The 56,961-nt window shown below is 60.1% G+C and carries 52 protein-coding genes and 1 tRNA gene (2 of these 53 running past the window's edge); 33 read left to right on the top strand and 20 right to left on the bottom strand.

From position 1 onward, the window contains the following. Positions 1-222: the beginning of a GNAT family N-acetyltransferase gene (locus DOM45_RS14135; RefSeq protein ID WP_110601537.1), read on the bottom strand. The gene continues 234 nt to the left of window position 1, outside the view; the window shows 222 of its 456 coding nt (coding positions 1-222); the start codon lies at positions 220-222; the stop codon falls past the left edge of the window. Between the two features lie 96 nt (positions 223-318). Between DOM45_RS14135 and rep the strand changes: the two genes are divergently transcribed. Both rep and cysE read left to right on the top strand, forming a co-directional pair. Beyond that, positions 319-2,367, top strand: a complete 2,049-nt coding sequence (gene rep / locus DOM45_RS14130; RefSeq protein ID WP_110601536.1) for a DNA helicase Rep — start codon at positions 319-321, stop codon at positions 2,365-2,367. Positions 2,368-2,423: 56 nt separating this feature from the next. Next, positions 2,424-3,266 carry a serine O-acetyltransferase gene (gene cysE / locus DOM45_RS14125; protein WP_110601534.1) on the top strand — a complete coding sequence of 281 codons (843 nt, stop codon included), beginning with the start codon at positions 2,424-2,426 and terminating at the stop codon, positions 3,264-3,266. Positions 3,267-3,275: 9 nt separating this feature from the next. Here cysE and thiM read toward each other — a convergent pair whose 3' ends face one another. Next, positions 3,276-4,112 (bottom strand): hydroxyethylthiazole kinase, encoded by an 837-nt coding sequence (gene thiM / locus DOM45_RS14120; RefSeq protein WP_110601533.1) that lies wholly within the window; start codon positions 4,110-4,112, stop codon positions 3,276-3,278. A 292-nt stretch (positions 4,113-4,404) separates the two neighbouring features. On the opposite strand from thiM, the gene DOM45_RS14115 reads away from it, so the two are divergent. From DOM45_RS14115 to DOM45_RS14060, 13 genes are all read left to right on the top strand, one after another. Then, positions 4,405-4,481, top strand: a tRNA-Arg gene (locus DOM45_RS14115). A gap of 111 nt (positions 4,482-4,592) precedes the next feature. Beyond that, a complete protein-coding gene (locus tag DOM45_RS14110) occupies positions 4,593-5,828 on the top strand; it encodes an integrase arm-type DNA-binding domain-containing protein (protein ID WP_110601532.1) in 1,236 nt (411 codons plus the stop codon). Positions 5,829-5,893: 65 nt separating this feature from the next. After that, a complete protein-coding gene (locus tag DOM45_RS20095) occupies positions 5,894-6,535 on the top strand; it encodes a hypothetical protein (RefSeq protein WP_157958441.1) in 642 nt (213 codons plus the stop codon). Then, positions 6,528-7,709 (top strand): XRE family transcriptional regulator, encoded by a 1,182-nt coding sequence (locus DOM45_RS14105; RefSeq protein WP_110601531.1) that lies wholly within the window; start codon positions 6,528-6,530, stop codon positions 7,707-7,709. The genes DOM45_RS20095 and DOM45_RS14105 overlap by 8 nt, the downstream gene beginning before the upstream one ends. A 468-nt stretch (positions 7,710-8,177) precedes the next feature. Continuing rightward, complete coding sequence (locus tag DOM45_RS14100; protein WP_110601529.1) at positions 8,178-8,477, top strand: helix-turn-helix transcriptional regulator; 300 nt, start codon at positions 8,178-8,180, stop codon at positions 8,475-8,477. Continuing rightward, the gene (locus tag DOM45_RS14095) at positions 8,474-8,737 is read left to right on the top strand and encodes a hypothetical protein (RefSeq protein WP_110601528.1); all 264 of its coding nucleotides are present in this window, start codon (positions 8,474-8,476) and stop codon (positions 8,735-8,737) included. The genes DOM45_RS14100 and DOM45_RS14095 overlap by 4 nt, the downstream gene beginning before the upstream one ends. Positions 8,738-9,260: 523 nt before the next feature. Further along, a complete protein-coding gene (locus DOM45_RS14090) occupies positions 9,261-9,500 on the top strand; it encodes a hypothetical protein (protein ID WP_110601527.1) in 240 nt (79 codons plus the stop codon). Beyond that, positions 9,493-9,819, top strand: coding sequence for a hypothetical protein (locus DOM45_RS14085; RefSeq protein ID WP_110601525.1), 327 nt, complete (start codon positions 9,493-9,495; stop codon positions 9,817-9,819). The genes DOM45_RS14090 and DOM45_RS14085 overlap by 8 nt, the downstream gene beginning before the upstream one ends. Next, positions 9,812-10,828: a toprim domain-containing protein gene (locus tag DOM45_RS14080; protein WP_110601524.1), complete on the top strand. Its 1,017-nt coding sequence runs from the start codon at positions 9,812-9,814 to the stop codon at positions 10,826-10,828. Before DOM45_RS14085 ends, DOM45_RS14080 begins: the two co-directional genes overlap by 8 nt. Continuing rightward, entirely contained in the window at positions 10,821-12,599 is a 1,779-nt protein-coding gene (locus DOM45_RS14075) for a DUF927 domain-containing protein (protein ID WP_110601522.1), read from the top strand. Before DOM45_RS14080 ends, DOM45_RS14075 begins: the two co-directional genes overlap by 8 nt. After that, positions 12,596-13,591, top strand: a complete 996-nt coding sequence (locus DOM45_RS14070; RefSeq protein WP_110601521.1) for a hypothetical protein — start codon at positions 12,596-12,598, stop codon at positions 13,589-13,591. Before DOM45_RS14075 ends, DOM45_RS14070 begins: the two co-directional genes overlap by 4 nt. Before the next feature lie 1,365 nt (positions 13,592-14,956). After that, positions 14,957-15,826, top strand: coding sequence for a hypothetical protein (locus DOM45_RS14065; protein ID WP_110601519.1), 870 nt, complete (start codon positions 14,957-14,959; stop codon positions 15,824-15,826). After that, positions 15,823-18,030 carry a UvrD-helicase domain-containing protein gene (locus DOM45_RS14060; protein ID WP_110601517.1) on the top strand — a complete coding sequence of 736 codons (2,208 nt, stop codon included), beginning with the start codon at positions 15,823-15,825 and terminating at the stop codon, positions 18,028-18,030. The genes DOM45_RS14065 and DOM45_RS14060 overlap by 4 nt, the downstream gene beginning before the upstream one ends. Before the next feature lie 516 nt (positions 18,031-18,546). Here the strand turns inward: DOM45_RS14060 and fos are convergent. After that, positions 18,547-18,975 carry a fosfomycin resistance glutathione transferase gene (gene fos, locus DOM45_RS14055; RefSeq protein ID WP_110601515.1) on the bottom strand — a complete coding sequence of 143 codons (429 nt, stop codon included), beginning with the start codon at positions 18,973-18,975 and terminating at the stop codon, positions 18,547-18,549. A 522-nt stretch (positions 18,976-19,497) separates the two neighbouring features. On the opposite strand from fos, the gene DOM45_RS14050 reads away from it, so the two are divergent. The 7 genes from DOM45_RS14050 to DOM45_RS14025 all read left to right on the top strand — a co-directional run bounded on the left by DOM45_RS14050 (position 19,498) and on the right by DOM45_RS14025 (position 25,648). Then, a complete protein-coding gene (locus DOM45_RS14050; RefSeq protein WP_110601513.1) occupies positions 19,498-19,986 on the top strand; it encodes a YybH family protein in 489 nt (162 codons plus the stop codon). Positions 19,987-20,407: 421 nt separating this feature from the next. Continuing rightward, positions 20,408-20,725 (top strand): hypothetical protein, encoded by a 318-nt coding sequence (locus DOM45_RS20090; RefSeq protein ID WP_157958440.1) that lies wholly within the window; start codon positions 20,408-20,410, stop codon positions 20,723-20,725. Next, positions 20,689-22,134 carry a His-Xaa-Ser system radical SAM maturase HxsB gene (hxsB, locus tag DOM45_RS14045; RefSeq protein ID WP_110601512.1) on the top strand — a complete coding sequence of 482 codons (1,446 nt, stop codon included), beginning with the start codon at positions 20,689-20,691 and terminating at the stop codon, positions 22,132-22,134. Before DOM45_RS20090 ends, hxsB begins: the two co-directional genes overlap by 37 nt. 8 nt (positions 22,135-22,142) lie before the next feature. Continuing rightward, a complete protein-coding gene (gene hxsC / locus DOM45_RS14040) occupies positions 22,143-23,324 on the top strand; it encodes a His-Xaa-Ser system radical SAM maturase HxsC (RefSeq protein WP_110601510.1) in 1,182 nt (393 codons plus the stop codon). Beyond that, positions 23,317-23,886 (top strand): His-Xaa-Ser repeat protein HxsA, encoded by a 570-nt coding sequence (gene hxsA / locus DOM45_RS20500; protein WP_110601508.1) that lies wholly within the window; start codon positions 23,317-23,319, stop codon positions 23,884-23,886. Before hxsC ends, hxsA begins: the two co-directional genes overlap by 8 nt. Beyond that, entirely contained in the window at positions 23,883-24,278 is a 396-nt protein-coding gene (locus tag DOM45_RS14030; RefSeq protein WP_157958439.1) for a TIGR03982 family His-Xaa-Ser system protein, read from the top strand. The genes hxsA and DOM45_RS14030 overlap by 4 nt, the downstream gene beginning before the upstream one ends. Beyond that, entirely contained in the window at positions 24,278-25,648 is a 1,371-nt protein-coding gene (locus DOM45_RS14025; protein ID WP_205909473.1) for a His-Xaa-Ser system-associated MauG-like protein, read from the top strand. The genes DOM45_RS14030 and DOM45_RS14025 overlap by 1 nt, the downstream gene beginning before the upstream one ends. A gap of 1,104 nt (positions 25,649-26,752) precedes the next feature. On the opposite strand, the gene DOM45_RS14020 is transcribed toward DOM45_RS14025, so the two are convergent. After that, complete coding sequence (locus DOM45_RS14020; RefSeq protein ID WP_110601505.1) at positions 26,753-27,766, bottom strand: LysR family transcriptional regulator; 1,014 nt, start codon at positions 27,764-27,766, stop codon at positions 26,753-26,755. 288 nt (positions 27,767-28,054) lie between these two features. Beyond that, positions 28,055-28,828, bottom strand: coding sequence for an SDR family oxidoreductase (locus tag DOM45_RS14015; RefSeq protein ID WP_110601504.1), 774 nt, complete (start codon positions 28,826-28,828; stop codon positions 28,055-28,057). 228 nt (positions 28,829-29,056) lie between these two features. On the opposite strand from DOM45_RS14015, the gene DOM45_RS14010 reads away from it, so the two are divergent. Continuing rightward, positions 29,057-29,680: a LysE family translocator gene (locus DOM45_RS14010; RefSeq protein WP_110601502.1), complete on the top strand. Its 624-nt coding sequence runs from the start codon at positions 29,057-29,059 to the stop codon at positions 29,678-29,680. A 67-nt stretch (positions 29,681-29,747) separates the two neighbouring features. On the opposite strand, the gene DOM45_RS20085 is transcribed toward DOM45_RS14010, so the two are convergent. Beyond that, positions 29,748-30,125, bottom strand: a complete 378-nt coding sequence (locus DOM45_RS20085) for a hypothetical protein (RefSeq protein ID WP_157958438.1) — start codon at positions 30,123-30,125, stop codon at positions 29,748-29,750. 119 nt (positions 30,126-30,244) lie between these two features. Beyond that, positions 30,245-30,769 carry a hypothetical protein gene (locus DOM45_RS14000; protein WP_110601499.1) on the bottom strand — a complete coding sequence of 175 codons (525 nt, stop codon included), beginning with the start codon at positions 30,767-30,769 and terminating at the stop codon, positions 30,245-30,247. Between the two features lie 80 nt (positions 30,770-30,849). Here DOM45_RS14000 and DOM45_RS20235 point away from each other — a divergent pair, with 80 nt between their 5' ends. Next, entirely contained in the window at positions 30,850-31,182 is a 333-nt protein-coding gene (locus DOM45_RS20235) for a helix-turn-helix domain-containing protein (protein WP_205909472.1), read from the top strand. Between the two features lie 234 nt (positions 31,183-31,416). On the opposite strand, the gene DOM45_RS13990 is transcribed toward DOM45_RS20235, so the two are convergent. The 3 genes from DOM45_RS13990 to DOM45_RS13980 all read right to left on the bottom strand — a co-directional run bounded on the left by DOM45_RS13990 (position 31,417) and on the right by DOM45_RS13980 (position 33,682). Continuing rightward, a complete protein-coding gene (locus DOM45_RS13990; RefSeq protein ID WP_157958437.1) occupies positions 31,417-32,463 on the bottom strand; it encodes a GGDEF domain-containing protein in 1,047 nt (348 codons plus the stop codon). Positions 32,464-32,911: 448 nt separating this feature from the next. Further along, a complete protein-coding gene (locus tag DOM45_RS20080; protein WP_157958436.1) occupies positions 32,912-33,136 on the bottom strand; it encodes a hypothetical protein in 225 nt (74 codons plus the stop codon). 174 nt (positions 33,137-33,310) lie between these two features. Next, a complete protein-coding gene (locus DOM45_RS13980; RefSeq protein ID WP_110601493.1) occupies positions 33,311-33,682 on the bottom strand; it encodes a hypothetical protein in 372 nt (123 codons plus the stop codon). A gap of 307 nt (positions 33,683-33,989) precedes the next feature. Here DOM45_RS13980 and DOM45_RS13975 point away from each other — a divergent pair, with 307 nt between their 5' ends. Continuing rightward, on the top strand, positions 33,990-34,685 hold the full coding sequence (locus DOM45_RS13975) for a CvfB family protein (RefSeq protein ID WP_110601491.1): 696 nt from the start codon (positions 33,990-33,992) through the stop codon (positions 34,683-34,685). A 10-nt stretch (positions 34,686-34,695) separates the two neighbouring features. On the opposite strand, the gene otnI is transcribed toward DOM45_RS13975, so the two are convergent. The 5 genes from otnI to DOM45_RS13950 form a co-directional block, all read right to left on the bottom strand. Then, a complete protein-coding gene (gene otnI / locus DOM45_RS13970; RefSeq protein ID WP_110601489.1) occupies positions 34,696-35,502 on the bottom strand; it encodes a 2-oxo-tetronate isomerase in 807 nt (268 codons plus the stop codon). 76 nt (positions 35,503-35,578) lie between these two features. After that, positions 35,579-36,244, bottom strand: coding sequence for a 3-oxo-tetronate 4-phosphate decarboxylase (otnC, locus tag DOM45_RS13965; RefSeq protein ID WP_110601487.1), 666 nt, complete (start codon positions 36,242-36,244; stop codon positions 35,579-35,581). Beyond that, positions 36,241-37,551, bottom strand: coding sequence for a 3-oxo-tetronate kinase (gene otnK, locus DOM45_RS13960; protein ID WP_110601486.1), 1,311 nt, complete (start codon positions 37,549-37,551; stop codon positions 36,241-36,243). Before otnK ends, otnC begins: the two co-directional genes overlap by 4 nt. 3 nt (positions 37,552-37,554) lie before the next feature. After that, entirely contained in the window at positions 37,555-38,544 is a 990-nt protein-coding gene (ltnD, locus tag DOM45_RS13955) for an L-threonate dehydrogenase (protein WP_110601484.1), read from the bottom strand. After that, positions 38,541-39,326: a FadR/GntR family transcriptional regulator gene (locus DOM45_RS13950; protein ID WP_110601483.1), complete on the bottom strand. Its 786-nt coding sequence runs from the start codon at positions 39,324-39,326 to the stop codon at positions 38,541-38,543. Before DOM45_RS13950 ends, ltnD begins: the two co-directional genes overlap by 4 nt. Before the next feature lie 245 nt (positions 39,327-39,571). Between DOM45_RS13950 and denD the strand changes: the two genes are divergently transcribed. From denD to DOM45_RS13935, 3 genes are all read left to right on the top strand, one after another. Further along, entirely contained in the window at positions 39,572-40,531 is a 960-nt protein-coding gene (denD, locus tag DOM45_RS13945; protein ID WP_110601481.1) for a D-erythronate dehydrogenase, read from the top strand. A gap of 94 nt (positions 40,532-40,625) precedes the next feature. Next, positions 40,626-42,011 carry a GntP family permease gene (locus tag DOM45_RS13940; RefSeq protein WP_110601479.1) on the top strand — a complete coding sequence of 462 codons (1,386 nt, stop codon included), beginning with the start codon at positions 40,626-40,628 and terminating at the stop codon, positions 42,009-42,011. A 32-nt stretch (positions 42,012-42,043) separates the two neighbouring features. After that, positions 42,044-43,216 (top strand): L-rhamnonate dehydratase, encoded by a 1,173-nt coding sequence (locus tag DOM45_RS13935; protein WP_110601477.1) that lies wholly within the window; start codon positions 42,044-42,046, stop codon positions 43,214-43,216. Positions 43,217-43,291: 75 nt separating this feature from the next. Here the strand turns inward: DOM45_RS13935 and DOM45_RS13930 are convergent, their stop codons facing one another. From DOM45_RS13930 to DOM45_RS13920, 3 genes are all read right to left on the bottom strand, one after another. Next, positions 43,292-43,831 (bottom strand): cytochrome b, encoded by a 540-nt coding sequence (locus DOM45_RS13930; RefSeq protein WP_205909471.1) that lies wholly within the window; start codon positions 43,829-43,831, stop codon positions 43,292-43,294. 148 nt (positions 43,832-43,979) lie between these two features. Further along, entirely contained in the window at positions 43,980-44,894 is a 915-nt protein-coding gene (locus DOM45_RS13925; RefSeq protein WP_110601473.1) for a MalM family protein, read from the bottom strand. A 98-nt stretch (positions 44,895-44,992) separates the two neighbouring features. Next, positions 44,993-46,354 (bottom strand): maltoporin, encoded by a 1,362-nt coding sequence (locus DOM45_RS13920; protein ID WP_110601471.1) that lies wholly within the window; start codon positions 46,352-46,354, stop codon positions 44,993-44,995. A 991-nt stretch (positions 46,355-47,345) separates the two neighbouring features. On the opposite strand from DOM45_RS13920, the gene DOM45_RS13915 reads away from it, so the two are divergent. The 5 genes from DOM45_RS13915 to treA all read left to right on the top strand — a co-directional run bounded on the left by DOM45_RS13915 (position 47,346) and on the right by treA (position 54,510). Beyond that, positions 47,346-48,074 (top strand): VIT1/CCC1 transporter family protein, encoded by a 729-nt coding sequence (locus tag DOM45_RS13915; RefSeq protein WP_240612399.1) that lies wholly within the window; start codon positions 47,346-47,348, stop codon positions 48,072-48,074. A 105-nt stretch (positions 48,075-48,179) separates the two neighbouring features. Next, positions 48,180-49,661 carry a PAS domain-containing protein gene (locus DOM45_RS13910; RefSeq protein WP_110601470.1) on the top strand — a complete coding sequence of 494 codons (1,482 nt, stop codon included), beginning with the start codon at positions 48,180-48,182 and terminating at the stop codon, positions 49,659-49,661. A gap of 604 nt (positions 49,662-50,265) precedes the next feature. Then, the gene (locus DOM45_RS13905) at positions 50,266-51,129 is read left to right on the top strand and encodes an SDR family oxidoreductase (RefSeq protein ID WP_205909470.1); all 864 of its coding nucleotides are present in this window, start codon (positions 50,266-50,268) and stop codon (positions 51,127-51,129) included. Between the two features lie 299 nt (positions 51,130-51,428). Then, a complete protein-coding gene (locus tag DOM45_RS13900; RefSeq protein ID WP_110601467.1) occupies positions 51,429-52,691 on the top strand; it encodes a D-mannose isomerase in 1,263 nt (420 codons plus the stop codon). A gap of 160 nt (positions 52,692-52,851) precedes the next feature. Then, on the top strand, positions 52,852-54,510 hold the full coding sequence (gene treA, locus DOM45_RS13895) for an alpha,alpha-trehalase TreA (protein WP_110601465.1): 1,659 nt from the start codon (positions 52,852-52,854) through the stop codon (positions 54,508-54,510). 267 nt (positions 54,511-54,777) lie between these two features. Here treA and DOM45_RS13890 read toward each other — a convergent pair whose 3' ends face one another. Both DOM45_RS13890 and DOM45_RS13885 read right to left on the bottom strand, forming a co-directional pair. Further along, entirely contained in the window at positions 54,778-55,737 is a 960-nt protein-coding gene (locus tag DOM45_RS13890) for a Bug family tripartite tricarboxylate transporter substrate binding protein (RefSeq protein ID WP_110601463.1), read from the bottom strand. A gap of 106 nt (positions 55,738-55,843) precedes the next feature. After that, positions 55,844-56,961, bottom strand: the 3' portion of a protein-coding gene (locus tag DOM45_RS13885; RefSeq protein WP_110601461.1) for an FAD-binding oxidoreductase. It continues 292 nt past the right edge of the window; 1,118 of the gene's 1,410 nt are visible here — the last part of the coding sequence; its start codon lies off the right edge, out of view — the gene reads right to left on this strand; its stop codon occupies positions 55,844-55,846.

Genomic DNA, 56,961 nt, shown 5'->3' with positions numbered 1-56,961 from the left:
CTTGATCTCGGCGTGCGTATCGTCGAGGCGCTTGAATGCGCCGCAGCCCAGCAGCTCGTTATCTTCCCAGGCGGTGTAGAAGTGAACCTCCGGGCGTCGCAGCCCGTCGAGATCCAGCGCGTGACGGCTCTCGGGCGGAGAGTGTGGCTCGAAGTCCTTGAGATGGGCTTCCAGCATGGCGGCGATTTCGGGGCCGTGGAGATCGTCTCTTTTGATCTGCATGAGGTGTATCATTCCCGCGTTGTTGTTTTGACTCTGTCGTCCTGATTCCGTCGTGCTCTTTCTCGACGCTTTCTTCACCTCTGCGATTCTGCCCTCATGTCCGATATTCGCCAACGTCTTGCCAAGCTCAACCCGCGCCAGCAGGAGGCGGTGCGCTTCATCGATGGCCCCTGCCTGGTGCTGGCCGGCGCCGGCTCGGGCAAGACCAGCGTGATCACCACCAAGATCGCCTATCTGGTCCAGGAGTGCGGGATGAGCGCGCGCAAGATCGCCGCGGTCACCTTCACCAACAAGGCCGCGCGAGAGATGAAGGAGCGCGTCGGGCAGATGCTCAAGGGGCGCGAGGGGCACGGCCTGACCGTTTCGACCTTCCACAACCTGGGGCTCAACATCATCCGTCGCGAGCTCAAGGCGCTGGGCTTCCGTCCCGGTTTCTCGCTGTTCGACCCGGAAGACGCCAAGGCGCTGCTGCGCGACCTGATGCAGAAGGAGGCGGACACCGATGCCGAACAGATCAACGGCGTGCAGAACCAGATCTCCCAGTGGAAGAACGACCTTGTGCTGCCCGGACCGGCGATCTCCCATGCGGAAGACGAAGACCAGCAGTACGCCGCGCGGATCTACGAGGCCTATAACCGCCATCTCAAGGCCTACAACGCGGTCGATTTCGACGACCTGATCATGCTGCCGGTGGTGCTGCTCAAGACCGATCCCGAGGCCTTGGCGCGCTGGCGCAAACGTATCCAGTACATGCTGGTGGACGAGTATCAGGACACCAACGTCAGTCAGTACCAGCTGGTGAAGATGCTGATGGACGAGCGCGCCACCTTTACCGTGGTGGGGGATGACGACCAGTCGATCTACGCCTGGCGCGGCGCCCGGCCGGAGAACCTGGTGACGTTGGGTGAGGATTTCCCGCGTCTCAACGTGATCAAGCTGGAGCAGAACTACCGCTCCACCGCGACCATCCTGCGCGCCGCCAATACGCTCATCGCGAATAACCCTCACGTCTACGAGAAGACGCTGTGGTCGGACATGGGCCAGGGCGATCCGATCCGGGTGGTGGTCAACCGCCACGAGGAGGCCGAGGCCGAGCGCGTGGCCGGCGAGATCCTGACCCGCCGCATCAAGGAGCGGGCAGAATGGCGCGACTTCGCCGTGCTCTATCGCGGCAACTTCCAGGCGCGGCTTTTAGAGCTCAAGCTCCAGCACCATCAGATTCCCTACAAGCTCTCCGGCGGCACCTCGTTCTTCTCGCGCAACGAGATCAAGGATGCCATGGCCTACCTGCGGCTGCTGATCAACCCGGACGACGACAACGCCTTCCTGCGCATCGTCAACGTGCCGCGCCGGGAGATCGGCCCCGGCACGCTGGAAAAGCTCGCCAACTACGCGAGCGAGCGTGGTGGCTCGATGTTCTCGGCCTGCCATGAGATGGGGCTGGAGCAGGTGCTGCCGACGCGTGCCGTCGAGCGGCTGGGGCGTTTCGCCCACTTCATCGACGGCGTGCGCAAGCGCATGGACCAGGGCGACGCCATCGCCGCGATCCGCGAGATGATCCGCGACATGGACTACGAAGCCTGGCTCTACCAGAACGCCAGCGCGCCGACCATCGCCGAGCGCCGCATGGCCAACGTCTGGACCCTGATCGACCAGCTCGAGAAGTCGATGCACCGCGACGACGAGGAGGGTGAGGCCAGTGAGGAGACCGACGATGTGCAGTCGGCGATCTCGCGGCTGGTGCTGCGCGATATCCTCGAGCAGCAGGCCGAGGAGGACGACTCCGACCGGGTCCAGCTCTTGACGATGCACGCCTCGAAAGGGCTCGAGTTTCCCCACGTCTATCTGATGGGGCTGGAAGAGGAGCTGTTGCCGCACCGCAACTCGATCGAATCCGGCACCATCGAGGAGGAGCGGCGCCTGGCCTATGTCGGCATCACCCGCGCCCGGCGCACGCTGACGCTGACACTCGCGCGCCAGCGCAAGGCCTACGGCGAACTGCTCGACTGCACGCCGAGCCGCTTCCTCGACGAACTGCCGGCGGATGATCTGGAGTGGGAAGGCCGCGCCGACAAGGAGAACCCCGAGAAGAAGCAGGAGCGTGGCCAGAGCGCCATCGCCGGGCTGCGTTCGCTGCTAGGCTAGAGATTCCCTGTGGCGCCGATGGCGACAGTCGCGGGTAGGCACTTCAAGGAGAGACGATGAACACGATCGAACTATGGCAGCAGGCCCGCGACGAGGCGATGACGATCTCGCGGCAGGAGCCGCTGTTGACCCCCTTGATGCTGGGCGCGGTGCTCAATCGCTCGACACTGGGCGCGGGGTTGGCCTATCGCCTGGGCCAGCGCCTGGCCCACCCGGATCTGGCGGCCAATCAGTTGATCAAGCTGTTCGACGAACTGCTGGTCAGCGACCCCACGGTCGGCGAAGGCATCGGCCAGGATCTGACCGCGGTGATCGAGCGCGATCCGGCGATTCGCCAGGTCACCGAAGTACTGCTCTATCTCAAGGGGTTCCACGCCTTGACCGTGCATCGCTTCGCCCACGTGCTGTGGCAGAGCGGCCGCCGGCAGATGGCGCGCTATCTGCAGAGTCGCAGCTCCGAAGTGTTCCAGACCGATATCCACCCTGCGGCCAGAGTCGGCAACGGCGTGTTCATCGATCACGCTACCGGGGTGGTGATCGGCGAGACCACGGTCATCGAGGACGACGTCTCGCTGCTGCAGGGCGTGACCCTGGGCGGCACCGGCAAGGAAGCGGGGGATCGCCACCCCAAGGTGCGCCGCGGCGTTCTGATCGGTGCCGGCGCCAAGGTGCTCGGCAACATCGAGATCGGCGAGGGTGCCCGCATCGGCGCCGGATCGGTGGTGCTGAAGACGGTGCCACCTCACACTACCGCGGTTGGCGTTCCGGCGCGTATCGTCGGCGATGCCGGCTGCGCGGCGCCCTCGCGGGAAATGCGGCACTGCCTCGACAAGCCCCTGGAGCCGGAAACCTCGGCACGCCCCGTGCCCGCCAACGGCAAGCTCTGCTGCGGGCGCTAGTCGACGGGGTCACTCCAGCGTCAGGCGATCCGCGAGAAAACCGGACAGATCGACACTATCCAGTGCATCCAGCCAGGCTACCGCGAAACTGCCGGGGCCATGCGCCGTCAGTTCGGCCCGTTCGGCCGCAGCGGCGGCGTGCACATGGGCATAGATCATCGCATCCAGCGGGGTATCGGCGACGGCGAGATAGGCGCTGATCAGCGCCCCCAGGGCGCAGCCGGTTCCGGTCACGCGGGGTTGCCAGGCGCTACCGCCATGAATGCCGACCGTCACGGCATCGGCAGTGGCGGCCGAACGGCCCAGCAGGCGGTCGGTCCGGCCCGAGATCGCCACGCCGTCGGTCTGCGCCAGTAGCCGACGAGCGGCCGCCAGTGCCTCGCTCGAGTCGTGCTGAGTATCGACGCCGCGCCCGTCCGTACCGGTCTCCGCCAGCGCCATGACTTCCGACGCGTTGCCGCGAATCACCGTTGGCCGATGGGCCATCAAGGTCAGACTCAGCGCTCGCCGTAACGGCAGTGCCGCCGCGCCGACGGGGTCGAGCACCCAGGGCGTCTCCGACCGGCTGGCGGCTTGGCTCGCCCTTCGCATCGCGGCGATGCTGTCGGCACTGGGCGTACCCAGGTTGATCAGCAAGGCATCCGCCGCCGCGGCCAGACCTTCGACTTCATCGGGATGATCGGTCATCGCCGGAGACGCCCCGGCGGCCAGCAGCACATTGGCGACGAAGCTGACGGTGACCTGGTTGGTCAGGCAGTGCACCAACGGCGCCTGCTGGCGCAGGCGGACGTGCGTTGCCAGCAGGCGGCTCTGCCATTCGGTCGTTTGAAGCGGTGTATCGGTCATGTCGTCATCGGTTTTCTCGGCGAACCGGGCGACGGGCGCTGGTCCAGGTCGCCAGACCCCAGGCCGGCAGAATCGTCGGCACGGCCGGGGAACGTATCGCGCGCAGGTCGCCCTTGTCGCCGGTCGTTTATCGGGGATGCGTCCGTTCCAGTATAATCACGACTCATCAGCGCGAAAGCCGCCGCCACCCCGCACCGTGGCTGGACAGCCAATGGCCGAGCGGGTAGGATGGCCGCGCTGTTGGCGGGCCATTCGGCTATCCACGCCATTCGGCACGACGTCACGTCATCGCGCGCCCATAGCTCAGCTGGATAGAGTACTGCCCTCCGAAGGCAGGGGTCGCAGGTTCGAATCCTGCTGGGCGCGCCATCTGGACTTCCTGAACGTTCCGAGAAAGTCCAGAATCGTAAGAAAAACGCTTATAAATCAGCAGTTTTTATTCCCGCCTCTTCCTAAGCGTTCCTACCGAATCCAGCCGCAATGTGGTATAGATCAGGGTATATACCTGTGTTCGGAAAACCTAGCTATACCCCAATGCCGCTAACTATCAGAAAAATCGAATCAACTAAGCCAGGCCCCAAACCGATCACCCTCATTGATGGGGCGGGATTACAACTTGTGATTTCGAACACAGGGAGCCGAGGCTGGCGTTTGCGCTACACGCGACCCAACGGCAAGCGCAACATGATGAGCCTGGGGAGCTATCCCGAGGTGACGCTCGCCGAGGCCCGTGAGAAGCGCACGGACGCACGCCGGCTGCTGAGCCAGGGCATCGATCCGGTCGAGCGTCGAAAGGAGGAGAAACGGGAGCAGCAATTCTCCCAGCAGAATACCTTCCGAGCGCTCGCGCATGAGTGGCATGCGACGATGGCGCCAAGGTGGAAGGCCAGCTCCAAGCGTTCCAAGGAGAGCATCCGGTCGCTCGAGAACTACATCTTCCCGACCGTTGGGGACAAACCCATCGAGACGATCAAGCCGCTGGAGTGGCTGGAGCTCTTGAAGCGTCTCGAGCAGGCCGGCAAGTTCGAACAGCGGCGCAAGGTGCACTCGTTCTGCCGTGATATCTATCGCTTTGCTGTCATCACTGGTAGGGCTTCACATAATCCCCTCACTGATCTAACCGGCGCGCTGACCCCACACAGGCAGAAAAGCTTCCCGCACGTCTCGCAGGAGGAACTACCGGCGCTGGTCCAGGCCATCGAGAATTACCATAACCCGCTGGTACGGATCGGGCTGAAACTGCTGCTGATGACGGCGCTACGGCCAGGGGAGATGCGGCAGGCGCGATGGCAGGAGATCGATCTCGAGGGGGCTATCTGGAGCATACCTGCCGAGCGGATGAAGATGGGGCGATCACACCGAGTACCTCTGCCTAAGCAGGCCGTCGCGGAATTGCGCAAGCTACACGTCATGACGGGCCAGTACGGCCTACTGTTTCCCGGTCGCAACGATCCCACAAAACCCCTATCGGATGCTGCTTTCGGCGTAGCGCTAAAGCGTATGGGCTACCAGGGCCGGCACGTGCCACACGGATGCAGGCATGTCGTCGCAACGGGACTCAAGGAGTTGGGCTATCCCGGAGAATGGATCGAGATGCAGCTCTCCCACAAGCTGCCCGGCCTGCAAGGCGTCTACACCCACGCCGAGCATATGACTTTCGAACAGCGCCCGGCGATGATGCAGTTTTGGGCTGATCATCTCGACAATCTCAGTTGACAAAAATGTGTGTTTTTCGGGTATAGTTGCAATAGGCCTTTCGATACCTAGCGAGGTGTGCGCCCGTGACTGTCCCCGCCGAAGCTTTTCTTCAAGATCAGCTACCGCAAAAATATCAACGGCATATCAGGTCCGCCTTACAAACGGCGTACGCTGCAGCCGCGCAACTGGCCGCAGATGAGCCCATTCTAGCGACAGCGTCCGCGACAGATAATCATGGAAGGCTTATCTCTTGGGCAACGGACTTGGCTATTGAAAAGCTAATTACAACCGGAGTTTGGCCATTTGACTATGCTTGGGTTCACTTCAACAGGCCAACGGGTAGGTTTTTGCGCGTTGAGCTGCCAGATTCTTACCTCTCCATAAGCAAGGTGAGTTGTTTTAAGAAGCCACCTAGAAAAGTGGGTTTTCGTGGTAACGCGGCGCTTTCGAATCAATCTTATTTGTTTGAATCGATGGAGCAGGAAAGAAAAAGAATTGTGGGGCAACCGTCTTTCGTGTTGGTGCATGGCCATAAAAGCTTGAATTTTGCTCACATTGGTATGAGCGAGCCAAACCAAAACGAATGGATCTATCGAACTGGAAATTTGCTAGATATGGTGCATTCTATCGAAAATAGTGATTTGCCCCCGGTTGAAAGCACTGAAGAGTCGGTCCTAACTCTTAAGCAAGATATAGAAAAGTGGCGCAGAGATCAAAATGAGTAATAACGTTGTTTCCATGAGAGGTCGTGGGAATGAAACTTCTATACGAAGGATCATCCCTGAAAGGCTGATGAAGGCTAGGAAAGCGCTGAGGCTATCCCAAACCGATTTGGCTGCTCTTATTGGCGTTACGCGGCAATCTGTCTCTGCCTATGAGCAAGGGGTGAAATACCCCGATGGACAAACTGCAGTTTTTTTGGCGGAGGCTTTGAAACAGCCTATTAGTTATTTTACGGGAGAGATGCCTTCTCCAATTGGGCCATTTAGTGTTAAAACATTTCGCGCGTTCGGTGCAGCCACTCGGCGCCGTAATGACCAATGCGAAGTTCTGGCCGAATGGGTTTCTATCATCGTTGGTTTCTATAGCGAATACATAAATTTTCCTGAATTTGAGCACCCTCAGGTCCAGCCGGACTTAGATGAAGGACGCTATTCGTCATCCGCCATAGAGAAAATTGCTTCTGAAGTGAGAAAAGCTTGGGGGCTTGGAAACGGTCCCGTAGGAGATTTAATAAAGCTTGTTGAGGCGAAAGGCGTTATTGTGTCTCACCTGCCGATAAAAAATGAAAGGGTGAATGCCTTCTCTTTTTGGAGCGGTCCACGTCCTTTCATCTTCATGGCGTCTGACAGCACAACAGCGGTTAGAACGCGATTTGATATTGCCCATGAATTAGGACACTTGATACTGCACCAAGGTGTCAGCGAAGAGGATCTTGAAAATAAAGCTACGTTGAAAAGAATCGAAGCTGAAGCTAATAGGTTTGCAGGTGCATTTCTCTTGCCTGATTCAGCCTACATTAATGAGGTGTTTACAAGCCGCCTGGGAGGTTTTGTCGAATTAAAAAAGAGATGGGGTGTCTCAATAGCAGCTCAGGTTAGTAGATGCGCTGATCTTGAAATTTTGTCTGAGGACCAAGTCTTAAATTTGCGCAAGCAGATAAGCGCCAGAAAATGGAGGACTCACGAGCCTCTAGATGATGAGATTCCTAATGAAAGACCTCGAATGCTTCAAAAAGCTGTTTTGATGCTGCTAGACAATAACATCGTTAGCAAGTCAGAAATCCGTCAAAAGCTGAGCTTCAACACCGAGCTGGTTGAAGCGCTTTCCAATCTTGAGCCAGGGTTTATGTACGATAAAGTCTGTGGCGAACAAGTTGTAGATTTGAAACTGAAGTGAGGTTGTCTTCGTATTAGGTGTTTTGACTTGTGTGTACCATGTGTCTGTAAGCTACAAGCTCGGATAAAACTCATGTGACGTGAAGTCATCTTCGATTAATTCAGGCTAGAGTTGGCCAGGTAATCAACTCGTTTTGACTTGTAGCCCCATCTCTTCCAAGAGCTGGGGCTTTTTTCGTCCGTCAACACGCGTCGATCACGAATTTTCGCCGCCCTCGTTGTAGATCGCGAATCTACAACGGGCGTTCCTCGCAGGTCACTTTTTACCTAGGCAAGCTGAGCATGTCCCAAGCGCAATGCCCCGGCGCTGCCTGGGTCAAGCGGCCAGCGTAGGTTTTTTGCGGTCCGCGATCTGTAAGCCATCGATTTACAGTTAGCGTTCCTCGCTGGTCGTTTGATGCTTGGGCAAGCTAAGCATGTCCCGCCGCCGACTGGCCCCGGGCATGCCATGACAGCCAATGAGGAACCCATGGACAACGCCACATCGACAGCCGCCCCGTACCAGAAAGTCGAGCGCCTGCAGCTCGGCAATCGTCTCCTTCGCCGCCGCGACGTGGAGCTCAAGACCGGCAAGAGCCGATCCGCGATCTACGCCGGTGTCAGCAACGGCACCTTTCCGGCCCCGCTGCCCATCGGCGACAAAAGCGTCGCCTGGCTCGAGGAGGAGGTGGATAGCTGGATCGCCAACCGCCTCGCCGAGCGTAACCGCACGCTGGCCGGTCGCCGGATCCAACACTTCGGCACCCACACCCAGGAGGCTCGCGCATGAAACGCTTCACGCTGACGGTCGGCGGACAGACGCTCGATTTCACCGACCAAGATGTCCCGGCACTGGATGAAGCCCTGAACGTTGCGATCAATAGCGCCGGGCGGGAAGTGGTACGCCACAGCGCCAGTGGCGAACGTATCGCCGTTCTGATGCACCGCAATGGCGGCATCGGCAAGCACTCCACGCTGCCCCGCGATCCCAACACGGTGTTGATGCGCGACCTCAATCGCGGTCCGGATTACGACCTGACGGACTGCTAGACCCGCCGCACGCTCGCACCACTCAACGACAGCGAATCATCCAGCCGCTCGGCGTCTACGCCGAGGGGAACAGGGAGGCTTTGTGCCCAACAAACGCGAAAACCCCGGTCAGCGTGGGGCTGCCGGGGCTCTCGAAGACACTCTTTGCAACGACGATCCTAGCAAATTCCGGCGCTGTGTCACGCCCCGGCACACGCCGATGGTCCGGGGGCTGGCGCTGGCCATTCGTCATCCTTTGGCCGGGGAGGACTTGCGCCTTCCCAACGGGTCCGGCTACGATGCCCGAGCTGCGGCAAAATCCGCAGCCGGGCGTGGAAACCCGAGATCAAATAGGCGCAACAGCGCCCCTACCTTTGCAGGCGCTTTTTTTGTGCCCGCAAAGCGTCGTTATGGCGGCTGTGCGTGGGCGGGCTTCGGCCCGGCCGGTTTCCTATTTGACCGGTTTTCCACCCCGCGTACAGTCGCCTCCAGTCCCGTGGAAAGGATTGTTGGTGACTCCTGGAATCAAATAGGAGCCTCACCCATGGCAGAACACGCCCCCCGTGCGTCCGCACGATCCGTTATTCCCCCGCATCAAATTGCCACCGCCGTCATCGGCGCGAAGTTGATCGCCTTTCGCGTCAATCGTCGTCCCGAACAGCTCGCTCACCTGCTGGGCATGACCCGCATGGCCGCCGAGCTGGGCGCGATCACCCAGGAAGAGCGCCAACAGTTCCTGGCCGACCTCGACATCCTGATGGCCGAGGGGGCGACCCATGGGTAAGCGCCTCGAGGACGCCAACTGCCTGACCGAATCCGAGTGCCTGCTGATCGATCCGCGCGCCGACCGCGAAACGCTGCTCGATCACGCCGAGATGCGCCTCGATGCGGTCAAGGATCTGATGTTCACGCTCTCGACCATGAACGGCCAGGATCGCGACCTCACCTCGGTCGATCTCTCCAACTTGGCCACGGTCTCGCGCTACCTCACCGGGGACGCCAGCGACCTGCTGGTGGCCGCCCGGCGTCTCGACGCCGAACAGCGCGCCGCCCAGCGGCAGGCCGTTCATCGGGCGCACGGGACGGGAGGTGGCCATGTCTGAGGTCATCGCCAAGATCCAGCGCGTGTCCCGCGCCTCGCTGGCCCACGCCGAGACCCTCGCCCGCGAATGGCTGCCCCAGGGCAGCCGCCGGGGCAGCGAGTGGGTCGCCCGCAACGTCGCCCGGGGCGACCGTGCCAGCGGCTCGTTCGGTGTGTCGCTGGTTAGCGGCAAGTGGAACGACTTTGCCGACAACAGCGCCCACGGCGGCGATCTGGTCTCGCTCTACAGCTACCTCAACGCCTGCCGTCAGGTCGACGCCGCCATGGCGATCGATCGCCGCCTGGGGCTGGGCGTGTTTCGCCGGGGCGTCACGCCACCGGTGAACGCCGCCGCCGAGGCCGCCGCGATGGTGGCCTATCGCCAACGCCTCGAGGACGACGCCGCCGAGCGGGAACACGCTCGCCAGGAAGCGGCGGACCGGGCGCGGTCGGCATGGCGCGCCGCACGGCCCGCGCCCTCGACGCATCCCTACCTGATGAACAAGGGCATCCCGGCCTACCACCTGCGTCAGTGTCGCCGTGGCTGGCTGCTGGTGCCGCTCCATTCCGGCGGCGAGCTGGTCAATCTGCAGTGGATCACGCCCAACGGGCAGAAGCGCTTTCTCAAGGGCGGGCAGGTCCAGGGTGCTTACGCCGTGATCGGCGAGATCGTGCCGGGTGGCCGGGTGTACGTCTGCGAAGGCTGGGCGACCGGGGCGACGCTCCATCGCCTTACCGGGGATCCCGCCGTGTGTGCCATGAACGCCGGCAACCTGCGCGCCGTCGCCGAAAAGCTGCGCAAGGCACTGAACGGTTCGCTGGATCTCGTTATCGCCGGCGACGACGACCGACAGACGGCGGGCAATCCCGGACGACAGGCGGCCAACGACGCCGCGCTAGCCGTCGGCGCGATGGTGCTCTATCCCAAGTGGCCGGACGACTGCCCCGACGATCTGACCGACTTCAACGACCTGTATCGCTGGCACCGTGCCCGGCTCGATGCCGAGCAGGCCGGAGGTGACCATGAGTGAATCGCAACCCACCCTCTCGCTGGTCGGCGAGCCAACGGCCCCCAACCTCGACCGCCTCGAGCGGCCCGCCTTCGCGGTCTACGAGGGACCGATCAGCGCCGATGGCAAGACGTTCCGCGCCGGGACGTGGTTCCACGGCATCAAGCACTCCAACGGCGACGAGGCCGGCCAGCCTTACGACGTCTGGATCTGCGCGCCGCTCCACGTCGACGCCGAGACCGTCAACAGCGACGACGGCAGCGTGGGGCGTCTGCTGCGCTTTCGTCACCGGGGCCGCTCGGTGGAACACGTCATGCCGATGGAAGCGCTCGCCGGCAAGGGCGAGGAAGTGTTGAAGGCGCTCATGCGCCAGGGGCTGGAGATCGAGTACAACCAGCGCCGCCACGTGCCGGCCTACATCGCCAGCCACCACGGCCTCGACCGCATCCTGGCCACCACCACCCGCCCGGGCTGGCACGACACCAGCGGCGCGTTCGTGCTTCCCAACCGGATCATCGGCGATGCCGACGTGCGCTTTCAGGACAGCGGCAAGGCCGCCCACCTCTTCACCGAGCGGGGCACGCTCGAGGCGTGGCAGGCCGAGGTGGCCCACTACTGCCAGGGTAACCCGGTGCTGATCCTGGCGGTGGGCTGCGCGCTGGCCGGGCCGCTGCTGTCCCGCGTCGGTGTCAACGGCGGCGGCGTGCATCTGGTCGGCGATTCCTCCAGCGGTAAATCGCTGGCGCAGTCCCTCGCCGCGTCGGTCTGGGGCAATCCCGGCGTCTTCGCCGCGTCCTGGGACATGTCCAAGGGCGGCATCGAGATCGAGGCCTCCTCGCGCAACGACACGGTGCTGATCCTCGACGAGATCAAGCGCGCCGATCCCAAGCGCGTCCAGGAGATGGCCTACGCCATCGCCAACGGGACCGGCAAGGGCACCATGACCCGGGAGCGGGAAGGACGGCCCAAGCTCTACTGGCGCGTGCTGGCGCTCTCCAGCGGCGAGCGCTCGCTCTCCGAACACGCGGCCATCTCGGGTAACAGCGCCCACGCCGGGGCCGAGCTACGCATGGTCGACGTCAACGCCGGCACCCGCACCTATCGGGCGTTCGATGACGTGCACGGCACCGATGGCGCGTCGTTCCACCGCCGACTGACCACGGCGGCCTCGCAGCACTTCGGCCAGATCGGGCCCGCGTTCGTCGAGCGGCTGGTGACGGAGAGCGACCCCGATCACTTTCACCGTCGCTTCAAGGAGGTGCGCCAGCGCTTCGAGACGTCGAGCCCCCAGGCGGGCCGGGTCGCCGACCGCTTCGCCGTCATCGGTCTGGCCGGCGAGCTCGGCATCGAATACGGCCTCCTACCCTGGCCGCCCACCAGTGCCGCCCGGGCCTGCCGGCAACTGTTCCTCGAGTGGCTCGCCAGCGTGGGCGACGGGAATGCCGAGGATCGCCAGATCCTGGCCGCCCTCTCCGACTTCATCGCCCTGCACGGCGATAGCCGGTTCTCCGACATCGCCGCCACGCTGCCCAACCCCAACGTGCGCCATCGCGCCGGGTACTTCGAGATCGACAACGGCAAGCGGCTCTATCTGTTCAACCGCGCCTCGCTGGCCGAGGCCGCCGACGGCTACGGACGCGCTCGCATCATCCGCACGCTCGAGACCAGCGGCGTGCTGGCCAAGAGCGATGGCAACCGCCACCAGAAGAACTATCGCCTGCCAGGGGGCGGATCGGCACGGTTCTTCGTCATCGATCCCGACAAGCTCGACAGCGACCGAGGCGCGACATGACCGATCCGCGCCCGGCCAATCCACCCCAGCCAGCCACCGAGACCAGGAGCGACACCCGCATGACCGACATGACCCACAACGCCGACAGCCACACGCAACCGACCGGAGAGACCGAGACCATGACCGACGCCAATGCCCGCCCCAAACTCGAGCGGGGCCGGCTTGCCCAGTGCGATTTTCGATTCGTGCCGTACGAGAGCGCGGTGGATCCCATGGAGCGGGAGCGTGTGCTCGCCCGGTTGGAGAAAACCCGAGCCGACTACCTCGAAAAGCGAGAGCAGCTAAAGGGCGCAGCCGAGAACGAAGCGACCATCGCCAAGATGAAAGCCGCCGCCGAGCGTCAGCGCGACGAGGCCAGCCAGAACTGGCAGCGTGAGTTTCGAGAAAACATGGGCGCTCAAAGCAAAAGCCTGCGCAGCCAGTGCAAGGCGGAACGCGAATGGCAGCTCGAGGCCGAGCAGCAGACCGAAATGCTGGAGCGGATCAAACCGCAAATGGAGTGGATGAGGCTCCAGACGCAGTTGGCGCGTGAAGCCTTCAGCCGCGCCCTCCGCCACGCTCGGAAGGCGGACAATCAGTCGGCGCTGTTCGACGCCATGGAGAGCCTGTTCGATTCGCCGCAAGGCGAGACGGTAGCGTCCCGCCTCCAGACGCTGAGAAGCCGGATCGAGGCCGACCTGTGCAACGATATCCCCTATATGTGGGCGGCTTTCGGCGCCGACGTCGGCACGCAACCGGGCCCCGACATCAAGCACCACATGAGTCCGGATCAGCGAGCGACGCTCGCGAACGAGGTCGAGCGATGCTATCTGGCCGCACTCGGTGAAATGGTGGTGGCTGCGGTGCCCAAAGGCATCGAACCCGTCAGCGACGAGACGCTGTCCGGGCTCGCACCTTTGAACTGCGAGGATGGGCGCAACATCTACGAGACTCACATCGGTCGAGTCAGGCGCGTCAATGAGCTGCAGGCCGAGCTCCAGATCCCCCACTAGCTCCGACTCCAATCACGTCTGATCGAGGCCTCCCCCATGGAGGCCTTTTTCATGCGTGGTCGGCGGCTCGCGTCGGAGAGCGACACGACAACCGGCCAGCCGAGACCGTCACCCCACCCAACCCCATCGCTCGCCAGAGAGGGAGTCTCTGCACCTGGACGGCGACCCGCCGACACCATGGCGACCGGCCCGGCCACCGAGAAAGGAGTTTTTCACAGGAACCTAGTTTTTGTGGCAACACTGGCAACAAGGCAACGCCCAGCAATGACGGGGGCTGTAGCGTTGCCTATAGGAATAAGGGAATGGCAACAATGGCAACACATCTCCTTGTATCAGTAGTCCCCCTCTGACCCTGTTGCCATTTTGAAAAGTGGCGGCAACGCGTTGCCATGCATAACTCATTGAAAATAAAGGATGTTACCACCGTTGCCGCGTTGCCACGATTTTTGAAAACAGTCAGGGGAATATTGGGGGATCTGAGACACACGACACCCACGGCGACGCACTGACCCCTTCACCTCCTGGCGAGCGATGGGGTTGGGTCTGTCACCCGATCCTGGCCAATAGAGATCGCTTGAGGGGGCACCAGAGCCAGCGAGAGCGTCCTGGTGCACCGACCCGACGTAATGGACCAAGATTGCCCGCCACGTTGCCTACAGCGGCACTATGACCCCGCCTCGGCAGTGCGCCCCCACGCCGCGCGATCAGCACCCCGCCCCGCCCGCGGGCTAAATGGGTCGAAAATTACGCAGATGCAGAAACCGCCCCGAGCCGCACTACTGCTGGCGCGGATGCGGGGGAGACGGTGCAGAAAAATTATGCGGATTTATGCAGTTTCACCCACTCCCAACGGTTAATAGAGGGTGAAAAACGCTCAAGTCTGTTCGCATGACGTCCGATAGACAAAAGGGGCATTCCTGAGAGAGCCTGAGTAAGTCAAAGTGTTACCATATGGTAACTGTGCGCTTAGTTCTGATCGTCTTACAGGGTCGGGACATCCTCAACTGCTGCATTCAACGACGGTTCGCTGTCGACGTCCCGCCTGTGCGCTAAATGGGGCGGTGTTGATGCAGCGTTGCATAGGACTTCAGGTCAGATAAGAACTGGGGGCGGGGCGAGTGAAGGGGCGGACAAATAGTGTGGGATGACGCGTTTTGATGCGTCGCGAGATCTTCTGATTAAGGCCTACCTACCGCCTAAGAATCTTTGCCGTCGTTTTCAGTAAATCATAGCCAGTTTATGCGCTATTAGAATTGCTTACATTGATCGATAGAATGCCTGGTTCAAGGTCGAAATTAAGATACACAAGTGGTGGTTAATATCTTGTGGGAAAATTCCTGCCCTTGCTAAATAAAGAGAGAGTGGATGACGGAAATGTTCGTGAAAATTGATGACACGGAAGAAATTCGCCAGGGCGATATTATCCGTAAACTCAACCCCAAGACAGGTGAAGCAGAGAGGCTTGGAATGGTGATTACAGCAGATTGCGATATCGCCAATAAGAAAGCCAGCGAACGCTACACCTGGTTGGAAATCGTGCCAATGACAACCTACATAAAAGGCCCTTGGGCAGAAGAGCAGTTGCGCAAGCTCTCCAAGAAGCGTTCCAACGCGATATGCGATTATCTAAATGCTCAGATACGTAAACAGCAGCTCGGTCTTGCGGCACTTACACACGAGTCATTGAGGCAATGGCTGCGCAGCAATACTGCCGAAGGAATCCTGACGAGTGCTACCGGTAAGGCACCAACACCTGATAGCAAGTCGCTGCGCGATCTCCAAGGCTTTGCGCTCACGGTGAACACCGACGAAACTCAGAGCGCTTTCAACCGTTTGAAGGCCGCATGGACACTCTTCGGCGTCGAAGAGAGGACTCAGCGGGAAAGCATACGCAATGCTTTAAAAGACGACGGCGGCTTCCCGGACTATTTCGTACTTCCAGAGCTGCCCCGGCAGCCCGGGTTCGGCTATGTGGTAATGCTGCGCTCAATGCGGACCATTATGGCCTTCGACCTGTACCTCACAGAGCAGGACGCTCGTATCAATGACCACCCGCGTGCTTTTCATCGCTTAGGCCGTCTTAGCGACGGCGTGCGCTTCTCGATCACGCAGAAACTGGCATTCCTCTTCTCACGTATTGGCATGCCCACGTCCTTCGAGTCTGCCTGCGAAACCGCAGCCGAACTCACGGTCGAGGAAATATTTGAAAATAATACGAACGAGGTAAGAACATGACGACGACCTTATCCGCCCTTGTAATTGACCAAAAGGCCATAAACATCCTAGATCGAGCATTTATAGAGGATGCTTGGCTGCAGAAGTTCGAGGTGCCGCAGAATGCTGATGGTTTGCGCCGCGTGGAATCGAAAGACATCGTCTATCTGCTGTCAAGGAATGCAGACATATGCGATAGCTACCTGATAATTGATACTGGTGTATTCGCTCCCGCGACCGGGCTTGCCAAGCCACGCACGGCTTTTGAGAGGGTGCTTCGCGTGGCTTTGCGCCACTTCGACCGCAATATTGCCATTCCCGTGCAGTGGCAGCCGTATCACGCCGGCTCACGGCTTTCGATTTTCGCGCAGTCTATCCGCGACACTCAGCAACGGATCTACTTTGATCAATCACCTGATGGCACCAACAATCTTTATGCATTTGCCGTCACTAGCAACCCAGAAGATTTGGATGGAGTGTCGGAGGATCGCGCGTTGTATAGACGCGCGGTGGAAGGAATCTGTGATGCACTGCTAGCAGATCCTCCGGCTTCTCCGCCCGTGGGGAACTTTGGAGTTCTTCTGTCCGAGCCTCTTGTTCGACTGGCGAGTGCGGGGACATTACAGGAGTGGTATGACAAGCGCTTGAACCGCGAGCAGCGCACATTCGTCGATCAATCGCATGACAGGCCCGTGCGGCTGCGTGGAGCCGCAGGCACAGGCAAAACACAATCAATGGTAGTGAAGTGTTTACGCGATCTGTATGCCGAAACTGACGGGGACAAAACTTTCGCATTCTTGACCCACAGCTCTGCATTGGCCCATACGATCGTGCGAGGCATGCTACACGCACTAGACCCCACGGAACGTTGGACATTCCTCAAGACCCCTTCCGGGCAGCCTAAGCTTTGGATCGGTACCGTTTATGAGTTGGCGCAGGAGAAGTTGGGCTACGAGAAGAAGGGCCTGAAGCCCTTATCTCTGGACGGTAGTGATGGTCGAGAGTACCAGCGGATGCTAATTAAGCAGGCCATCGATCAAGTTGTGCAGGACCCTCGTATCGTACTTGATATATTTCCCGGATGTCCTGATTTTCAGAAGCGACTGGAGCATTGCGAAGAAGACGCCTCGCTCGTTGACGAACTCATGAACGAGTTTGCCTGCGTGCTGGACTTAGAAGCTATCAAGAAGGATACCCACGAAGCCAACCGTTACGCGCGCGGCTCTAGGGAGCCCTGGCAGATGGTTTTACCCAGTGAAGCCCATCGGCGCGTAGTCCTAGAGATCCATGATGTCTATCGGGCATTACTGCGAACGGAGAAGATGCTCAGCATGGACCAAATGATCGCTGACTTCGACGGCTACCTCGACACCCATGAATGGGGGGCGCTGCGCGAGCGGGATGGTTTTGATTTAGTATTTGTCGACGAATACCACTACTTCACGCGCGCCGAAGCTATGTTGCTCCATAACTTATTTAAGACGCGAGCACAGATTGGCGGCCGCTGGCCGTTACTCATGGCATACGATATAAAGCAGAGCACCAGCGACATCGCCATTAGTGGAGGAATGGAGAAGTTCCGTAATCCTGGAGTCGGTGAATCCGTTCTGACTGAACTCAAACAGGTCTATCGCTCGACACCACAGATCACCGCGTTCCTGCGTGACCTCGATGCTGCTTTCCCGGCCATGGACTTAGAGGGCGAGTACGCCACTTATGTGGTCGACTCGCAGCAAGAGGACGGCGAAACGCCCACTCTCATCGTTTACGAAACTGACATTAAACTAGTCGATAGCGTGTTTGAGCAAGCCGCCCGTATGGCTCGTGAAATCGATGGCGGCGGTAGCCAAGTGGCTGTGTTGTGCCTGAACGAGGAGCTGTTTGGTAAGATTCGCGTCGCCGGTCGCGTTCGGGAAAAATTTGTGCCGATCACATCGCGCGAAGACTTCAAAGAGCTGCGTTACGCAAAAAAGAAATGCGTCTTCAGCATGCCGGAGTTTGTGGCAGGGCTACAGTTTCACACTGTATTTCTCATCCATGTGAACAGTGCGGACTACGACGAAGAACAAAGCCAAGGCTCACGTCGACGCTATGTATCGCGCATCTATCTCGGCGCGAGTCGGGCCGCGTGTAACATTGTGCTGGCAAGCTCCAAGGAATTAGGCGGGCCATGTCAATTGTTGGATGTGCCGTTGGCCAACGAAACCTTGCGGCGCGTTAGCTAAAAACTTCGCATTAGCGGATGGCGAAGATTGTGCCAACGTTTGCTCCCTACTGGCTTTGCTTGCTCGAATTGGCCGCTATCAATGCTCTGGTTAAAACAGCGCGGAAGAAAAGTTTGCAAGCGGTCAGTAGGGGCAGCTGCCCATAGACGTGCTCTCTAGGCGGCCTGGAGCGGTAGCTACATGGTCGCAGGTGGGGCGGCCATACGGTTAGCTATGAGGCTGAGAGGTATATTGTATGGTATATCTAGATTTTCGAACTTAGGGAATTTTAAACTAAAACAGATATTTACCTGTCATTATAGAATCCTGCTGGGCGCGCCATCTGGACTTCCTGAACCTTCCGAGAACGTCCAAAAATCGTAAGCAAAACGCTTATAAATCAGTAGTTTTTAGTCCTTTCCCTTCCTAAGCGTTCCTACCGAATCCAGCCGCAATGTGGTACAGATCAGGGTTTATAACCCCCTGTTCGTAAAACCTCGCTATACCCCAGTGCCTCTAACTATCAGAAAAACCGAATCAATCGCCGTCATCTGGCCAGGTCAGAATCTCCATGCCGGAATAGGGCTTTTGCCTACAGGCTTCCAGCCTGCTGCTTAGATCACCCACGTGGATCTCGAGCTTATGGCCATCAGGATCGAGGAAGTAGAACGAATCTCCCTCGCTTCGATTCTGCCGCCACGCTTTCACGCCCTTGGCTTTCAGGTGTTCGACGGTGGGCGTGAATTCATCGGCCGTAACCGTGAAGGCGTAGTGTGTGTATTCGGGATGCGGTTCGCTGCCGCGGTGCTCGTCCAGGGTGAGACAAAGCCATAATCCCTCAAGCGATAGGTACGCTCCCGTATCCCACTGGGCATTCAGCGTCAGCCCAAGCGTTTCCCGGTAAAATTCAGTGCTTCTACTCAACTCAGAGACGGCGAGTGTTAGGTGGTTTAGACCCTTGAGCATGCTTGGCTCCTGCATGTGACAGATTTTTCTGAATCTCACGAGGATCAGAGCATCGCAATCGCTGGCCATCAATGAAAGCTGCGGGGTCGAAGGATCGGGCCGGGAAGTGAAACGACCGCTGGCCAGCCTCGACCGTAACCCCATCCAACCCCTTCGCGTGTCAGGAGGGAGGGAGTTTGCCCAATCCTAGGTTCAATGGCGTTCGACACGTTGGAGGAAGGAATCAGGAACACTCAGGCTATTTCCCTCTGGTCCCACTAAGAAATCACGTGTGTAACAACGCATTGGGAAGATGAGAAACGTTACCGATTGTGAAGCGACGCAGAATTGCACAATCATGCGGTTGATCATTCGCCCCCTGGCGAGCGAATTGGGTAAATTGAAGCCATGACGACTTTTCCCGCGAACGCCATCCGTATCATTTGTATCCTGCACGGCAGGGTGGGGTAGCGTTCGCCTTTCACCACCTGCCTCCGACGTCGGGTGATCATCTCTTCCAGGAGGCCAAGTCGAGAGCCTCCCATGGCAGACAATCCTTCCGCTGAATCACATCCCGTCGCCGCTCTCATTCGGCAGGCCGACCGTCTGATCACCGCCGAGGACTTTGACCGTCTAATGGCGATCTATGATGAGGACGCCACCCTGGTGGTGAAGCCTGGCCTAGTCGTATCCGGCAGAGCACGCATTCGACTAGCATTCGAAGCCATCGCCGATCACTTCGAGCATCGGCTGACCGTGACCCAGGGAGCCATGGAGATCGTCGAAGGCAGCGACACCGCGCTGGTAGTCATGGAAACACTGCTCGAGATTCCAAATGGCGACGGTGGAGCGCTCATACCAATGAGACGTAAGGCTACGTATGTCTTCCGCCGCTCAGCGGACGGGCAATGGCCCTGCACCGTCGACAACTCCTATGGCACAGATCTTCTCGAGGACGCTTCTGGGCGCTGTAGTGCTCTAGCAGCGTACGGCTCGAGGTGGCTGCTCGAGCCCTCTTCTAGCAGCGAGTAAGCGGCTATGTCTGAGTCGCGCTCACGTGGCCAGCTTTCGCCGCTCGATCCGCTTGCGACTCGCTGGCGCGCTGTCGACTCCCCGCCCCGCCCGTGCGCTAAATGGGTCGGTTTTGTTGCAATGGCAGCGGTGGGTTCAAACTGCGCGGTTACTGGGCGGCGCGGCGACTAGTGGAAAAAACGATGCGAAATGATGCATTTTGCTGCTTACTCGACGAAAGGCTACTCACACCAGATAGAGATGTAGGATCAGATGTGCCAAATTGATACAAAAGATGATGCTGTCAAGGCTTGATGAGGCTCAGGCTGTCCACACAAGCGGGATGTTAGCTATTTGTCGGATACCTTGGACAGCTCACTCGTAAAGCAGCATCAGACGCCAGATAGCGAGCACACTTTGATAAAGGTTAAAGGGGGTATAAGTGAAAAATGTTCGTCTAATAACAAGTGAGCGTTCGGAGTATCAAAGCACTATTATCCATACAGGAAAAGATTACACGTTGAATGAGATGAGATTTTTGTTGAGTTTTTTAGAATCGGTTGAGATAACGAAAAAGAGTTTTGCTTGTTTCAATGTGAGTGTGGATGGAGCTGAAGATTCAAATTATCTTGAAAATAAAGTAAAGATGGCAGTTTCCGATGATTGTATGCGCATCAGCATCAATAATAAATCACAGTATTCAGATCTGGCCAGGGACATCGTATGTCGAGCATTGAAACAACAAGGTCTTTGGGATTAATTCCGTTCAATTTTCATCGCTTAGATACTAATAACATAGTTGCTGCTAGTATTTCTGGTGACTATATCTTTCTAAAGCAAAATGAGTTATGTACTTTACTTAAAAAGCCGGACGAACTGAGCAGTAAGTTAAAAAACCAGCTAGAAGCAAAATATTTCGTTGCTCCAGAAGGGCGACTTAAAAGGTCTAGTTTAAGGCTTATCCAGTCGCGAATTATCTCAAAGAAGGAAACCGTTTTAGGGGGAGTGTCATTATTTATTGTCGTTCCAACACTACAATGCGAGCATACCTGTCAGTATTGCCAAGTTAGTAGAAGCCTAAATGATACGAACTATTCGTTGTCAAAAAAAGATGTTGATAAGATAGCTGAGGCTGTGTTTCAAACATCATCAAATGCCATAACAATTGAGTTTCAAGGTGGCGATCCCTTACTGCGCTTTGATCTGATTCGTTATGCAATTGATGAAATAGACAAGAAAAGAAGCGATAGTGATAAAAAGATTCGCTTCGTAATAACCTCCACTTTACACCAGCTAACGGCGGAAATGTGCGAGTACTTCAGGGCTAAGGATGTGTATCTTTCCACAAGTATCGATGGACCTGCATGGTTGCATAATGTTAATCGACCTATCCCAGGGAAAAATTCTTTTGAAAGAACAGTAGAAGGTATCAAGCTGGCGCGTGATTTGATAGGAGCGGATCGAGTCTCTGCTTTGATGACCACGACAAGAAAATCGCTGAATTACGCCAATGAGATAGTTGATGAATATATAAGACTTGGGTTCAATGAAATATTCATACGCCCCTTAAGTTTGTACGGTTTTGCTAATCGGAATATAAAAAGGCTGGGTTATACAGTCCAGGATTTCTTGGATTTTTACGACCAGGCATTCAATAGAGTTCTATATTGGAATCGACAAGGTGTAGAATTACGGGAAGCCACGGCTTCACTAATTTTCAATAAAATTTTATCACCGTTTGACGCCGGCTATGTAGATTTGCAAAGTCCCAATGGAGCCGGTCTCGCCACTTTAGTTTTTAACTATGATGGCTTTGTCTATCCAAGTGACGAAGCTAGAATGCTCGCTGAGACTGGCGACCAAAGTTTGCGTCTTGGAGAGATTGGGGAACACCTAAGTCATTACAGAAACCATGATGTTGTTAAAAGCATCGTTGCTAGCAGTCTTTCCGCCGAAAGAGATGGTTGCAAACAGTGTGCTTTCAACAATTATTGCGGTCCTGATCCTGTTAGTGAACAGGCCCAAAACGGTTTCATGGGGGGCAATGTATTGGAAACTGATCACTGCAAAAGGAATAAATGGTTTTTCGACTATTTTTTCAAGAAGCTGAAAAATGCTGATCCATGTGATTTAGACTTGGCATATCAATGGGCTTACCCAGCGAGTTAGAGGATGACATGAGAAAAATTACTGCTCTAACAAGCGGCTTTAATCAAAGAGTCGTAGCTAGGATATGTCATCTAGAAAATATCCAAAACGAGTGGAGGTCGGACCTCAATTTTATTGTAAAAATTGAAGACTCAAAGAGTTTGGAATTGCTGTTAAAGCTTTCTGAAGCGGGTGTTAATAACGTCTGGCCTATGGCCAGGGCTAAAGAAATATTGTCGTCATGGGCTTGGGAGTGGGTAGTAACTGACTTTGACTTTGTTTTCGATGGGGACGTCGTAGCCACACATGATGGGATGAATCATGTACATGTGCTTTATAGGGAGGCAGATTCTCACCACACGGTATTTCTCACCAATAGGTGTAATAGCAATTGCTTGATGTGCTCGCAGCCCCCTACACGTCATGACGATTCATGGCTGATCGATGAAGCGATTGAAGTTTCACGGCATATTCGTGACAATCCTAAGAATATCGGCTTCACAGGTGGGGAGCCTTTATTATTAAGTGACGATCTCAAAATTGTCTTTGACACATTTTTTCAAGATCATCCCATGACTGAATTCGACATTCTTAGTAACGGTCGTTTGCTCTCGGACTCTACTCACGCAAAAAATCTACTGAGAGACCTTAAAGCTAATGTCACTTGGATGATCCCTCTTTATGGACATGTTGAGTATCTTCACGACTTCGTTGTACAAAGATATGGCGCCTTCGACGAAACGCTGCTGGGAATGCTTGAACTTCACAGCTACCAGCAGTTAATACAAGTTAGAACGGTTTTAATAGAGCCGGTGCTTGAAAACTTAACAGAGCTTTGTGAGTTTATTGGAAGAAACCTTCCTTTCGTTAGAGAAGTCGCGTTGATGGGATGCGAGCCCATCGGATTCGCCTTGGCGAATCGTGATGTTTGCAATACAGATCTTAGAAAATGGCACTCATCTCTCCAAGAGAGCGTGCGAATTTTGGAGAGGTATCGGGTACCTGTGGTTTTGATGAACATGCCTCTGTGTGTGCTACCTAACAGTTTAAAAAAATACGCGCAGAAGAGTATATCTGACTGGAAACAAAAATTTCTACCAGAGTGCGACGGTTGTGCTGAACAGCCAGATTGCTCCGGTGTTTTTGAATGGTTCGACCCTTCCAAAGAGCTTACAAAATTAGAAAAAATTGAGGTGGTCCAATATGCCTAGGTTCATTAAATCACTATCACTTTTTCTGGCTGGTGCAGCAGGTTTCAATGCGAATGCTAGCGCGACTGAAATAACGTCAGATACGAAATTCACACCAGATCTGACTCCTATTAGTCTCCGTCCGCTGAACATGCCGGGCGACAATATGTATGCAGCGCACCGGTCCCATTCCTCGCATTCATCTCATGCATCGCACCGCTCTGGCAGCGGATCTTATTCTGCGCCGAGTAAAAGATATAGCTCACCACGTCCGCCATTACCCAGCTCAGGAGTGAGGAGAGGAACTACAGGGTCGAGCCAACCGGTAGATCCAGGCCGGCCCGCTACGGTGACCTCTCGCAGTGGCAATGATATTGATCCTTCAGATGTTTCTCTGCAGGATCTTGTGAGGCGAGTTCAACTCGCCTTGGTCGTGCAGGGTTACGAGCCGGGAAGTGTGGATGGAGTCATGGGGCCGAAAACTAGATCTGCTTTGCGCAGCTTCCAGAAAGACAATCATTTAGAAGTCACTGGTCGAATGACAAACGAAACTTTGAATTCGCTAAATGTAGTAGCTCGATGAAGCTGAACCACGTATTCACTCATGTCTGTGCTTTAGGGGCTGGCATTGGTATTGGAGTGTGTAGTCTATGGGCTTATGAAAATATTGAATCTAAATTGACAATGTCCAAAAATGCTAACAACTACAAGCGGCTAGCGTATGAATGCGACATGGCGATGCATGAAGAAGTTACAATTAGACAGCTTGAATTTGAAAGAGAGCAATTGCCTGATATGCGGCTTAGCGCTGACGTTGGTATGTTAGTGTGCCACGAGTATGACAAGCTGAGGAAAAAGATGCTCTCCGAGGGTGTATCAGACAATGAGCTTGCCATTCTGGGTCTTGAGGCACTTGAGAATGAGCAAATAACGGTTGAGCAAATGGTAGATTCACATCGAATGGATCGTATGTGATGAAATTGGCTATTATATTTTTAGTTAGTTTAACTCAAATGATAGCCTCCTTAGCAAATGCAGAACGAATTGTTTATGATGATCCATTGATTAGAAAAGTGTTTGCGGCATACTCTGTGGAGAGATATTTTCCTGCCCAGCCATTATTAAATGACGAAATTAGGTTGGGGCGCGCTCTATTCTTCGACCCACTTTTAAGTGGGCCAAAAAATGTTGCCTGTGCAGCGTGCCACATTCGAAGCGCCGGTAGTGTTGATGGTTTAACATTCCCAGTAGGGGTCGGGGGACAAGGAGTCGGTAATAAGAGGCTAGAATCAGGTAGCGCTTATATTATACCTAGAAATGTTTTGCCCTTTGTTAATCGCAGTAGTGATGAATTTTCCTCGTATTTTTGGGATGGACGGGTACAAGCTGGAGTAGGCGCAACCATTGAGACTCCTCTTGGGGAAAACTTGCCTGACGGGTTTCGTAATCTCCTAGCGGCTGCGGCAATTTTCCCTTTAATCGAGTCTGATGAGATGCTCGGTAGGTCACGCGATAGAGTTGGAAATTCCAGCAATAACCTGCACCATGAGCTCGTTGACTCGTCGGTCGACTCTGACAATTTTCAGGAGCGCTCTGTTGACGTGTTCTCTAATATAATGAAACGGCTAATAGGTAGTGAAGAATCACTCACACCAACTCAGGCCGAATATAGAAAGTTGTTTGGCAACGCTTACCCTTATGCTAAATCATTTACTATTGTCGATGTTGGGAATGCCCTTTCATCTTATATAGATTTCGCTTTTAGAGTTGGCCGGTCTCCATTTGATCGGTATGTGTCTGGGGATGATAATGCGATTACCGTCTCACAAAAAGCCGGTGCCATTGTTTTTTGGGGGAAAGGGCGTTGTGCAGTATGTCACTCTAATAGTGAGTTCTCAGACTTCAAGTTTCATAGTTTAGCCGTGCCTCAGCTATCAGTCGGAAAGAATGGAGCTAATCTCGATTACGGTCGAGGTAAAGCCACTGGGGAAGCCGATGAGAGATTTCTATTTAGGACTCCTCCGCTCCGCAATGTAACTAAAACCGGTCCTTGGGGGCATAATGGGTCATTCAATAAGTTGTCCGATATCATTATCCACCATTTCAATCCAGTGCCATACCTTTATAGAGCGCAGCGAAATGACCCGAGTGAGGCGCAGATGGCAGGTAGACTACTACGATATCGCTCACCAATTCTGGCGGAAATTTTCCCGATTTCAGAAGCGGATGTCGAAAATTTGGTGTCCTTTATGAGCGCTTTGGATTCCGATTTCTTAGCCTCCGACGAGGAGGCGATACCTAAACGAGTTCCTTCTGGTATGAATCAGTTCATTAAGCATGAGTAGTTTCTTGAGTTGATAGATTTCCAAGTTCAAGTTATATGATTGGTTTTTACAGGATGTTATCTTGAAGAAGCTTTTTTGTTATCACTGGTAATTTCTTTGCTAGCTGCTGCGCCAATCGAGTCTTCCACCTAATTAACGATTGGAAGCTGGAATATAAAGCATTTGGGATGGGGTAATGGAAAACGCTTAGATGTTGTGAAAAGTCCTAAGTGGTGGTGGTTTATGGGTGCTTGAAGAGGTCATGGATTTAGATGCCATGCCTGATCTTGAAAAATCTTTGGAGATACAGACAGGTGAGGGTTGGAGTTCGATGACCTCTCATTTATTCGGTCGAAATAGATACCATGAGAGCTACGCGTTTGTCTGGCGTGATAGTGCTGTCGAATATGCGTAAGGAGTATTAGTATATTTAGATCCAAAAGATATTTTTTGCCCGTGAGCCATTCATGTCGCAATTTAGAGATAAATCAGACCATTTCCTTTATACCTTGGCTGCTTTACATATTGTCTACGGTGACGGCTAGAAAGATCGCCAACTTGAAGTGAGCGAGCTTTTAAATGTCTGGCGGTGGATGAGTGATATTTTTCCTGAGAGCCATTTGGTAATTGCTGGGGGTTTTAATTCACCACCCTCTGATTCAGCTTGGCAGAAATTAAGGTCTATCGGGCTGGAACCCGCTATAAAGTTTGGTGCTTCAACTCTGATAAAGGCTGATGATAAATTTTCTAATTTGTACGACGATTTTTGGTATAACAGTTCTGATTTCGAAATAACTCATTCTGGCGTAATAAATTACCCCAAAATGCTAGGGGTGATTCACGATATCGCAAGAAGTGTTGTCTTAGATCATGCACCGATCATCTTCACGACAGGGGAGGCCGTTCCACGTTTCACTAACATTTCACATTGACCACAGATGAAGAATATCAGCCCTTCTCGTCTGTTCCTATTAACAGCAATTGATAATAGCTGTCGTTTACGTGTGTAGAGACCGATTCCCCCGAGAGATGCAATGATATAGATAAAGGTATAGAAATATTTTATAAGATAAAGAACGTGATAAAAACAGATATCTATGCCTATTATTCTAATCCTGCTGGTCGCTATATGAGTCCCCCCTGGGATCGCCTTTGATGTGCTGTGTCGCCGTTGTCCGGCTCGAGATGGGGGCACATCAGCTCGCGGAACCAGGCGACGAAGGCGTCGACCCGCGGGGTCCGATTCTGGCGGTGGGGATAGAGTATCGAGACGTCGAGTGGCTCGGCGGTAAACGTCGGCAATAGCTCGACCAGGGTGCCGTCCCGGAGCTGGTCGAGAACGTCGTAGCGGGGGACCTGGATGATCCCGAGCCCTGCCTCGCAGCAGGCGATGTAGTTCTCGGCATTGTTGACCAATACCTGGCAGGGCAGTTCCAGGCGCTGCGGGGCCCCCTCGCTATGGTAGTCGAACGTACTGGCGTCACCGGTGGCCGTCTCGCTGGCGGCGTAGCCGACCAGACGATGGCCCTGCGTCAGGAGCTGATCGAGCGTCTGGGGCACGCCATGGCGGGAGAGATACTCATGGCTGGCGCAGTTGACGATCTTCACTCGCCCAAGCCGCTGGACCACCAGCGTGCTGTCTTGTAGCGGGCCGAAGCGAACGGCGCAGTCGATGCCTTCGGCGATCAGATCCACCGGGCGATCGGTGGCTCGCAACTGCAACTGGAGGTTGGTGTGCCGTGCCAACCAGTCGGGCAGTGCCGGCGTCAGCAGGCGACGACCGACTCGGCTGGGAACGTCGACGGTGAGCCGCCCGGAGAGTTCGAGATGGGGCGGCAGGAACATGCGCTCCAGACGGTCGTTCTCCTCGATCAGATAGCGAGCCCGGACGAGCAGCCGTTCACCGTCATGGGTCAGGTGAACCTGTCGGGTACTGCGATTCAGCAGACGCGTGCCGATGGCTTTCTCCAGGCGCTGGATCGCCAGCGAGACCGAGGCCCGTGGCCACTCCAGCTTGTGCGCGGCGCGCGTGAAACTGCCCAGCTCGGCGACCGTGACGAAGGCTCGCAGGCGGTCGATTCTGTCGGCGCGGTGCCCGCCGAGGTGCCGCGATGGGCGGTCGTCGGGAGGCGTCACCATGGGGGCACTCCCCGGCGGGACTTTGGCGGCCACACCCTTGCCGGGGCCAGAACCTGGGCGGCGAGGCACGGCAGCAAGCTCTGCGACGTACCGAGCAGGTGCAGGTAGGTGCGCGGGAAGTGGGCTGGCGGGCGGCTCGCGAACGCGTGAACCCGGTCGAACGGCAGCCCGATGCGGCGCCCCGGTGCTTCCCTGTCGCCGCGCCGGCGTATCAGGGGGTGGTTGCGTTCCGCCACTGCCGTTCTCCTTCCGCCTCGTATCGCCAGTCTCTGGCGCTTGCCCGCCAGGCTACTTGGTCGTGTAGCCACCGTTGGTCAGGATCGTCTGGCCCGTCATCCACCAGCCTTCGGTGACCAGATGACGAATCAACGGTACCACGTCCTCGATGTCGGTCAGTCCCGTCTTGCTGAACGATGACAGGGCGGCGGCGGATTTATGGAATGCCACGGCGTCCTCGCCCTCCTGGCCATAGAAGAATGGCGTGTCCATCGGGCCGGGGCCGACGGCGGTGACGGAAATGCCGCGTTCGCCGAACTCGTGCGCGGCGGCTCGGGTGAAGTGTTCCACCGGCGCCTTGGCCCCGGCATAGGTAGAGTAGAAGGGGGTGAATGCGCCCAGTAGCGAGGTCACCAGAGTGACGATCTTGCCATGGTCGTCGAGCGTGCGACCGGCTTCCTTGAGGAAGAAGAAGGCGCTCTTGGCGTTGATGTCGAACATGCGGTCGTACTCGGCCTCGCTGATCTCCAGCATCGGCTTTTTCAGCACCATGCCGACGGTGTTGACGGCGATGTCCAGGCTACCGAAGTGCGCCTTGGCGTCGTCGAACAGCCGGGTGACGTTGGCGGGTCGAGTCAGGTCTCCCGGGAACAGCTCAGCCTCGGCGCCAAGGGCCTTCACCTCGCGAGCCGTTTCCTCGGCCGCGTCGCGGGAGGCGTCGCTGTGATAGTGGATCGCGATGGCCTGGGCGCCGTTGCGAGCCAGGTCGCGGGCCAGCAGGCCTCCCAGGTTCTTGGCACCCCCGGCAATCAGCACGACTTTGTTCTGAAGCGTATGGTCAGCCATGACGGCACTCCTTGTGAGTCGGTGTGATGAATGTCCCGATGACAAGAAGCAGTCTAGTGATTCGTCTTCGCCAGATAATGCCCCTGGCCCGAACAACACTATCCAAGGCGATCGACCAATCGGCAGTTCCATCCGCCGCGCCTGATGCCCGTCGGCTGATTGTCCGGTAGCGTGGAGGAGACGAGGGTGCCGCCCAGGCCTCGAACGCCTGGTAACAAGGAGAGCAACATGAATTGGGAATTCCTACTCGTGTTCTTGCCGGCGTGTTTTGCCTTGAACATGGCGTTCGGGCCGAACAATCTGCTGGCGACGACCAACGCCGCGCGCGTGGGCCCGTTCAAGGCGGTCATCGCTTCGCTTGGACGCATCGCTGCCTTTATTCCCATGATCGCGATCGCCGGTATCGGGCTCGGCACGCTGCTGACGACCTCGATGTGGTTTTTCACCCTCGTCAAATGGATCGGCGCAGCCTACCTGGCGTGGTTGGGGTTGAAACTGTTGCTTGGCGCGCCACGAGCCGTGGAGTTCGAGGATTCCGTGCCCCGTTCAGTTGGCTCTCTGATGAGACAGGAGTTCCTGGTCGCCGCCGGCAATCCCAAGGCGATTCTGATTTTCACGGCCTTTCTTCCGCAGTTCGTCGCGCCCGATCACTATGCCCTGAGCTTCACGATCCTGGGGACGCTGTTTCTGGCGATGGAGGTGTTGGCAGTCGCGGTGTATGCCGTCCTGGGCAGCAGGATCGGCAAGTACCTGCGCAGCGGCAGAGCCATGCAGTGGTTCAACCGTGCCAGCGGCAGCCTGATGCTGCTCTTCAGCCTGGGGCTGTTGGCGATGAAACGACCGGATAGCTGAGGGCTGAACGATGGTAGCGTTCAGCCGCGACTTTCCACAGGGGCGTGGTCCGCGGATGCCCGACCGGCTAGCCTCGTCGGCGGTATCTGGCCGGTGGCAGCCGCTGGCCGCGCCGGCTGAGGATGAGCTGTCGTATGCGGTCGGCTATCCAGGCCTTGGCGAGGTTCTCCTCATCGAATTGGCAATCGGCGATAACGATAGTGTGGTTCTTGCCAGGTACATGGAACGAGGGGTGATAGGCTGCCAAGCGCCCGCCCTCGTGGCGGGGGCAGGCCCCGTAGCGAGTTTCCACGTCGGGCACGCCCGCCTCGCAGATGTGGAGATCATAGGCGGTGGCGATCTGATGACTGGCGTAGTCGAACCGCTGCAAGGCCGTGGTGTGACGCCGTCGGGCGCGACCGTCGTCTTCCGATAAAGGCAGACCATCGGGGCTGGAACGATGCATTTCATCCTCGACACGGGACGCGGCAGATAGCTTGTGTACCAAATGTACATAAAAGGGGTCTTGAGTACAAACTTCGTACGGCGATGAAGTCTGACGAGGGAGCACCGCTCTCTGTGGGGTCAATCCTCGGTGTCGGATCGGGGCGTGGCGTTCGTCGCTGCCAGGTAGTCCGCCCTGGCGTCTTCGCTGCGATATCGCTGGTGTTCGAGATTGGAGAGACGTCTGGCGATCTGTTCGAGGAGCAGTAGATCGGCTTCATCCATTTCGCCGGACAATACGGCCTGCTCTATCTGGCGCAGCGCCTCGGCGGACCTCTCGGACGGCTGTCGAGTGCGGGTGGGGGAGGGTTCGCGGACATCCAGGGAGGCGGCGTCGGCGTCAGGGGGCGTCGGCGTGTCGCTTCTCAGCATCTCCCCCCGGCCGTAGTCTAGCCACTCTTCACGGATACCGAGCCAACGGGCCAGCGCGACCTTTCTGTCATGGCCCGGGCGAGCTTCCCCGTTCAGCCATTTGCTGGCGGCCTTGGGCGTGACACGCATGGCTCGGGCCAGGCGTGCGCCCATCCCATAGCCGTCCTTGCCTGCGCGACGGAGCGCCATGTGAAGTCGGGAGCTGAACTCATCCCGGTTACCGGTGTGAACCATGGGTTCAATGTTCCCACCGGTTGAATGTACTTTCAGTACCTGATAATCATGTACTCGAAGTACAGGTAAAGGGGGTTGTCATGAGCGCGATCCGTCTTGCGGTCGAGCAACTCGGTGGCGTGTCACGCTGCGCCCGGATCTGCGGGGTCTCGCCGTCGGCGGTCTGCAAGTGGCTACGCCGGGAGCGGCTGCCCCGCACGGAGTACACCGGTGAAACCCACCATGCGACGAGAATGGCCGAGGCAAGCGAGGGTGCCTTCACGGCCGCGTGGTTGCTGGCTAATGCCGGTCCCACGACGCCCTTCGCGGCGGCCGGCGACCCGTTGGCCGCCGAGGACCCGCCTGGCGCGGAAGGCTCGACCGAGCAGACCGATGCTCATCCGCAGGGGCGTAGCGCATCGATGACACGATAACGCAACGAATTCATTGATTTAACCGAAGGTTTTTTTAATCAGATGTTAAGGAGGTCAGCCAATAAAAAGGCCCAGCCGAAACTGGGCAAAAGTCAGACCATGAGGGTGGATAATAACAATAATAGCTGTGGAAATGTGATTGTTATTTTACTGTATTTGGCAAAGTGCCAAAAGGTTTTTCCTATTATTGTCGTCCTGTATTTGGTAGGGGATTCTCGGAAATATTGATTTTACTTATATAGAATTAACCTGATTAGAATTCAATTTATTATTGCTTTCTTCTTCACAGGTTTTGAGAACAGCACGATTTCGACCGCCACGCTTTGCCTCGTAGAGTGCATCGTCCGCTCTCTTCATCCAGCGCTTGACATCGTCGGTAGGGTGCAGTCCGGTAATACCCAGGGAGGTTGTGATTTGGCAGGAAGGGTCGCCAAGCCGGCTGGCGATAATCGCACGCAGGTCTTCCGCCACTTTGACAGCATGGATCTCTTCGATATCCGCCAGAACTAGTACGAATTCCTCACCGCCGAAGCGGAATAGACAGTCATCTAACCTCACACTCCGGCGGATGAGACTGGCGCATTTCGCCAGCACCTCATCGCCATAGGCGTGTCCGAAACGGTCGTTGACACTCTTGAAATTGTCCAGATCCAGGAGGATGAGAGAGCTGGGTCGCCCTTCGTCGAGCAGTCTATGCCTGGCGTGAGCCAGTGACTCCTCGAGTGATCGGCGGTTGCGGGCGCCGGTCAGGGCATCGTGGGTCGCAAGCCTCTTCAGGGCTTTCTGCTGCAGGTCGCTCCTTCTGGCGTAGAGATAGGCGCAGCTGTTTGCCGTGATGCTGGACGCGATGAAGGAGAGAATACTTTCGGGCGGTGAGAACTGCAGCAGTATTGGAATCATCACGATACTCATGATGATGTTGATCAGGAGTGCACGTCTGGCATCCGTTAGAAAGAAATTCGTCAGCATCATGGGGAACGACCAGAATACGCCTACGAGCCCGAGAACATTGGTAGTTATCCCGGCAAAAAGAGCGCTGGTGCTCGCCAGGATGAATCCACCCCGTTGGCTGTCATCGGCCCACCAGGAGTAGCCGACGATACAGAGGATAAGGAGGAGGCAGATGCCGTCGAAGATGCCTTTTTCGAAACTGCCTTGAGCGAATCTGTAAATACTGAACGGTAGCAGGGTAAGCGTCTCGCAGACACCCAGAAGCGAGATGACTCGAAGGACGAAGTCCCGTCTCAAACGATTTCTGATGGACCTCATCCATATTTTCATGAGACCGACTCCCCGCCTACTGTCCCTGAGCCATTCAAGCCACGGTCTGGCTTGGTAATATTTCCTTACATTCAGCGTAGTCAAATTTCTCAGGCAGGAGAATGCGATTTCTTTTCCCCATTTTCCATGACGCTTTTTGGCAAGGTAAGGGACTGTTTTTGATGACTTGTTTCGGGTAAAGGCACCCAGGTCAATTGCATTTTTTCCTGGGCCATGACCGTCGAAATGGCGCTCGGCGGACGGCGTACCGAAGGGATGGCAAGGAAAATAAGGCGCTACGGCGGGAGAACGACGAGCCGCCACTGGCATCTTGCCGCCAGCGGCTCGGGGAGGGATAAGCGAGCTTACAGCGTGGTGAAACTGACTTCGCCACTGCCTCGTGGGGCGAGCTGCGCTGCCCCGTAATGCATGCGCTGCAGCATCACTCTGCCTTTCACCGACCAGCGAATTACGGCTTGCCGGAACGTTGATGGCCAGTGGCGTGGCCGACGCTTCGCAACAACTGGGCGGCCGCGCCACTGTGTCCGCCGATCAGGGGCTCGCCGTTGTCGCGGGTCGGCAGCGCAGGGTATTGAGCGGTCCGCTCGAGGTCGAGCGCTTCGCGCTGTGCGGGGAAGAGAGCGTTGATGGCATCGCTGGCCTGAGCAGAAGCGGGCAGTGGGCGCCGATCCATGACGTCATTGTCGGATGATCCCTGTCAGGCCGCTGACAGAGCTCTCTGAAACAGACTGTCGACACCAATGTATCTTGAGGCTGGGTTTGCCCTTCCTTTAGCTGAAAACACCAAAAAGGGAGCCGAGGGCTCCCTTGATGGACTAGCGCTGTCTTCATGCCCGAAGGCGGAGACTTACAGGCTGGCGAAGTTCACTTCGACATTGCCTTTGTCATTGCTGACGGACTGGGTGGCGTTTCGCAGCGCCTGGCGTGCGGCGTCGCTCTGCCCTTCGCCGATCAGACCGTTATGGGACGGATCAACATCGGTGCTCAGTTGAGTCGAGTCGGCAACGTTCTGCAGAGCCTGGTCGGCAGCGGCGCTGTGGCCACCGTTGACGGTGTCGACGCTGTAGCGGGTCGGCAGCGCATGGTACTGCGCGGTCTGCTCGATGCTGAGCGGTTCGCTCTGCTGGTCGAAATGACGCTCGGCTGTCAGGCTGTTGGCCTGGGCGGCGGCGGGCAGGGCGACGGCAATGGCGATGGCTGCGAGAATGCGATTTTTCATGGTGTGGCCTCCAAAATGTCTTTTCTACTGATGGCCTCTCGGCCTCAATCTGTGATGACATTATGGGAGCCTGTTCTTTAGTCTGCTAATCACGTGTAGTGAATTCGACTATCGATGGGATTAATACAAAGGTCGAAGCCATGAGACGTGGCGATAGTGTAAACCTTATTTCTGCGTTCAGGGAATGCTGGGGCAAGGCTGCTGCCGAGACGGCCCCAGGGGCGGCGAGCGCCACCTCTTTGCTCCACGTCGCCGCGCCCGCCATAATGGGTTCCTCCTAGCCACCGCTTGTCAGCCAGAGTACGCCATGACCCGCCCCCCTCGGGACGACGCTCCCGCCGATGCCCCCACTGCTGCCGAATCGCAGGTCAACGTGGGTGACGTCGCCTATCTGCGCGTGACGAAGGTCAATGACATCGGCGCTTTCCTGAACTGGGGCCGCCCCAAGGATCTGCTGCTGCCGTTCGGCGAGCAGCGCTTTCGCCCCGACGAGGGCAAGCGGGTGCTGGTGATGATCTACGTCGACGATCGCATGCGCCCGGTGGCCAGCATGAAACTCGACAAGTTCCTGCAGGATGAGTCGGAAGGCCTGAAGACGGGGGATCGCGTGTCGCTGGTGATCTCGGACTTGACCGATCTGGGCGCCAAGGCGGTGGTCAACAGCCGGTTCTGGGGGCTGCTGTATCACGATGACATGTCGCGCCCGCTACGCCGGGGTGATCGTCTGGATGGCTATGTGCGCCGGGTGCGCGACGACGCGCGCCTGGATCTCTCGCTGTTGCCGCCGGGGCAGGCACGCCTGGATGTGGTCGGCGACAAGGTGCTGGCAGCGCTGGCCGCCAATGACGGGTTCCTGGCCCTTGGCGACAAGAGCCCGGCCGATGTCATCAAGGCGCGCCTCGGGGTCAGCAAGAATGCCTTCAAGCAGGCCATCGGCCGGCTCTACAAGCAGCGCCGGATCGTGATCGAAGACGATGGTATCCGATGGATCGAGGGCGACTGACCCCTCTCCGTCAGCGCTGCTGCCAGGCGCGATACCATGCCAACCCTGTCTCGGTCTCCCGGCGCGGTCTGTATTCGCAACCCAGCCAGCCGTCATAGCCATTCTCGTCGAGCTGCTCGAATAGCCACGGGTAGTTGACCTCGCCGGTATCCGGCTCATGCCGTTCGGGTACGCCGGCGATCTGGATATGGCCGACGCCATCGCGATAGCGCTGATAGGTCTGCCAGATATCTCCATCCATGATCTGGGTGTGGTAGAAATCCATCTGCACCTTGACGTTGGGCTCGTTCAACTCCTCGAGAATGGCGTGGCCATCGGCCTGGTGATTGAGAAAGTAGCCAGGCATGTCGCGGGTATTGATCGGCTCGATCAGCAGCGTCAGGTTGTGCTCGGCAAGCTTTCTGGCTGCAAACCTCAGATTTTCCAGGTAAATCTCCCTTGCCGTAGTGAAGAATGTTTCACGGGAAACATCATCGGTCGCGGCCTCCGGAACCAGCCCGGCCATGGCGTGCAGGCGCGGGCAGTTCAACACACTGGCATAGCGAATGGCGGTATCGACACTTTCCCGAAACTCCGCCTCGCGGCCGGGCAGGGCAGCCAGCCCGCGCTCGCCGGCAGCCCAGTCGCCCGGCGGCAGGTTGAACAGCACCTGCTCAAGCCCGTGACGCTTCAGCTCGGCGGCGATGGCGTCGGGCTCGAAGTCGTAGGGGAACAGGAACTCGACCCCGGCGAAACCGTTGGCGGCGGCCTTGGCGAAGCGCTCCATGAACGGGACTTCGTTAAACATCATGCTGAGATTGGCGGCGAAGCGCGGCATGGCCTGATTCCTCGGTTATCCCATCAATAGTGTGTAGAAAGACGCGGTAGTGCGGTTCTCGGAGGCGAGGCTCCGGCTACCACTGAGCGCCAAACGCATCGCGCAGTTCGTCGATCTCCTTCTCGTTCAGGGTGCGCACGTCGTGCTGACGCAGCAGCAGATAGAGCTTGGCGGTCTCCTCCAGCTCCTCGATGGCGTTGCGCGCGGCTTCCAGGGTCTTTCCCGCCACCACCGGGCCGTGATTGGCCAGGAGTACCGCGGCATGATCGGCGGCGTAGTCGCGCACGGCGTCGCCCAGCGCGGCGTCGCCCGGGCGATAGTAGGGCACCAGCGGCAAGCGGCCGACCCGCATCACGAAGTAGGGCGTGATCGGCGGCAGGCAGGAGTGCTCGTCGAGCCCGTTGAGACAGGAGACCGCCGCCGAGTGCGTGGCGTGGAGATGGATGATGCCGCCGGTATCCGGGCGCTGTTCGTAGAAGGCCCGGTGCAGGAAGGACTCCTTGGTCGGCGGCTTGCCGGCGAGCAGGTTGCCGTCCCAGTCGAGCTTGGAAATCTCCGCCGGATCCAGCGCGCCCAGGCTGGCGTTGGTCGGTGTCATCAGCCAGCCGTCTTCGAGCTTGGCGCTGATATTGCCGGAGGTGCCGGGCGCCATGCCCAGATTGCGGAACGAGCGGCCGATCTCGGCAATCTCCTCGCGCAGGCGGTTCTCGGTTGCGGATGTCGAAGTGTGAATCGCGGTCATGGCATCAGTTTCCAGGCTTTGGTCATGAAATCGGTGGCGCCGAAGTTGCCGGACTTGAGTGCCAGCGCCAGCGGTTCGTCGGTACCGAGGGTGGTCGTCCAAGGTACGCCGGGGTCGATGCTTTCACCGATCCGCAGCCCCTGCACGCCGAGTGCGCCGACCACGGCGCCGGAGGTCTCGCCACCCGCCACCAGCAACCGGCGCACGCCAAGCCGGCCGACCAGCTCGGCGGCGATCTCGGCCATGGCGTGCTCGACCAGCTCGCCGGCCTCCTGCACGCCGAGTCGCTGCTGGGCAAGACGCACCTCCTCGGGTGAGGCGCTGGCATAGATCAGCACGGGACCGGCCTCCAGATGTGCTTCGGCGTGTTCCAGCGCGCCATCGACGACGCGCCGGTAGTCGTCGGCCAGCGCCTGCGCGTCGAGGTGCACGCTGGGCATGTGCTGCCGGGCATGTTCGATCTGGACCAGCGTGGCCCGCGAACAGCTGCCGCTCAGCACCGCCTCGAGACCCGCGACGGGGTCGAGCCGGGCGGCATCTTCGGTATGGCCGAGGCGCTCGGCGACATTGGCCGGCAAGCCCAGCGCCAGGCCGGAACCCGCGGTCACCAGCGGCAGCTCGCGGCAGGCGCGGGCCAGCACCAGCAGGTCGTCGTTATCGATGGCGTCGCAGATCGCGATGCCGACGCCCTCGGCTCGGAGCGCCTCGATGCGCGCGCTCACGGCGGCATCACCCTGGCGTAGCGTGGTGTAGTCGATCAGGCCCACGGTGTGGCGAGTCTGGGCGCCGAGGACGCGGACCAGATTGGCGTCGGTCATCGGCGTCAGCGGGTGATCCTGCATGCCGCTTTCATTGAGCGGGACGCCGTTGGCGAACAGATAGCCGTTGAACACGCTGCGACGATTGGCCGGCAGCGCCGGGCAGGCGACGGTGAAGTCGGTTTCCAGCGCTTCCATCAGCGCCTCGGTGACCGGGCCGATGTTGCCCGCCGGGGTCGAATCGAAGGTCGAGCAGTACTTGAAGTAGAACTGCTCGCAGCCCTGTTCGCGCAGCCAGTCGAGCGCCCGGATCGATTGTTCGATGGCGTCCTTGGCAGGGATCGTGCGCGACTTCAGCGCCACCACTACCGCATCGACATCCGCTTCCAGCTGTATGTCGGGTGTGCCGATGGTCTGCAGCGTGCGCATCCCGGCGCCGACCAGCTGGCTGGCGAGATCGGTAGCGCCGGTGAAGTCATCGGCGATGCAGCCCAGAATCGGTCGGGCGCGGGGCCGTCGCTCGCCCGTTTTCGAAAGAGAGTCTGCCATCGCTCAAGCACCTCCGTGATCGTTGGGACCGGCGTCGGGCCCGGCGCTGGGGCCTGTATCAGCGCCATCCGTGCCGAAACCGGCGTCGTTGGCCGCCGTGCCGGGCAGCTCGATGCCCGGATAGATCTTGATCACCGCCGAGTCGTCCTCGCGGCCCAGCCCCTGGGCGGAGGCGAGGGTGAACTGACTCAGCGCCTGGGCGGTCAGCGGCAGCGGGAACTTGTCGCGATGGGCGGTATCGTGAACGATCCCCAGATCCTTGACGAAGATATCCACCGCCGAGTGCGGGGTGTAGTCGCCGGCCAGGATGTGCGGCACCCGGTTTTCGAACATCCACGAGTTGCCGGCGCTCTGGGTGATCACCTCGTAAAGCGTCTGCGGATCGCAGCCGCCGCGAATGCCGTAGGCCATCGCCTCGGCGGCGGCGGCGATATGCACGCCCGCCAGCAGCTGATTGACCAGTTTCACCTGGGAGCCCTGGCCGAGCTCGTCGCCGAGCCGGAACACCTTGGCGGCGAGGGCATCGAGGACCGCTTCGGCGCGCTCGAACAGCGCCGCGGGGCCGGAGGTCATCATCGTCAACTGACCGGCGGCGGCCTTGACCGACCCGCCCGAAATCGGCGCATCGAGCAGGTGAACGTCACGCTCGACGAGGTCGGCCCCCAGCGCCTGCACGGCATCCGGGGCGCAGGTCGCACATGAGATCACCAGGCTGCCCGGCTTCAATCCCGGCAGCAGGCCGTCACCGCCGAACAACACGCTGCGGGTCTGCTCGGCGTTGACCACTACGGTCAGCACGATCTCGACCTCGGCCGCCATCGCTGCGGGCGTCGCCACGGCGTGCCCGCCCCCCTTGGCAAAACCCGCCCGCGCTTCCTCGCGGAGGTCGCAGCCCCAGGTCTCGAAGCCGGCGCGGACCAGCGACAGGGCCATGCCCATCCCCATCGAGCCCAGCCCGATGACCCCGACCCGCGGTCGTAGTGTGGTACTCATCGCGAATTGCCTCCCGTGGATTCTGTCGATGATATCGAGGCCGATCCGCGCTGCGCTTCCACGCGCTCGAGCAGATCGGTCGGCGCCTGGCGCAGGCGCGTTTCGGCGTGTTCCAGATGCGTGGCGGCGGCGCGGGCGGCGGCCTCGCCATCGCCGGCGGCGATGGCATCGAGTATCGCCTGGTGCTCGGCAACGACCTGCTGCATGAAGGTGTCGCGCAGCGATTCGTTGGTCCGCGTCACCCGGATCGCCTGGTGCAGAAAGCGGTTGTAGAAATCGAGCACGGCGGTGAAGTGGCTGTTGTTGGCCGCTTCGGCGATGGCGCGGTGGAAGGCGAGATCCTGGTCGACACCGGAAAGCCCTGCCTCGACCGCTTCATCGATGTCCGCCATGGCGTTTCGGATTCGACGCAACTGGGAGGGGGTGTGGCGTTCGGCGGCGAGCCGGGCGGCTTCCACCTCCAGCGGACGCCGCAGCTCCAGCACCTCGACCACCGACTGCAGGTCGGGATCGGGAATCGCCAGACGCAGCGAGACCGTCGGGGATTCGGCGACGAAGCTGCCGCTGCCGCGACGCGAGGTGACGAGCCCCCCATTGCGCAACATCGATATCGCTTCGCGCACCACCGAGCGGCTGATGCCGAATCGCTCGCCCAGCGCCGCCTCGGTGGGCAGGCGCGCGCCGCGGCCCCATTCGCCGGCCTGGATGGCATCGCTCAGCCGTTGGGCGACCTGTTCGGAGAGCTGCGGCCCGCGCGATGGCGGGTCCGGGGTTTCACTCACGCGGCTGTTTCGCGGTTCTGGATTCACGGTTGGGATCTCTCATGCGTTCGTCGAAGCGGACCATCGCCAACTGCCGTGACGACGGTGCTCCGCTTCGTTCTCCGACCAATGGCGATATTGCCTGTGCGCCAAATTTGTCAGACAAGATGTTAAATCTCGATCGTCGACGCAATTCGCCTTTGGTCAATTCGAGCCCGTCGACGGCGTGAGGCAAGTGGCAATTCACCGGCATCAGGAGAGAGCGAATGCACGTGATCGTGACGGGAGGCGCCGGGTTCCTCGGCGCAAGGCTGATTCGGCAACTGCTATCGGGAGAGGTCTCGATCGCAGGGCAGGCCGTCACGCGAGTGACGTCGATCGATCTGGCGCCGTGTCCGGTAGCCGAAGACCGGGTCGAATCGCTCACCGGCGATGTCGCCGATCCGGCGCTGATCGAACGAGCCCTTGGCGACGATACCGGCGCCGTCTGCCACTTGGCGGCGGTGGTCAGCGCCCAGGCCGAGGCGGACTTCGAGCTCGGCATGCGGGTCAACCTGGATGCCACGCGGGTGCTGCTGGAAGCGTGCCGGGCCCATCCGAAGCGGCTGCGTTTCCTGTTCGCCAGCTCGCTGGCCGTATTCGGTCCGGGGCTGGCCCTGCCAGTGGCCGAGGCGATCGGCCCGCAGCCGCGCTCCTCCTATGGCGCGCAGAAGGCGATGGGCGAGCTGCTGGTCAACGACTACAGCCGGCGCGGCTTCGTCGATGGCCGGGTCTGCCGCCTGCCCACCATCGTGGTGCGCCCCGGCAAGCCCAACCGGGCGGCGTCGTCGTTTGCCAGCGCGATCATCCGCGAGCCGCTCGCGGGCGTCGAAGCGGTTTGTCCGGTGGATGCCGGCCTGGCGCTGTGGCTCTCCTCGCCCCGTGCCGTGGTCGCCAACCTGGCCCATGCGCTGTCGATCGAGGGCGAGGCGCTGGGCGACTGGCGCACGCTCAACCTGCCCGGGATCACGGTGACGGTCACCGCGATGCTCGACGCGCTGGAGCGCGTGGCCGGCCCGTCCGCCCGTCAACGGGTGCGCTTCGAGCCGGATGCCGGGATCGACGCCATCGTTGCCAGCTGGCCGGGCGGGCTGGATACCGCACGACCACTGGCGCTCGGTTTCCGGGCCGACAGCGATTTCGACGCCATCATCCGTGCCTACCGGGAGGACGAACTCGATCACTGATCCGGTCTCCGACAAGACGCTTCCGACTCGCTAGACCCGTTCCTTGGACCAAGCAGGCAACAACACGCAATAAAGCCCACAAGGAGTTCACGCCATGACAGACACCGTTGCGGGACCCCAGGTCATCATCGGCCTGGGTATCGCCATCTTCGTGATGATCGCGCTGGTGCTGAAGACCCGCGTTCACGCGCTGCTCGCCCTGGTCATCGCCGCCTCGATCGCCGGTCTGATCGGCGGCATGTCGCCCAATGCGGTGATCGATGCCATCACCACCGGCTTCGGCAAGACCCTCTCCACCATCGGCCTGGTGATCGGCTTCGGGGTGATGATGGGGCGGATTCTCGAAGTCTCCGGCGCCGGCCAGCGCATGGCCTATTCGATCCTCAGGCTGCTCGGCAAGGAGCGCGAGGATTGGGCGATGGCGCTGACCGGTTATATCGTCTCGATCCCGATCTTCTGCGACTCCGCCTACGTGATCCTCAATCCGCTGGTGCGGGCACTGGCACGCAACAGCGGGCGCTCGGTGCTCACCCTCGGCATCGCGCTGGCCTCGGGGCTGGCGGTGACCCACAGTGCGGTACCGCCGACACCGGGCCCGCTGGGCGTCGCCGGCATCTTCGGTGTCGATATCGGTCTGATGATCGCCTGGGGCCTGGTCCTCACCGCGCCGGCGCTGATCGTGATGGTGCTCTATGCCCGCTTCATGGGCCCGCGCATCGAGGCGATGATCGAGCGTGACGTACCGGGATCGCTGAAGCGGGACGCGACGGACGACCCGCTCGCGGCCCCCCTCGAGGAGAGCGAACTGCCGACGCTGTTCAAGTCGGTGCTGCCGATCGCCTTGCCGATCGCGCTGATCTTCTTCAATACCCTGGTCACCGCCCTGGTGGGCGGCAGCGATGCGCCGGGCCTCTTCGTGCAGGTGGTTCAGTTCGTCGGCCACCCGGTGATTGCGGTGGGCATCGGCGTACTGGTGGCGGTCTACGGGCTGGTGCCGAAGATGCCCAAGGACCAGGTCCTGGCGCATCTGGAAAAAGGGGTCGAGAGCGCCGGTATCATCCTGCTGGTCACCGGTGCCGGGGGCGCACTGGGCGCCGTGCTGCGAGCCAGCGGTGCCGGTGACTACATCGGCGAGAGCATTGCCGGGCTGGCGCTGCCGGCGGTGCTGATCCCGTTCCTCATCGCCACCCTGGTGCGCTTCGTCCAGGGCAGCGGCACGGTCTCGATGATCACCGGGGCGTCGATCTCGGCGCCGATCCTGGCCTCGATGCCGGACGTCAACATGGTGCTGGCGGCGCAGGCGGCGTGCCTGGGCGGACTCTTCTTCAGCTATTTCAACGACAGCTATTTCTGGGTCGTCAACCGGCTGTTGGGGGTCAAGACCGCCAAGCATCAACTGCTGGTGCTGTCGGTGCCGACCACGCTGGGCTGGGCCACCGGGCTGGTGGCGCTGCTGGTAGCCAACGCCTTCGTGGGTTGATGGCCGCCCGTCAAACGACAAGGAGTTCCGATATGAAAATCACCCGCGTCCGCGCCCGGGTTTTCGAATGGAAAGGCGAGACGGTGCCGCCCAAGGCGCACTTCTGCACCAATGCCATGGATGCGCTGTGGGATCGCGGCGATGCGATGCAGAGCTTTCGCTTTCACGGCTGGACGGTGATCGAGATCGAGACCGACAGCGGTCTGGTCGGTCTCGGCAACGTGGCGTTGGCACCTAGGGTCGCCAAGACCATCGTCGATGAGCATCTGGCGCCGCTGATCGTGGGCCAGGATCCGTTCGACTACGAATACCTGTGGCAGCGCATGTACCGCGCCACGCTGGCCTGGGGGCGGCGTGGCATCGGCATGGCGGCGATCTCCGGCGTCGATATCGCGATCTGGGACCTGATGGGCAAGGCGCTCGACAAGCCGGTGTTCAAGCTGCTCGGCGGGCGCACCAAGGAGAAGATCCCGTGCTACGCCTCCAAGCTTTACCACGACGATCTCGATGTCATGCAGGCCGAGGCGCAGGGCTATCTCGATCAGGGCTTCCAGGCGATGAAGATGCGTTTCGGCTATGGGCCCAAGGACGGGCCAAGAGGCATGCGTGAGAATCTCAAGAGCGTGGCAGCGGTCCGCGAGGTGATCGGTGAGGATATCGACCTGATGGCCGACTGCTACATGGGCTGGAACCTCGACTACGCCCGGCGCATGCTGCCCAGGCTGGCGCCGTTCGACCTGCGCTGGCTGGAGGAGCCGGTCATCGCCGACGATATCGACGGCTATGCCGAGCTCAATCGCATCGCGCCGATGCCGATCTCCGGCGGCGAGCATGAGTTCACCGTCCACGGTTTCCGCCAGTTGCTGGAAAAGCGCGCGGTCTCGGTGATCCAGTACGATACCAACCGGGTCGGCGGCATCACCGTGGCGCGCAAGATCAACGCCATGGCGGAAGCGTTCGAGGTGCCGGTGATCCCGCATGCGGGGCAGATGCACAACTACCATCTGACGATGTCGTCGCTGGCATCGCCAATGTCGGAGTTCTTCCCGGTGCATGACGTCGAGATCGGCAACGAGCTCTTCTACTACCTGTTCGAGGGCGACCCGGCACCGGTCGAGGGCCATCTCGATCTTGCCGACGACGTGCCGGGGCTCGGCCTCTCCCTCAACGAGCGCTACCTCGACGGTTTCCATATCCTCGAGTGAGGGGCCGTGGCGGCGCGAACGGCGCCGCGTCGCCACTCCCCGGAGCCCACCGTCGCGGCGCTTCACGCCATCACGTCACCACATTCGCTTGAGCAGGTTGTCCCGGCGCACGAACTGATGCCAGGCCACTGCCGCGATATGCAAGCCGATCACGTAGTAGAACACCGTGCCCAGCGTCTTGTGGATCGACTCCAGCGAGTGCCCCCAGTGCGGCAACACGCCGAAGGGCGAGGGTATCGCCAGTGATGTACCGGGGATCGGGATCGCGCCGTCGCTCAGCCACACCGTTGCGATGCCCAGTAGCGGCTGGGCGAACAGAAACGCGTAGAGCGCCCAATGGGTGAGTCGCGACAGCAGTTCGAGCTTCGGGTGCAGTGGCGGCGACACGGACGGGGGCGTATGGCGAAGGCGTTCGATCAGGCGGGGAATCGCCAGCAGCAGCACGCCGATACCGGCCCAGAAGTGGCTTTGCAGCAGCAGGGCCGGTATGCCGGTATCGCGCGGGAAGATATCCGTCGACAGGATGAGCGCGTAGGCCAGCACGACCAGGGCGGCAACGGTCCAGTGAAAATGGCGGGCCTTCGCCGAATAGCGATTGGGTAGCGTGTCGTTCACGACGGGCAATCCTCCGAGGCACAAGGGAGCCACCATCCTAAGCATCACCGGCTTAGGGTTGGCTTAACTCCGGCTTGCCGTCGTGGCGCCAACGTATCGCCACGACGGTAACCGACGCTACCTCATCGCCCGAAACCTCGAGATTGACTCAGGGCGTCCTGGCCTGCAGTCGCTCGGCCAGCCAGGCGCGGGTGCCGGGATGTCCGCTGCGTTCCGCGCGATCGGCCAGCTCCAGGGCGAGCTCGATATCGCCGGCCTTGAGTGCGGCATCGATCATGCGGCGGTAATCGAAGTCGGCGTTATGGCTCGTCGTGGCCGAAGCGGGCGCCGGGGCCACACCCTGCGATTCGGACGGCGCCGGGCGTTGCGCTGGCGGGGGGGCTGCGGTGGTCAGCGGCGTGAGGCCGGTGTTGCCGGTCAGCGAGGCGATCTCGAGGGTGAGCGTGCCGGTGGCGGCATGCACGGCGCGAGGATCCGGGCCGGGGGGCTCGGCAAGACCTCTGACCCGAGCATAGGCTTTCGCTTCCGACTCGTAGCTCGTCGTTGCCTGGCGATCCTGCGCGCTCGAATAGATGACGAGGTACTGGGCGTCGGGGCCGGGGGTCAGGCTGAACTCGCCCTCGAGCCGGGCGCCGGAGAAGCCGGTGGGGCGACGTACCCGGAGCGAATCGCTCGGGACCTGCCTGACCGGCTGAAACGCCGCGTCGAGGACCAGGAGGGTGGGCGCGAACACCTGGCCGTCCCGGATCGGACTGGTGACGCTGATCGCCACCGGGCCGTTGTTGCGGGGCAGCGCGAACGCCTGGAAGAAGCTCTTGCCGTCGCCGAAATCGTGAACCGGCGCCTGTGGCGTGAAGTCCAGCGTCAGGGTTTCCTGGGCCGATATCGGCCGATACGGCAGGCTGGCCAGCGAGGTGCAGCAGTCCGGTGCGCTGGCCAGCGCCTGCTGCCCCTGCTGGGCCGGCATGGTCGGGGAGTGCGGTGCCATCAGCGGCGTGCTGCATCCCGCCAGGGCGAAAAGGAGCGTGCTCAAGGGCACGGCGAGTCGATACGAACTCAACATTCGGGAACTCCTGCTGGAGACGAAAACGGCTCCGGAGCGACAAGTCTCCGGAGCCCAAGGGATCGAAACAGCGCGAGCATGGATCTCGCGGTCGGGGCTCAGCTACCCCACCACACCTCCATCTGGGCGCCGAACGTCAGCCCGTCGGTGTCGTCGAAGTCGACGTTGTTGGGGCCGGCACCGGTATCGAGCGAGTTGGCATTGCGGGCGTCGGTATAGGCGTCACCGCTCCATTTGGCATAGGTGGCGAACAGCCGGATGGTGGGGCGGATCATGGCGCCGCGTCCCGCCGACCACTGCTGGGCGATGGTCAGTTTGGTCAGGTGATGATCGCTGTCGTTGTAGCCGGTGACGCCACTTTGCGGTTCGATATGGTCATAGCCCAGCTCGACCGCGGTGCTCATGATATCGCTCCAGTAGTAGACGGGACGCACCCCGGCGGAGAACCACTTGCGACCGGTATTGTCGTCCATGTCCTTGTCCTCGTAGATGAGGGCGTAGAGCATGTCGAGCTGATCCGGTATCAGCCAGACCTGACCGTGGTCGAGCGCGCGCCACATGCTGCCTTCCTGGCGCAGGGCGCCGGTACCGCGCCCCACCGCATTGCCATCGCGGGTGATGATGCCGTCGGTGGCGTACTGCACCGCGAAGGTGTTGCTGCCGCCGAACCAGCCGCTCTGGGTATGCTCGATGGTGCCCATCCAGCCTTTGTCGCCCTCGTCGTAGTCGACGCCCTGGTCGTCGTAGTAATCCTTCTGCCATTCGGAAAGCGATGAACGACCGTAGTCGATGCCGAGCTCCAGCGAGCCGCCGGGATTGACCGGGATGTCGCTCCAGCGCGCATCGAGGGTGTCGTCGGAGATCTGCTGGCCGGAGTCGGGGAACAGGCCGTCACCGTCGTCGTCACCTTCGCTGCGGGTCCAGGCGAAGCTGAGCTTGCCGGTGCCGACATCGATATCCGAGATCCCCACACCGGGACCCGACACATCCCAGTAGTAGAAGTCGTTCATGTGGATGTCGTGACGCTTGTAGAAGCGCTTGCCCGCCCAGAGCGAGGCCCCGGGAAGGCCGCCGACGACATTGTTGCCGGAGACGTACATCTCCCGAAGCGAGATGTTGTTGTCGTCGTCCTTGAGCGATTCGTCGTCGTTGTCCTGCGCGGTGACGTAGGCGACCCGGCTGGCGAAGTCGAACGACGTGTCCTGCTGCTGGTAGAGCTGCGCGCCCAGGCCGATCTCCGCATAAGTCTCGCATTCGTTGCCGAGGCGGTATTTGGCCGGCGCGCCGGAAGCCTTGAAGCAGGTCTGGCTGCCGCCACCGGAGGTCGAGCCGATACCGGATCGGGCGTAGCCGAAGAACTCGGGGTTGATATCGGCGTAAGCCAGGGCCGGCATGATGCAGGAGGCACCGAGGACGGCGGTGAGGAGCGGCCGGCGTAGCACGGAGTGTGAGGCAATCATTATTGGTGTCCCTCGTGGTCTTGTCATTGATTGCTGTTTGGGCAGCCGGATAAAGCATTCGGCTACGCAAGGCGCTCTGGGAGAGAATCGCCACCGACGTATCGGGGGAGTCGTGAATGGCTCTGCCAAAGCGTCGTGCTCGACATACTCAATATCGCCATCGATATCGAAAGAGATATGAGTCAATCCATTTTTTATTAACTATGAGTATCGTTGCCGTATTCCCTGGATATCGTCACCGTTGGTCCGACCCCATACCGCCAATCGCCATGGAGCGATCATGCTGCCATCGGTGTTTTCTGTCGTTTTTCAGCGACAACGGATCACCGGGAAGAGGCGTCAAAGTCGATTCGGTCCTCTGCCTGGGGCAGTGCCTGTTTTGGCGAAAACCAGTGATGTTCCCCATCGGTCGGATCGGCCTTCGTTGGTGCGATCGGGCTTCGCTTGTGGGGAGCCATTATTTCCATAACTCCGTAAACTTTCATTGTAACCATGGTCTATAAAGACAAAGGTATTAACTATGGTTATTGGGTGGTTATATTTATATCGACAAATCAACAATTTATAATCGATTTTGGCGAGTTGTAGCTGATGTGATTAATACCAAGGTGGTAAATATCACCAATATTGGTTTGTGCTAGGTCGCGGCGTCTTTCGGATGAGGCGACAAGGGCGAGCGTTAGAATCCTGCGAGAGCCGAATAAAGTGTCGATTGGATATCGGGTGGAAATCTTTACATCGGATAAAAGACAGGCGAAGTCGGCGACAAGACAGATGCCGGTTCCAGGGAAAAAATGCGCCTGTCGTTGATCTGAGATCAGCGCCATTTTGGTCGGTTGGAGAGGGAGACAGAAATCGCTTTATCAGAGAATTCGAATGGGTGCAGAAAGCTTGTCTCTCCGTGGACGGCTTGACTTAAGATGGACGGACTCGGTGCTCTGGACAGGGCGGTAGAGACGACGGGTACGACGGAAAGAGGACGGAGAGCGGCATGACATTGGAGTCAGGGCAGCAGCCGGGCATGACCATACCCAAGGAGCGCCACTATTCGGACCGCGTGGGCTGGTTGCGGGCCGCGGTACTGGGCGCCAACGACGGTATCGTGTCGACCGCCAGCCTGGTGATCGGCATGGCGACGGCGGGTGCGGGTCTGAGTGGGGTGCTCACGGCCGGGGCAGCCGGGGCGGTGGCCGGCGCGATGTCGATGGCGGCGGGCGAATATGTCTCGGTCAGCTCGCAGAAGGATACCGAGCGCGCCGATCTGGCGCGGGAGCGGCGCGAGCTCAAGGCCAACTATGCCCACGAGGTGCGCGAGCTGGCGGAGATCTACGAAGCCCGTGGATTGGCGCCTGCTCTGGCTCACGAAGTCGCCGAGAAGCTGATGCACCATGACGCGCTGGCTGCCCATGCCCGCGACGAACTGGGATTCAGCACCGTCAATCAGGCGAGGCCGCTTCAGGCGGCCATGGCGTCGGCCTTGATGTTCCTGTCCGGCGCGGCGCTGCCGATGATCTGCTTGCTGCTGGCCCAGTTCACGATGGCGACATCCGTCACGGTGGCGTTGGGGTCGTTGCTGGCGCTGGCGTTGCTGGGCGCGCTGTCGGCCCGAATCGGGGGGTCGCGTCTATGGGTGGCCATCGTGCGGGTCACTTTCTGGGGCGCGTTGGCAATGGGGGTCACGGCGCTGGTGGGGTGGGCGTTCGGTGTGGCAAGTGGCTGATCCGAGCTGCGCAGAGCGTCGGTCGACACGGGAATGGCATGTGCGATTCGAACAGCGCCCGGCGTCGTGATCGACGCCGAGCATGACCGAGGGTGGTGAAACGAGATGTCGGAACCGAAAGACGATCCCGGCGTGATTCAGTCGCCGCTGCACCAGCTCATCGCCGATCTCTCCGACGGCATCGTGCTGCTGGATCCCGATGGACGCCTGCGCTGGGCCAACCCGGCGGCGCTGAAGATGCACGGGGCCGAATCGATCGAGGAACTAGGGCCCGACGTCGACGCCTACCGACGGCGCTTCGAGCTCTATTATCGCAATCACCATGAGGTCGGCGAGGGGCGGTCGCCAATGGAGCGCCTGCTGGAGGGAGAAGCGTTCGAGGACGTGATCCTCGAAGTTCGACCTGCCGATCCCGAACTGCCCGTTCGTCATCACCGGGTGCGAGGCAGGACGCTCTCGCGGGAGGGCCGCCCCGACGCGTTGGCCCTGATCATCGAGGACATCACCGAACTCATGAGCGCCGAGGAGCGCTTCGAGCGCTCGTTCAACGCCAATCCGGCGCCGGCGCTGATCTGCCGCCTCGATAGTCAGCGTTTCATTCGCGCCAATCAGGGCTTTCTGGACATGGCCGAGCTGGCAGCCGAGGAGATCCTGGGGCGTTCGATCTACGAGTTCGACGTGTTCGCCCATTCGCCTCAGCGCGAGTCGGCGATCCAGCGGCTCTGTGCCGGCCGGTCGATCCCCCAGACCGAAGCGGTCCTGCAACTCGGCCGACAGGACAACGCCAGCAAGAGCGTGATCGTCGCCGGTCAACCGATCGACGTCGAGAACGCCCCCTGCATGCTGTTGACCTTCACCGATCTGGAACCGGCCCGCCAGGCACAGCACGCCCTGCGCCAGAGCGAGGCGCTGTTCGCCACGGTGTTCCAGATGTCGCCGGTCCCCACGGCTCTGGTCTCAGCCGACAGCCTGACGCTGATCGAAGCGAATGCGGCCTTCGAGCGCGATCTGGTCCGTCGCGCCAATGCGTCGGACCCACCCGGGCTGGAGGACTATTCGCTCTTCACACCGCAGACACGCAAGCAGTTGCTGAAAGCACTGGGGGAGTCAGGCCATGTGGAGGACATGGAGGTGCAGGGCGGCGATGACGTCCACGCGCCCACCATCTACGTGCTGGCAGCGGAGGCGGTCGAAATCAATCGTCGTGCCTGCCTGCTGCTGACCCTGGTGGATATCAGCGAGCGCAAGCGATACGAGAACCAGCTCTCCGATGCGATCGAGGCGGTGATGAAAGATGCGTCCTGGTTCACTCGCACGCTGGTGGAAAAGCTGGCCAATGTTCGCGATGCGGGCACCGATGCCTCGGGAACCCAGCAAACGGCACTGGCGGACCTCAGTGCCCGCGAGCGCGATGTCCTGGGGCTGATCTGTGCCGGGCTCTCGGACAAGCGCATCGCCACCCGGCTGGATCTGGCCCATAGCACCGTGCGCAACTACGTGGCGTCGCTCTACCAGAAGCTGGGCGTTCACAGTCGCGGCGAGGCGATCGTCTGGGCGCGCCAGCGCGGTTTTCAGGGGGAGTATTGAAACCCAAGGTAACATGATGTTGTGAAAAGTATTTTTCCCCGCAAATGCACTGCCTGTACCGGCGCATTTGAATCTATTGGCCGGGACGCCGGGCGCCTATCTTGTGATGACCGCGAGGAGGCGCCAGGAAGGTGCGACAGGGGAGGGATCTCCTGAAGACGGGCAGGCCGCCCGCTCCTCGGCGGACCACCGGTGTCTCGGATCGCCGCGTGGACGGAGTCGAAACGTTACGGTAGTCGAACGTATTGCAGTCAAACGAAGGAGCGCTTGACGATTCGGTGGCGCTCAGGACGAGCGGTATCGACGGAAGCGATCCTGTCGTGGATCGACCCACCGAATCTCTTTCCGATGTGCCTTCTTTCCCTCGCGTTGCTCGCCACACCTTTTATTCCCCCAGCCACGCTGTCTCTGCCGATGTGACGCCCACCTCCCGGGGCGGACCAGTGGCGATTCGTCATCTCGACGGCCGTTGTCGGCTTGCAGCATCGGAGCGACTCGACTAGGACTGAATAGATCCATCATCACTCTCCGGTGCCAATGCTTACCATGGTTTTTTATCGGAGGTGACTCGATTCATCCATTCCGTTTGCAGGGAGATCGCAACGTGGTAGAGAAAACGAAGATTCATGCCCAGAGCCAGACCCTCCCCGGCCAGGAGAGTCTGATGCAGCCGCCCGCGGAGTTCATTCGCCCCGGCTATCGCGGAAGCGGCAAGCTGGAAAACAAGGTCGCGCTGATTACCGGTGCCGACAGCGGCATCGGCCGCTCGGTGGCGATCCATTTCGCCCGGGAAGGCGCCGACGTGGCGGTGATGTACCTCAGCGAGGATGACGACGCCCGCGAGACCCAGCGGCTGGTGGAGGCCGAGGGCCGCCGCTGCCTGCTGATCGCGGGTGACATTCGTGACGCCGCCTTCTGTCGCGGGGCGCTCGATCAGGTGATCGAGACCTTTGGCGGGCTCAACGTGCTGGTCAACAACGCCGGTACCCAGCAGGTGTGCACCGACCTCACGGAACTCGACGACGAGCTGTGGCGGGAGACGTTCGCCACCAACATGCATGGCATGTTCTACCTGACCAAGGCGGCGCTACCTTACCTGGGCGAGGATGACGCGATCATCAACACCACGTCGGTCAATGCCTATATCGGCCCCGATTTCCTGGTGGACTACACCGCGACCAAAGGGGCGATCGTCGGTTTCACCCGCTCCCTCTCGAACCAGGTCGTCGGTCGCGGCATTCGTGTCAACGCCGTGGCGCCGGGCCCCGTATGGACGCCGCTCCAACCCGCCACGCTGGGCGCCCATGACCCGCAGATGCTCGAGGACTTCGGTTCCGATACCCCCATGGGGCGCGCCGGACAGCCCTCCGAGCTGGGTCCCTGCTACGTCTTTCTGGCCTCGCTCGACGCCTCCTTCATCAGCGGCCAGACGCTTCACCCCAATGGTGGAATGGTCGTCAATGGCTGATCCGCGTCGAACAGGGCGGCGAAGGTGGAATGGACTTTTGCCGCCCGGGCGGGGTGAATAGACCCGCGCTCGATACGAATCCCGCAGAGACATTCTCCAGGCACTGCCTGAAAGATTGGCGAGCGATAGCCAGGGCCAGGCCCGTTCCCGACGGGCCAACGACTTCCCGCATCCCTGTGGGGCGCAAGCGTCGGCGCAACGGGCCCGGCTGGCCTCCCGGCGATGGCTGACGCCGCGTGGATGAGCGCAGGCACTTTCACAACGCATGAGAGACGACAGGGCAGAGGAGGCCCTACAGCATGCCAGGTACGACTCCCAATCTGCCGCCGCGGCAGGAGAGCTGGCTGGACCGGCCGGCACACCATCACTGGCTGGAGAGCGAGGGGCAACGCCTGCTGGCGTTCTACCGCGCCTCGCGTCATCCCGAATGCGGCTTTGCCGCGCTCGACGAAGATGGCCGGCTGCCCGCCGATGCCAACCCCGACACCATGATCACCGCCCGCATGACCCACTGCTTTGCCCTGGCTGCCATGCGTGGCGAGCCCGGCATGATGCCGCTGGTCGCCCATGGCGTGGCGGCGCTGAGGGGGGGCCTGCGGGACGACGAACACGGTGGCTGGTATGGCGAGCGACCGAAGGCGGGGGAGACGCAGACCAAACAGGCCTATATCCATGCCTTCGTGGCGCTGGCGGCGGCCAGCGCCTGGCAGGCCGGCGACGAAGCGGCCGGACCGCTGCTCGACGACATCATCGGCGTGATCGAGACCCATTTCTGGTCGGAAGACGAAGGACGCATGCGCGAGGGGTTCTCCCACGACTGGCGCGAAGACGAGGCCTACCGCGGCGGCAACAGCAACATGCACGCCACCGAAGCCTTCCTGCAACTGGCCGACGTCCTCGACGAGCCCAAATGGCGGGCTCGCGCGCTCTCCATCGCCGACAAGATCATCCACGCCCACGCCAAGCCCAACGATTACCGCGTGGTGGAGCATTTCGACAGTCACTGGAACGAGTGGCGCGACTACAACGAAGACACGCCCAAGGATCAGTTCCGGCCCTATGGCGCGACGCCCGGTCACGCCTTCGAGTGGGCCCGACTGCTGCTGCATCTCGAGGGGGGGCTGCTGCGCCACGGCGAAGCGGCGCCCGGCTGGCTGGTGGAGGATGCCCAGGGGCTGTTCCGCAGCGCCACCGAACTGGCCTGGCACGTGGATGGGGAACCGGGCCTGGTCTACACCCACGACTGGAACAACCGTCCGGTCGTGCACGAGCGAATGCACTGGACCCTGGCGGAGGCGGCCGCCACCGCGGCCCTGCTGCTCAAGCGTACCGGCGACGCGACCTACGAGGTCTGGTATCGCCGCTTCTGGGACTACATCGATCGCTTCCTGATCGATCGCGAGCGAGGCAGCTGGTGGCAGGAGCTCGACCGCCACAACCGCCCGTCCAGCGAAGTCTGGAGCGGCAAGGCCGACCTCTACCACGCCTATCAGGCGACGCTGCTGCCGCGTTTGCCGCTCTCCCCGACGATGGCCCGGGCGATCGCCGACGGCGCCTTGTAGCCCGCCCGGCGGGCATCGCCCTTCTCGCTGCCGCAACGCCTCGATCCAGGATCGGGGCGTTGTTCATTCGGACAAACGCCTACCCCGAAAGCGGCATGGGCTTCGTTGTCGAAGTCTGGCTTGCTAGGAGCACCGACACCTGGCCGTGAGGAGCGCGACGATGACGACGATTGGGGATTTTCGGCAGGCGAGGCTAGGGTGGGCCACGCTGCTGCTGGCGGGCCTGCTGCTGGGCGGTTGCAGCACCCAGGGCCTCGAGCGGGAGCCTTCGCGAGAGCCACCCGCCAAGACGGCCAGCCAATCCCCGGATCGCAGTTGGGGGCCGGTCATGGAAGCGGTCGCCATGGCGAAACTCTATCCGGACGGAAAGTCGGTGGTCGACCTGGTGCCCAAGCGCGATCCGGCGGCGATCGTGGCCGACTTCGAGCAACTGCGACAGCGGGAAGGGACAATCGGCAAGGCTCGGTTGCAGGCCTTCGTGGATGCCAACTTCGATCCGCGCCCGGAGAACGAGACGCGTCTTGGCGAGGACGCCGACACCTCGATCGAGGCCCATATCGTCAACCTCTGGCCCTACCTGACCCGGGATCCGGCGGACACCGACGAAGGCCCCTGGAGCAGCCTGGTGTCGCTTCCGGAACCCTACGTGGTACCGGGCGGACGCTTCAACGAGATGTTCTACTGGGACAGCTACTTCACCATGCTGGGCCTGGCGCGCAGCGACCGCTTCGATCTGGTGCGTGACATGGTCGGCAATTTTGCCTGGCTGATCGATACCTACGGCTTCGTCCCCAACGGCACCAGAACCTATTTCCTGACCCGCAGTCAGCCGCCGTTCTTTGCCCCGATGGTGGCACTGCTGGCGGAGCACGACGGCGACGACGTCTATCGCCGCTACCTGCCCGAATTGATGCGAGAACACGACTACTGGATGCGCGGCGCCGATGAGATCGGCCCCGGCGAGGCGCGCGAGCACGTGGTCGAGCTGGCCGACGGCACCCTGCTCAACCGCTACCACGGCAGCGAGAACTGGCCGCGGCCGGAGGCCTATGCCGCCGAACGGGAGCTGGCCGCGCGCAGCGACCGCCCGGCGCCCGAACTGTACGGGCATCTGCGGGCCGCCGCCGAAAGTGGCTGGGATTTCAGCTCGCGCTGGATGGCCGATGGCCAGCACCAGACCACCATCGAGACCCGCGATATCCTGCCGGTGGATCTCAACGCCCTGCTGTATCAGCTCGAGCGCACCCTGGCTCGGGCATGGCGGGTGCAAGGCGACGCTGCCCAGGCCGCGCGCTTCGAGGCGATGGCCGAGCGCCGCCAGAGCGCGATCAACCGGGTCTTCTGGCAGCAGGACGGGGGGTACTACACCGACTACGACTGGCGGGAGGGGCGCCTGACCGATGCGATTTCCGCCGCCATGGTGTACCCGCTCGCGTTCGGTGTCGCCGACCCGGCCCGGGCTGATGCCACGGCTGCAACGGTGCGGCGCGAATTGCTGCGTGCCGGCGGCATGGTCACCACCACGCGTGAGACCGGCGAGCAGTGGGACGCGCCCAATGGCTGGGCGCCGCTGCAGTGGCTGGCGGTTGCGGGGCTCGACCGTTACGGACACGACGACCTGGCCGAAACCATCGCCCGTCGCTGGATCGAGACCAACCGCGAGGTCTACCGGCAGACCGGCAAACTGGTCGAGAAATACGACGTGGTCGACCCCGCTGTGGGGGGCGGCGGCGAATACGATGTCGTCGATGGGTTCGGCTGGACCAATGGCGTGCTGCTGGATCTGATCCATCGCTATCCGGCGGCAGCCCATCGGTAGCAACCTGCGTGATGCCAGACGGCTGGAAATCCGGACCCCGAGGACCGTCGTATGGCGTCATTCCGCTCGGCAGCACCGGATACCAGCGGCGTGCTCATCGAATGGCGATCAACCGGACGGGCCGTTCGATGCCCCGGCCACCGCGCTTCAAAAGCCAGTTGTCGCCGCCGAAGATGGTGGTGTCATCCGGTGAAATAAGGACCGAGTCCAGGCTGGGGACGACACGGGTCCTGCCGGTAGCGTCGCTACAGAACGGCGATGGCAAGGTCAGGGCGCTTCGTATCCGAGTGCTTTCATTACCCGTGCAGTGTCGTCTTCGTGCTCCTGCATCAGACGAGTGAGCTGCCCGGCATTCAGTGCGCGGATGCCGAACCCGGCTTGAGACATCGCCTGACGGAAAGCGTCGGAGTCGACCACGGCGAGTACGGCCGCTTGCCAGGTATCGACTGCTTCCTGCGGCATGCCCGCTGGGCCGCCGAGCGCGCGCCAGGTACCGCCGTCGACGACTTCGTCCGCGATCTCACCGGCCAGTGGAACGTCTTCGAAGTTCTCGACCGGGGTCGGACTCAGCACCGTCAGAGCGCGCGCCATATCGGCGTCGATCATGGCGCCAGCCTCGGGCAGCGACGCGGTCAGAAAATCGACGCCCCCAGAGATTAGTTCCGATAAGCCGCTCGCCGCGCCCTGGCCGGGAATCCAGCGGATCTCGGCGACATCCACCCCTTCGTCCAGCAGAAAGCTCGCCATCGGTACGTCCCACACGCTTCCGCAGCCGCCAGCGCAGTGAATGGTGTACTCCGATGGCGACTTTCGCAGTGCGTCGACGGCCTCCTCGAGTGAGTCGAATGGCGAGTCCTCCGCGGTGATCAGTGCCGAGCTGTCGCCGTTGAAGCTGGCGATGGGCGTGAAGTCATCGACCGAGAAAGTAGCCTGACCGGTGTAGTGATAGCCAGCGTAGGGAAACAGCAGCCCCACCGTGTAACCGTCCGGTTTGGCATTCTTGATCGATGTGAGACCAACGACACCGCCGCCCTGGCCCTGGTTGATGATAGTGATTGGCTGACCCAGTTGCTTCTCGAGGCCTCGGGCCAGCAGGCGGGTCGTGGTATCGCCGCCTCCACCGGCGCCTGCCGGAACGATGATCGTCACGGGGCGCTCCGGGAAGTTCGCGGCGAATGTCGATGCGGAGAGCAGGCTCAAGGCAATAAAGGCGAGACAGGGTTTCATGATGGGTTCCTTTCGAGTTGTCGTGTCGGTTCATCGTCGCGCTGGTTTCAGCCGTCTTGACGGGCTCGACCAGCGCGACGATCCGGCGAGCGCCGTCGATCTGGACTCATGACTGTGGCGGTAGAATCTTTCCCGGATTGAGGATGTCGTTCGGATCCAGTGCCCTTTTCAGTTTTCGCATCAGTGCCACCCCGGTGTCGCCGAATTCTTCGGCCAGATACCGGCTCTTGCCGTAGCCGACGCCGTGCTCTCCGGTACAGGTTCCGCCCAGCGCGATGGCGTGATGCGCCAGTTCCGAGGCGAGTTCGTCGGCCAGTGCGCGCTCCGCATCATCGTCTGGATCGATGAGATAGCTCATGTGGAAGTTGCCGTCGCCGACGTGGCCCAGGGCGACCGCCATGAAGGGCGCTCGCTTGGCCTGATGCTGGGCGAAGAGAATGCATTCGGTGAGGCGCGAAATCGGCACGCAGACATCGGTTCCCCAGATTCCGCCACCGGGACGACGCGACAGGATGGCGTAGTGGAATTCATGACGGGCCTGCCAGAGCTTGTTGCGCGCTTCGCGCGTGCTCGCCCAGCGGAAGTCGGTACCACCGTTGTCGTGCGCCATGGCCGAGGCGAGCGCGGCCTGCTCCTCGACGCCCGCCTCGGTACCGTGGAAGTCGAAGAACAGCGTCGGCGCCACGGCATAGTCCAGCCCGGCGAAGTCGTTGACGGTAGCCATGCCGACGTCGTCGATGAACTCGATGCGCGCCACCGGAATCCCCAGTTGGATGATCTCGGTAGCCGTGGTGATAGCGCTGGCGGTATCGGGAAACGCGCAGACGGCGGCACTCTCTGCTTCGGGAATGCCGGCCAGGCGTACCGTCACTTCGGTGACGATACCGAGCGTGCCCTCGGAGCCCACGAAGAGCCGGGTCAGATCGTAGCCGGCGGAAGACTTGCGTGCCCGGCTCGCTGTCTTCACGACGCTGCCGTCGGCGAGCACCACGGTGAGGTTGAGCACGTTCTCGCGCATGGTGCCGTAGCGAACGGCATTGGTACCCGAGGCCCGGGTGGCGGCCATGCCGCCGAGAGTCGCGTCTGCCCCGGGGTCGACGGGAAAGAACAGCCCGGTGGCGCGCAGATACTGATTCAGCGCCTGGCGGGTGACCCCGGCTTGCACCGTGACGTCGAGGTCCTCTGCGCGCAGTTCGAGAATTTCGTTCATCCGGCTGAGATCGA

Origin of the sequence: Salinicola lusitanus (assembly GCF_003206045.1) — a bacterium.
In the GTDB taxonomy this organism is placed as follows: Bacteria; Pseudomonadota; Gammaproteobacteria; order Pseudomonadales; family Halomonadaceae; genus Salinicola; species Salinicola lusitanus.
This window is presented reverse-complemented; position numbering and strand designations above follow the sequence as displayed.

Excerpts from the sequence above, each read along its gene's own strand:
- rep (WP_110601536.1), top strand. The coding sequence starts at position 319 with ATGTCCGATATTCGCCAACGTCTTGCCAAGCTCAACCCGCGCCAGCAG.
- cysE (WP_110601534.1), top strand. The coding sequence starts at position 2,424 with ATGAACACGATCGAACTATGGCAGCAGGCCCGCGACGAGGCGATGACG.
- thiM (WP_110601533.1), bottom strand. The coding sequence starts at position 4,112 with ATGACCGATACACCGCTTCAAACGACCGAATGGCAGAGCCGCCTGCTG.
- DOM45_RS14110 (WP_110601532.1), top strand. The coding sequence starts at position 4,593 with ATGTGGTATAGATCAGGGTATATACCTGTGTTCGGAAAACCTAGCTAT.
- DOM45_RS14105 (WP_110601531.1), top strand. The coding sequence starts at position 6,528 with ATGAGTAATAACGTTGTTTCCATGAGAGGTCGTGGGAATGAAACTTCT.
- DOM45_RS14100 (WP_110601529.1), top strand. The coding sequence starts at position 8,178 with ATGGACAACGCCACATCGACAGCCGCCCCGTACCAGAAAGTCGAGCGC.
- DOM45_RS14095 (WP_110601528.1), top strand. The coding sequence starts at position 8,474 with ATGAAACGCTTCACGCTGACGGTCGGCGGACAGACGCTCGATTTCACC.
- DOM45_RS14090 (WP_110601527.1), top strand. The coding sequence starts at position 9,261 with ATGGCAGAACACGCCCCCCGTGCGTCCGCACGATCCGTTATTCCCCCG.
- DOM45_RS14085 (WP_110601525.1), top strand. The coding sequence starts at position 9,493 with ATGGGTAAGCGCCTCGAGGACGCCAACTGCCTGACCGAATCCGAGTGC.
- DOM45_RS14080 (WP_110601524.1), top strand. The coding sequence starts at position 9,812 with ATGTCTGAGGTCATCGCCAAGATCCAGCGCGTGTCCCGCGCCTCGCTG.
- DOM45_RS14075 (WP_110601522.1), top strand. The coding sequence starts at position 10,821 with ATGAGTGAATCGCAACCCACCCTCTCGCTGGTCGGCGAGCCAACGGCC.
- DOM45_RS14070 (WP_110601521.1), top strand. The coding sequence starts at position 12,596 with ATGACCGATCCGCGCCCGGCCAATCCACCCCAGCCAGCCACCGAGACC.
- DOM45_RS14065 (WP_110601519.1), top strand. The coding sequence starts at position 14,957 with ATGACGGAAATGTTCGTGAAAATTGATGACACGGAAGAAATTCGCCAG.
- DOM45_RS14060 (WP_110601517.1), top strand. The coding sequence starts at position 15,823 with ATGACGACGACCTTATCCGCCCTTGTAATTGACCAAAAGGCCATAAAC.
- fos (WP_110601515.1), bottom strand. The coding sequence starts at position 18,975 with ATGCTCAAGGGTCTAAACCACCTAACACTCGCCGTCTCTGAGTTGAGT.
- DOM45_RS14050 (WP_110601513.1), top strand. The coding sequence starts at position 19,498 with ATGGCAGACAATCCTTCCGCTGAATCACATCCCGTCGCCGCTCTCATT.
- hxsB (WP_110601512.1), top strand. The coding sequence starts at position 20,689 with ATGTCGAGCATTGAAACAACAAGGTCTTTGGGATTAATTCCGTTCAAT.
- hxsC (WP_110601510.1), top strand. The coding sequence starts at position 22,143 with ATGAGAAAAATTACTGCTCTAACAAGCGGCTTTAATCAAAGAGTCGTA.
- hxsA (WP_110601508.1), top strand. The coding sequence starts at position 23,317 with ATGCCTAGGTTCATTAAATCACTATCACTTTTTCTGGCTGGTGCAGCA.
- DOM45_RS14030 (WP_157958439.1), top strand. The coding sequence starts at position 23,883 with ATGAAGCTGAACCACGTATTCACTCATGTCTGTGCTTTAGGGGCTGGC.
- DOM45_RS14025 (WP_205909473.1), top strand. The coding sequence starts at position 24,278 with ATGAAATTGGCTATTATATTTTTAGTTAGTTTAACTCAAATGATAGCC.
- DOM45_RS14020 (WP_110601505.1), bottom strand. The coding sequence starts at position 27,766 with ATGGTGACGCCTCCCGACGACCGCCCATCGCGGCACCTCGGCGGGCAC.
- DOM45_RS14015 (WP_110601504.1), bottom strand. The coding sequence starts at position 28,828 with ATGGCTGACCATACGCTTCAGAACAAAGTCGTGCTGATTGCCGGGGGT.
- DOM45_RS14010 (WP_110601502.1), top strand. The coding sequence starts at position 29,057 with ATGAATTGGGAATTCCTACTCGTGTTCTTGCCGGCGTGTTTTGCCTTG.
- DOM45_RS20085 (WP_157958438.1), bottom strand. The coding sequence starts at position 30,125 with ATGCATCGTTCCAGCCCCGATGGTCTGCCTTTATCGGAAGACGACGGT.
- DOM45_RS14000 (WP_110601499.1), bottom strand. The coding sequence starts at position 30,769 with ATGGTTCACACCGGTAACCGGGATGAGTTCAGCTCCCGACTTCACATG.
- DOM45_RS20235 (WP_205909472.1), top strand. The coding sequence starts at position 30,850 with ATGAGCGCGATCCGTCTTGCGGTCGAGCAACTCGGTGGCGTGTCACGC.
- DOM45_RS13990 (WP_157958437.1), bottom strand. The coding sequence starts at position 32,463 with ATGAAAATATGGATGAGGTCCATCAGAAATCGTTTGAGACGGGACTTC.
- DOM45_RS20080 (WP_157958436.1), bottom strand. The coding sequence starts at position 33,136 with ATGGATCGGCGCCCACTGCCCGCTTCTGCTCAGGCCAGCGATGCCATC.
- DOM45_RS13980 (WP_110601493.1), bottom strand. The coding sequence starts at position 33,682 with ATGAAAAATCGCATTCTCGCAGCCATCGCCATTGCCGTCGCCCTGCCC.
- DOM45_RS13975 (WP_110601491.1), top strand. The coding sequence starts at position 33,990 with ATGACCCGCCCCCCTCGGGACGACGCTCCCGCCGATGCCCCCACTGCT.
- otnI (WP_110601489.1), bottom strand. The coding sequence starts at position 35,502 with ATGCCGCGCTTCGCCGCCAATCTCAGCATGATGTTTAACGAAGTCCCG.
- otnC (WP_110601487.1), bottom strand. The coding sequence starts at position 36,244 with ATGACCGCGATTCACACTTCGACATCCGCAACCGAGAACCGCCTGCGC.
- otnK (WP_110601486.1), bottom strand. The coding sequence starts at position 37,551 with ATGGCAGACTCTCTTTCGAAAACGGGCGAGCGACGGCCCCGCGCCCGA.
- ltnD (WP_110601484.1), bottom strand. The coding sequence starts at position 38,544 with ATGAGTACCACACTACGACCGCGGGTCGGGGTCATCGGGCTGGGCTCG.
- denD (WP_110601481.1), top strand. The coding sequence starts at position 39,572 with ATGCACGTGATCGTGACGGGAGGCGCCGGGTTCCTCGGCGCAAGGCTG.
- DOM45_RS13940 (WP_110601479.1), top strand. The coding sequence starts at position 40,626 with ATGACAGACACCGTTGCGGGACCCCAGGTCATCATCGGCCTGGGTATC.
- DOM45_RS13935 (WP_110601477.1), top strand. The coding sequence starts at position 42,044 with ATGAAAATCACCCGCGTCCGCGCCCGGGTTTTCGAATGGAAAGGCGAG.
- DOM45_RS13925 (WP_110601473.1), bottom strand. The coding sequence starts at position 44,894 with ATGTTGAGTTCGTATCGACTCGCCGTGCCCTTGAGCACGCTCCTTTTC.
- DOM45_RS13920 (WP_110601471.1), bottom strand. The coding sequence starts at position 46,354 with ATGATTGCCTCACACTCCGTGCTACGCCGGCCGCTCCTCACCGCCGTC.
- DOM45_RS13915 (WP_240612399.1), top strand. The coding sequence starts at position 47,346 with ATGACATTGGAGTCAGGGCAGCAGCCGGGCATGACCATACCCAAGGAG.
- DOM45_RS13910 (WP_110601470.1), top strand. The coding sequence starts at position 48,180 with ATGTCGGAACCGAAAGACGATCCCGGCGTGATTCAGTCGCCGCTGCAC.
- DOM45_RS13900 (WP_110601467.1), top strand. The coding sequence starts at position 51,429 with ATGCCAGGTACGACTCCCAATCTGCCGCCGCGGCAGGAGAGCTGGCTG.
- treA (WP_110601465.1), top strand. The coding sequence starts at position 52,852 with ATGACGACGATTGGGGATTTTCGGCAGGCGAGGCTAGGGTGGGCCACG.
- DOM45_RS13890 (WP_110601463.1), bottom strand. The coding sequence starts at position 55,737 with ATGAAACCCTGTCTCGCCTTTATTGCCTTGAGCCTGCTCTCCGCATCG.